Genomic DNA, 56,666 nt, shown 5'->3' with positions numbered 1-56,666 from the left:
CGACCCTGTTCAAGTCGCGCAATGCGGCCTGGGGGGATCGCGAGGTCGCGGCGCTGGAGCAGGTGAAGCGGATGCTCGAACTGCGCGACTAGCGCTCACGGCCCCCGCGGCGCGTCCCCGTTCCCAAGCGCCGCGACGGCGATCGAGGCCAGTTGCTCGCGCCGCTGCGCCTCGGTCTTCTGCAGGATGGCCTCGCAGTGCCGCCGCGCGGTGTTGTAGGTCACGCCGAGCCGGTCCGCGATGGCGCGCGTCGAGCGTCCCTCCAGCAACAGGGCCGTCGCCTCGGTCTGCCGGGGCGTCAGGCCGAACGTAATTGCCAGCTGCCGTGCAAGGTCCGCCGGTCCGGGCCGTCCGACCAGCAGGTGCGACATCCGTCCCGCCCTGTCCTCTCCCAGCTCGGGCAGGGGGAGTTGCAGCAGGTGTCCGGGGTCTGGCGGGTCGTCGGGGCCCGAGATCCGCGCCGGGACGGGGCACTCCCGCACCGCCTGTTCCAGCCGCTCGCGGTGGCGGTTGCGGCGGTCGATGGCAAGGAAACCCGCCTCGAAGCTGGGCAGCAGGATGCGCAGGATCGCCTCGGTCCGCCCGCTGACGAAGCCCGGCGCGTCGGGGGCCTGGAAGCCGAAGGCGAATATCGCCTCTCCGACCGAAAGCCGCGTGGTCATGCCGACGATCTGCGGCATGCCGGCGGGTTCGAACGCGTCGCGGAAATACGCGGTGTCGGTGATCCGCTCGCGGCTGGCAAGCGCGCCTTCGTTGTAGACGCCGCTGCCGAGCGCCCGCCGCGTGCGGTTCAGCGCGTCGAGGTCGGGGTCGTGGCAGCGGATGTTCCCTTCGACATCGACCCCGGCGAACGTCTCGGCCAGGAACGTCCCGATCTCGGGGCCCGCCTTCCACGGCGTGAGCCAGGGCTGCCCCTCGTCCAGCCAGGCGGCGAAGGCCGCGTCGGCGCCGACGAGCTGGCCGATATCTGCGAGCAGCGCCTCGATGCCGGCCTGCTCCAGCGAGACGGACAGGAACCGGCGCTGGATGTCGGTCAGCCGGTCGAGAACCGCGTCGTCCAAGTCCATGCCCCGCAGCCTATTTCGGACGCCCCCGATGGTGCAATCGCCCCATGCGCCGCCCGTCCGCCACGGCCTACGGATCGTGGGGCAGGCGCCCGCACCGGCCGGCGTCGCGACAATTCAGACGGAGCCATTTTCCATGCGAAGACTTCTCTCGATCCTTGCGATCGCCCTGGCGACGGCGGGCGCGGCTCAGGCCCAGACGGGGCAGGCGATGCTGGTGCTCGACGGATCGGGCAGCATGTGGGGGCGGATCGACGACCGGCCCAAGATCACCATCGCGCGCGAGGCGGTGCGCGCCATGCTCGAGACATGGCCGCAAGAGCAGGAGATCGGCTTGATGGCCTATGGCCACAGGGCCGAGGGCGACTGCGCTGACATCGAGACGCTGGTCTCTCCCGCGCCGCTCGACGCTGCGGGGCTGGCCTCGGCGATGGAGCGCGTCTCGCCCCGCGGCAAGACACCGGTGGGCGGCGCGGTCGAACGGGCGGCGGCAGAACTGTCCGGCGCGGAGCAAGCGTCTGTGATCGTGGTGACCGACGGGCTCGAGACCTGCGGCGCCGATCTCTGCGCGCTCGGCGACCGCCTTGCCGGCGGCGAGATCGACCTGACCGCGCATGTCATCGGCTTCGACGTGGACGACAGCGAGGGCCAGCTCGCCTGCCTGGCGACTGCGACAGGGGGGCAATACCTGGCCGCGTCGGACGCTGCCACGCTGACCGCAGCGCTGGGTCAGGTCAGCGCCCCGGAACCCGCGCCGTCAGAGCCGGTCTTCGTCGACGAGTTCGAGAGGGAGGCGCTTGGCGAGGGCTGGAGCGTCGATCATCCCGACCCGTCGGGCTTCATCCTCGACGGCGGTGCGCTGGTCACGATGACGGTGCAGCCGGGCTACATGGGCAAGCGCCCCGACCAGGCGAATATCTTTCGCTGGACGGAGGCGACACTGCCCGAGGGTGACTGGGATCTCGCCGCCGATTTCAGCGCGCGCATGGGCGAGGTGCAGTCGCTCGGCGGGCGCCGCGCGATCGTCCAGCTCGGCCGGTACGAGGACGTGGACAACAACATCTCGACCTACGTGTTCCGGCAGGGCAACTCGAACGATGACCTGTGGCTGCGGCTGCGGGCGGTGTCCGGCGGCACGGAAACACGGGCCGAGGTCGAGATCGCGGGCGACACGCGGGGCTACGACCTGGCGCGCATCCTGCGGGACTTCGAGGAAAAGGGCGCGCGGCTGACGCTGGAGAAGCGCGGGCGCGACTATGTCGGGCGTCTGTCGATGAACGGCTGGGCGATGCAGGAGGGCGGACCGGAGGAGATCGAGACCGACCCGGTGCAGATCCTGCGCAGTTCGGGGGACCCGGCGATCTTTGCCGGCACGCTGGGGTCCGAGCAGACCGTGGCCGAGTTCTCGCGCATCGAGATCCGGGAGGTGGAGTGATGCGCGCCGCAGCCCTTCCGCTGGTCCTGTCCTGCGCCGTCGTTCCCGCCACCGGCGCCGCGCAGATGCTGACCATGATCCCCCAGACCACCGAGCTGAGGGAGACCGGCCCGCGGGTGTCTATGGTGCACCTGATGCTCGACGCGCCCGCCGAAACGCCGTTCATGGTGATGGCGCGGACGACCGGTCTCACGGCGACGGCCGGGGTCGACTTCAAGCCCGTCGTGACGCCGATCATCTTCAACAAGGGGCAGATGGTGGCCGCCCTCGTCGTCGAGGTGATGGACGATTCCGAGGACGAGCCCGATACCGAGATGTTCCAGCTGGCGCTCAAGGACCTGACCCTGCTGGACCCCGAGCCCGGCGCGATCGTGGTGCTTGGAATGCCGATCCTGCATTTCGCCATCGTGGACAACGATCACACCCTGTCGGTCAGCGCCGGGTCGGCCCCCGAAGGACAGCCCGTCCCGGTCACGATCACGCAGCGCTTCGACTCGCGCGAGACGGTGAATGTCGCCACCACGGTCGAAGGCGGCTCGGCGTCTCCGGGCGTGGATTTCGATCCCGTCCGGCAGCCCGGCTATATCCGCGAGGGACAGAGGACTTTGGAGCTTGGCATCGGGACCGTCGCCGATGATGAGGAGGAGCCGGACGAGACGGTCCGATTGGCCCTCGAAGCCTACAATCCCGGCACCATCGTCATCGAGCCCGAGACCGTCAGCGGCACGATCATCGACGCGACGGAAGAGGACGTGCGACCAGCGACGCTGCGATACGGGCCGGGAACGGGCTATGTCCATTACGAGGGCGACCTGGTCGGTCAGCAGGAGTTTCCACCCCAGATCTTCGACATCGAGATGCGCATGCACATTGGCGGGTCGGGCTTCACCCTCAGCCAGCAGGGCACCGATCTGCCCTTCAAGCGGATCTGCGGGCAGGACATCGACGTCTCGGCCGCGGCGCAGGCAATACCGGGGACCAGCGCCGCGGACATGCGCGGCGCCGGCGCCCAGGCCTGGCGTGCGGGCTATACGGTCGAGGGCGTGCCGTTCGAGTATGTCCTCTTCGGCCACCCAGACCGGCGTCTCGAAGGGTTCGCGACTTCGGAATACGTCGAGGGCGGGATGATGGCGCACAACCAGTTCTTTTCATACATCGTCACGCCCGAGGTCCAAGACCCCGAGCCCGAGGTGCCGCGGCTGGAGCCGGACGCGACGCCGGTGGTCGATCCCGGCGCGGTGCGGTCGTCGGTCGCGCGGGCCATCGCCTCCGATCTCGGGCGGCCTGTGGCCGAGATAGAACCCTATCTCTCGACCGCCCTGTCGAAGGAAACCGGCACCAGCCCGGTCGAGGTCCGCCTGTTCCTTGACCCGGACGGTCGCCCGGTGCGCGCCGACCGCGCCGAGCCGGACCCGTGCGATCCGGCATACGGCCAGATGCAGCCCGCCGCCCGTCGCCTGATCTACACGGTACATGCCTTCGAGGACCGCTTCGTTGTGCAGTCCAAGACACAGGACGTCGAGACGGGCCGCTACGAGAGCGCCTACATGGAGGATCTGGGGTCCGCCTCGAGCGGTCTCGACACGGCGGTGAACCGGTCCCATTCCGGCCTATCGCCCGATCTTGCGCCCCCGTCCGACTGACCGGGGCTGGCCGCGTTCAGCGCACGCCGATCTCGGCCAGCGCGGCGGCCAGTTCGGGGGGCAACTCGCTATCGCCGGCGCGCCCCTCGCGGGCATCCGGCGGAGCGTCCTCGGGGCGGAGATAGCGCCAGCCCTGGAACGGCCGCTTGGGCGTGATCTCGGTGCGGATCACCGCGTCGTCGAGGAGGATGCCGCAGCGGCGGATGCCGTCGTCGCGCACGATCTCACGGAAGCCGGTGATGCGCTGGCGGCACTGGATCAGGCCGTTGATCACCCAGTAGATCGAGCCGCCCTCGAGGATTTCCGCCTCGCGTTTCGGCCACATGCGGGTGACGTGGTAGTACTGCCCGTCGGCGATCTGGCCGGACCTGCGGCGCTGCCAGTCGATCAGCTGGTCGACCGACTCGGACCCTACCGAGAGCTTGATCAGATTCACATGGTTCATCGCGACTCACCCCAAAGTCGTCCTACAGGATATGGCGTGAGCCGCCGTCTTCAAGGCGACAGATTGTGTCTTGGCGATTGTGCGCGGCCGGCATTGTTGGTATCTTGGCGCTCCTCCGCCCCCCTTTCAGCTCACAGTCCGGGACGCCCGCATGACCCGTTTCGCCGCCCCCATCGCCGAACAGATCTGGGACATGAAATATCGTCTCAAGCAGATCGACGGCACGCCCATCGACGGCTCGGTCGAGGATACCTGGCGCCGGATCGCCCGCGCCACCGCCTCCGTCGAGGCCGACCCCGCGATGTGGGAGGAGCGGTTCTATGCCGCGCTCGAGGATTTCCGCTTCCTGCCGGCCGGACGGATCATCGCCGGCGCCGGCAGCGACCGGTCGGTGACGCTGTTCAACTGCTTCGTCATGGGGACCATACCCGACAGCATGGCCGGCATCTTCGACATGCTGAAGGAGGCCGCGCTGACGATGCAGCAGGGCGGGGGGATCGGCTACGACTTCTCGACCATCCGGCCCAAGGGCGCCGACGTCACGGGCGTGGCGGCGGATGCGTCGGGGCCGCTTTCGTTCATGGACGTGTGGGACGCGATGTGCCGCACCATCATGTCGGCGGGGTCGCGGCGGGGCGCGATGATGGCCTGCATGCGCTGCGACCATCCCGACATCGAGGAGTTCATCACCGCGAAATCCGACCCCGCCCGCCTGCGCAACTTCAATGTCAGCGTGCTGGCCACGGATGCCTTCATGGAGGCCGTAAAGGCCGACGCCGACTGGGAACTGCGGTTCGACGGAAAGGTCTACCGGACGCTGCCGGCGCGGGAATTGTGGGACCGGATCATGCGGTCGACCTACGATTACGCCGAGCCCGGAGTGATCTTCATCGACCGGATCAACCAGATGAACAACCTCGCCTACTGCGAGGAGATCGCCGCGACCAACCCCTGCGGCGAGCAACCGCTGCCGCCCTACGGGGCCTGCCTGCTGGGCTCGGTGAACCTGTCACGGCTCGTGCACCAGGCGTACACAGAGGATGCACAACTCGACATACAGGCGCTGGACGATCTCGTCGCCACGGCGGTGCGGATGATGGACAACGTCGTCGACGCCAGCCGCTTTCCGCTGGAGCCGCAGGCGCGCGAGGCGGCGGCCAAGCGGCGCATCGGCCTCGGTGTCACCGGCCTGGCCGACGCTCTGGCGATGGTCGGGCTGCGCTACGGTTCCGACGAGGCGGCGACGCAGACCGAGGCGTGGATGAAGCGCATTGCGCGGGCCTCCTACCTGGCCAGCACCGAGATCGCGAAGGAGAAGGGGCCTTTCCCGCTGTTCGACGCCGACGCCTATCTCGGCTCGCGCACGATGCAGGCGATGGACGAGGACGTGCGCGTTGCGGTGGCCGAGCACGGCATCCGCAACGCGCTGCTGACCTCGGTGGCGCCGACCGGGACGATTTCGCTCTATGCCGGGAACGTGTCGTCGGGGATCGAGCCGGTCTTCGCCCATTCCTACACCCGCAAGGTGCTGCAGCGTGACGGCAGCCGGACCGAGGAAGAGGTCGTCGACTACGCCGTGCAGGCCTGGCGCGACCGTCACGGCGACACGGCCGATCTGCCCGAGCATTTCGTCAGCGCCCAGACCCTGTCGCCCGACGAGCACGTCAAGATGCAGGCGGCGGCGCAGAAATGGGTCGATTCCTCGATCTCCAAGACGATCAACTGCCCCGAGGACATCTCGTTCGAAGGGTTCAAGGACGTCTATCTCCAGGCCTACGAGACGGGCTGCAAGGGCTGCACGACCTACCGCCCGAACGCGGTCACCGGCAGCGTCCTGAGCGTCAGCGAGACCGCCGAGACCGAACCCGCCGCCGCCGAGGCCGCCGCGGGCGAGGTGATCTACATGTCCGAGCCACTGGACCGCCCGCAGACGCTGGAGGGTCAGACCTACAAGCTGAAATGGCCCGACAGCCCTCACGCGATCTACATCACCATCAACGACCTGGTGGTGAACGGGCACCGGCGGCCCTTCGAGGTGTTCATCAACTCCAAGAACATGGAGCATTTCGCCTGGACCGTGGCCCTGACCCGCATGATCTCGGCGGTGTTCCGGCGCGGCGGCGACGTGTCCTTCGTGGTCGAAGAGCTGAAGGCCGTCTTCGACCCGCGCGGCGGGGCGTGGATGGGGGGCAAGTACATCCCCTCGATCCTCGCGGCGATCGGCGGCGTGATCGAGACCCACATGATCAACACCGGCGTCCTCGAGGCCGAGGGCATGGGGCTCAAGACCGACCCCCGCGCCGACGTCCAGACCCTCGGCAGCACCCGCGTCTCGCAATGCCCTTCCTGCGGCGGCACCGACCTGCGCATGGTCGAGGGCTGCCTCACCTGCGCCTCCTGCGGCTTCTCCAAATGCGGGTAGGGGGGCTTTGTTGGTAAGTGTGTCACCAACCAAAGTTCGCACTTTTTCGGGGTTTCCGCGCACTTTTTACAACCAAAGTTTGCCCTGCGGGGTTCTCGGGCAGCGGGTAGGCTCGCTTCTTGCGTCTTCAGCCTTCCGCGGCTTGCACGGGCATTTCGGGCGAACTTTGGTGCCGGCAAAGCGAAAGCATGGGGCTACCGGGCGATCATCGAGAACGGCCGCGATGATGCCGCGGCCCTTCTCGAAATTCTGGCCGACTTCGTCGACAGGCAAAGCGCTGGCTATACCAGAGACAGCCCGTTGCGCGGTCGACAAGAAAATCTGAAGCCCAGGTAGCGCCCTCTCTGTATCTGAGCGATGACGAGCAGATCACCTAAGCAAGCTGGCCAAGATCTCACGGGAGATCTGCAACGGGTAGGTGAAGAGGCATCAGTTCATTCTTGATCTCGGCATCGAAGCGCAGTTGCAGTCCGGTCGATCGCCGCACGAGCGAGATCGAATGGGCCTTCGGGCAAGAGCGATGGCTTTCAACGCGAGTCTTGACGCAGCGGCGCCAAAGCGCTTCACTCGCATTGAGAGATGCAGGGTAACGTAGTGCGATGCATATTCCGGCCCCTGCCACGGCGCGATGTGCCTGGTTGCACTCGTCTTAACGCAGCGCAGATGGAATGGCGTCGACGCTTGGCAACCCTTAGCACGCTGACGCTCTTCACGCCGCGACTCGCCATGGCGCGCCGTTCTTTAGTTCGTCCGCGAGATAGTCGACGAATCCGCGCAGTTTCGCCGGCACCGGCCGGATCGGTGGCCAGACAGCGGCGATGGGTAGCGCACGTGTCTCCCAACCGGACAGTATCGGGACAAGCGTGCCCCGGTCGATCGCGGGCTGCGCGATGAACCCCGGAAGCATCGCGATCCCGAGGCCGTGAACCGCGAGATCCCGCATGGCTTCACCGTTGTTGACCGTCAGACGGGTGCGAGCGACAGGCGCCAGCGTCCGACCGCGCTCGCTGAATTGCCAGAACCGCGCGTTGGACATGTTGCTGTAGCCGATGCAGGCATGTTCGGCGAGATCCATCGCCGTTTCCGGCTTGCCCCGGGCATCCACGTATTCGGGGCTGGCGCAGACCATCATGCGATCGTCGCAGAGCTTGCGCCGGATCATCGCGCCATCCTGAAGGTCGCCTATCCGGATGCCGACGTCGTAGCCTTCCTGCGCGAGGTCGTGGTAGCGGTCGTCGTAGTCGACGCGAAACTCGAGGTCGGCGTGCTTCTCGGCGAAACGCGCGATCATTGAACTGAGATACTGCGTGCCGAAAGTCATCGGCGCGGAAATTTTCAACACTCCACGCAGCGAAATCGACCCATCCATTTCCCACGCAGCGGACTCGGTCGCCGCGCTGAGCTCCGCCAGCGCCGGACGCAGACGCTCGGCCAGCCGCTCGGCGGCCTCGGTAGGCGCAATGCGGCCGGCCTGCCTGCGGAACAGAGCGGCGCCGAGCGAGCGCTCAAGGTCCGAGACCCGCTTGCTGACCACGGATTTTGCGAGGTTCAGCCGGGCGGCGGCCGCGGTCAGCGTGCCGAGCTCGATCACGGCGAGGAAGGTTTCGATCTCGTCGAGGGTGTAGCGCATTGCAGGACGGTAGCACCTCCCGTCGGCGTTCGGAATTGCCGAACGCGGCGATCCGGCGCGGCGGTCTGGCGCGATGCGGCGATGCCGCCGATATTCCGGACAACGCAAGAGTTAGGAGGACGTCATGGACCTGACGGGCATCCACCACCTGACGGCGATCAACGCCGACGCAGGGCGGACCAACCGTTTCTACACCGACACGCTCGGCCTGCGCCGGGTCAAGAAGACGGTGAACCAGGACGACACCAGCGCCTATCACCTGTTCTTCGCCGATGGCGCGGGCTCGCCGGGCACCGACCTGACATTCTTCGACTGGCCGGTTGCCGCGGAGCGCCGCGGCACCCGCTCGATCAGCCGCACCGGCCTGCGTGTGGCCGAGGACAGCTTCGACTACTGGGCGGGCCGGCTGCGCGACCGGGGTGTGACCGCGGGCGACATCGCCACCCTCGATGGCCGCGCAACGCTCGATTTCGAGGACCCGGAGGGTCAGCGCCTCCGTCTGACCGCGGACGCGGGCGGCGACAGCCATTCCTGGGAGAAGAGCCCGGTGCCGGCGGAGCATCAGATCCGCGGCCTCGGGCCGATTACCATTTCCGTGCCGGACTTGGCGCCAACGAAGGCCATGCTGACGCACGTGATGAACATGCGCGAGAGGCGCGACTACCCAAGCCCGGACGGCGCCGGTCGGATGCATGTCTTCGAGATGGGCGCTGGCGGCCCCTCGGCCGAGCTGCACGTGGCGGTCCAGCCCGGTCTGCCGGTGGCGCGGCAGGGCGCCGGCGCGGTGCACCACGTGGCCTTCCGCACACCGGACGTGGCCTCGATCCACGCATGGACCCGGCGGCTGCAAGAGTTCCGCGTGCCGTCCTCGGGCGAGGTCGAGCGCTACTACTTCCGCTCGCTCTACTTCCGGGAGCCCGGCGGCAACCTCTTCGAGATCGCAACCGACGGGCCGGGCTTTGCCGTGGACGAGTCGTTCGAGACGATGGGCGAAGGTCTGTCGCTACCGCCCTTCCTCGAGGACCGGCGCGCCAGCATCGAGGCGGGACTGACGCCGATCGACTGACCGAGACGGGCCGCCAGGAGATCCCCGGTGGCCCGGTTTCGCCTTTGCACACGGCGATGTCCTGGTCAGGATGCCGACGACGCCGTTTCGCCCCGCCTTTCCCCGTTTCACCCCGCGCGACGCCAACGCCCCATCCCGCGGGGTGACTCCGTTCGAGCTGATGTTCGACCTCGCCGCGGTGATGGCCATCGGGGCGGCAGCCGGGCACCTTGCCGACGCCATCGCGGCGGGCGCCGTGCAGACCGGGCCTACCGGCTTCGCGTGCAGCTTTTTCATGATCTGGTGGGCCTGGATGAACCGCACGTGGTTCGCCTCGGCCCATGACGACGGGTCGACGGCCTTCCGCATCCTCACCATGGTGATGATGTTCGGCGCGCTGATGCTGGCCGCCGGGATCGGCTCGGTCTTCGCGGAGGAGCCGATCCGGCTGGCCACCACCGGCACGTCATAGGCCATGACGAGCTTGCAGAGCGCGATGACGTTGAGGTCGATCTCCTCGTGTGGGGAGGAGGTTACGGTCTGGTATTGCTCGGGCTGGTAGTCGATCAGCACGACCACGCAGTTCTCCGGCGTCAGCAGGTGATCCGCCTTGGGGTCGCGGATCGGTTCGGGATCGGTCTTGGCCATCTTTGCCTACTCAGCTCGCGGGTGTCACGGCCGAATGGAGATGGAGAACAATCGCTCGATATCAGAGAGCGGTCGCGGCGACGCGCGCCACGTAGCGGCCGTGGCGCGCGTCGGTGCCTTCGCTTGCGATGGTGACATCGCTCATCGCGTCTCTCCTCGCACGCGGGCGTCCTCGAGCCAGCCGCGGGCCAGGTCGAGGTCGCCGTGCGTCAGCCCGTGACCCGTCGGCAGCCTACGCGCATCGAGCGTCGCGCCCGAAGCCTCGGCCCAGTCGTTGAGCCGCGGGGCGAGGCGGCCGTAGGGGTCTTCGGCCCCGGTGACGGTCAGGAGGCGCAGGCTTGAGAGGTCGGCCTGCGGCAAATCCTCCAGCGGCATCAGCGGGCGCAGCAGGATCGCGCGGCGAATCCGTCCGGGATAGAGCCCGGCCACCGCGGCGGCAAAGTTGGCGCCGTTGGAATACCCCAGCACGGTGATCGCCTCGGCGTCGAGGTCGTAGGCCGCCTGCGCCTGCTCGAGGAAGGCGTTGAACGCCGCCGCTTCGGAGCGGATGTCGTCCTGGTCGAAGCGGGTCATGTCGAGCCGGCGGAAAAAGCGCGTGACGCCTTCCTCTGTGGAACGGCCGCGCACGCCCAGCAGCGTCGCATCCGGATCGATCCGGGCGGCGAGCGGAAAGAGGTCGGTCTCATTACCGCCGGTGCCGTGGAGCGTCAGGATGACGTGGCCGTTGGGGTGCTCGGGCCGGTGAAAGCGGTGGGTGAAGGGCAGGTCTCGCATGACGATCCTTTCCTCGCCCGGCAGGGCGATCTGCGGGAGCATGACGCGCAGGTCCTCGGCCCGGGCGGCATCGCCCTCGGGCACGAAGAGCGTCTCTCCGAGGTTGTCCATGTCTTCGTCCACCGCCATGCCGGGGCCGTCCGTGGCGTGTTCGATCAGGATGCCGGCGGGCTCGCGAACGTAGAGCGACAGGAAATACTTGCGGTCGTGCACATTCGTGGCGCCATCGTAGTCCTCGAGTGCGGTCCGTATCCGGCGCAGCGTGTCGGCGTCCCCGGCGCGAAAGGCCACATGGTCGATGATGCCGGTGCCCGGAATGCCAGGCACGAAGCCGGACGCGTCGCGGATGTCCAGGGCGTCGCTGTCGGATGTCCAGCGCCGCGTCGCGCCCTCCCGCACCGTCTCGCGGTAGCCGAAAGGCCCGATGAAGGCGCCAGTGGCCTCGGGCGAGTCGGTCAGGAGCGTCACCGCCCGCAGCCGCGTGAGCGCGGCCGGATCGGAGAGCGGCGCGGAGGCCGGGGCGTCGCTGCCCACCAGCTTGACGATGATGCGGTCGGGGTCCTTCAGGCGTAGCACCGGCTCGCCGAACTCGCGCGACGGGCCATCGACCGCCAACCCGGCCTCAAGCGCGCGGGTCAGCCAGGTGCCGATGGAGTCCTTCGGCACGGCAAAGGCGATCTCTGCGACCTGTCCGTGACCGACCCTCCCCGGCGCACCGTCCTCCCAGGCGAGGAACGTCACGAGCGAGCCGGGCCTGCCGGCGGCATCGCCGTAGAAGAGGTGCAGCTGCTCGGCGTCCTCATAGCCGCCGGTCCGCTTGACCAGCCTCAGGCCGAGGAAGCCGGCATAGAAATCAACATTCGCCTGCACCTTCCGAGTGATGGCCGTGACGTGATGGATGCCGGACGTCATGTCGCCCTCCAAAGCCGTATCGGCGACAAACCTATGAACGGGCGGCCCGGTCACCAATGCTCTGGCACGGAACCCCGCGTTCGCGAAACGCGAACCGCTTGGCAGTGGTCGGACGGCGTGGGGCGCCATAGGATAAGCGACGAAAGGAGACCCACATGAGCTGGAATCCCGCGCTTGCCCCGGTCTGTCCCGACGAGGTCGGGGTCGACGCCATCGAGACCCTGATCGTGCCACGCGCCCGCGACATCGGCGGCTTCGAGGTGCGCCGCGCCCTGCCGGCGCCTAAAAGGCAGATGGTCGGGCCGTTCATCTTCTTCGATCAGGCCGGCCCCGCGGAGTTCCTGACGGGCCAAGGGATCGACGTGCGGCCGCATCCGCACATTGGCCTCGGCACCGTGACCTACCTCTACCAGGGCGACTTCCATCACCGCGACAGTCTCGGCACCGACCAGATCATCCGCCCCGGCGCGGTCAACTGGATGGTCGCCGGCCGTGGCGTCACTCATTCCGAGCGCACCAGCAGCGCGGCGCGCTCCGGCCCAAGCGCGCTCTACGGCATCCAGACCTGGATCGCGCTGCCCGAGGACCGCGAGGACATGGAGCCGGACTTCGAGCACCACGCCGCCGACAGCCTGCCGGAGTTCGAGGATGGCGGGGTCAAGGCGCGGCTGATCCTCGGCTCGGCCTATGGCCGCACGGCGCCGGCGACGCTCCAGTCCGAGACCTTCTACCTCGACGTCACGCTCGCCCCGGACGCGTTGTTTCCGTTGCCCGACGATCACGAGGACCGCGGGCTCTACGTCACCGAGGGCTCGGTCAGCATCGCCGGTCAGGAATTCGAGGCCGGCCGCATGATGGTTTTCCGGCCCGGCGACCGCATCGCGGTGAAGGCGGGGGCGCGCGGCGCGCGGCTGATGGCGCTGGGGGGCGCGACGCTGAACGGGCCGCGCTACATCTGGTGGAACTTCGTCGCCTCGACCCGCGACAGGATCGAGCACGCCAAGGAGGAATGGCACGCCGCCAATTGGGGCAAGGGACAGTTCGACCTGCCCGAAGGCGACCGTGACGAACACATCCCGCTGCCGGATTGACCGGCGTGGGCTGGCCGGCCGACGAGGAGAGGTCATGGCCCTGAGCGACTTCCCGATCTGGCGCCGGCCGCGGCATCACATGGATGTCGAGGCGCCCGGCCACCACGTGCACTGGGTCGAGCTGTTCTTCGACCTCGTCCACGCCGTGACCATCTTCCAGCTCGGCAACTTCCTGTCGGATCACCTCGACCCGGGCGGGTTACTGGTCTTCACCGGGCTGTTTCTCGCGGTCTTCTTCGCCTGGGCCGACAGCTCGGTCTGAAATTCGCTCTAAATCTCGACTGACATCCCGCATCGCAGCGTCATGGCGGTGCAGATCGCTCGGCCTCGCGGTGTTCCTCGCCGCAATCTGGGCGCTTCAGCGACTGGTGGAAGGACGCGAGATCAGCCGGCGCTACTATCACGGTCGCCTGCGGCTCTTCGGCATCGCGATGGCAGTTCTGGTGCTCGTCGTGCATCCCCTTGTGCCCGCGATCATTGGCAACCTGCTTTGGGGGATAGGCCTGTTCTCTGAAGTCGCCTGGCCGCTCCGACTGGCTGTGCGCGATCTGCGCGCGGCATGAGATCGACGTATCCATCGCGGATCGAGAATTCCGGCCGAAACGGGGGGAGTGGATCAACCGGCGCACTCTCCGCAACGCCGGAGGGACGTGCGGTCTCGGCTCAGTTGCCGTATCAAAGTTCAAACGTCGGTTGTCAGCTTGCCGACCACCTCGCGGTAGCGTTCGGCGATCCGGGTGCGGTCGGTGTGGCGGCCGTCGGTGACGAGGTGGCGGCCGGCTGACCAGACTTCGGTGACGAGGCGGTCGTCGGCGGCGAAGATCCAGCTGTCGAGACGGCTGTCGCCCTCGCGTCCGGCGAGATCGACGGCGTCGGCGTCGAGCGCCAGGAGATCGGCCCAGCGGCCGGGTTCGACCGCGCCCGCCATGCGGCCCGCGGCTTGCGCGCCGCCTTGGCAGACGGCGTCGAAAAGGACGCGCCCCGTCGACCGGTCGGGCTTGGCCAGCACCGCGCGGGCGCGGTCGCGAAGGCGCTGGGAGTACTCCAGCGTCCGCAGTTCCTCGGCCAGAGAGATGCGGATGTTGCTGTCCGAGCCCACGCCGAACCGGCCCGCGGCCGCCTGCCAGCGGGCGCCGTCGAAGATGCCGTCGCCCAGAGAGGATTCCGTGATCGGGCACAGACCGGCGACGGCGCCGGTGGCGGCCAGCGCCTCGGTTTCGTCCGGCGTCATCTGCGTGCAGTGGATTAGGCACCAGCGCGGGTCCACGGGAGCGTTGTCTAGCAGCCAACGCGCGGGGCGGGCGCCGTAGGCGGCCTCGACCTCGTCGACCTCGGCGGTCTGCTCGGCGAGGTGCATGTGGATCGGGCCGTCGGTCAGTTCCTGCACCGCGCGCAGGCTGTCGGGATCGACCGCGCGCAGGCTGTGCGGCGCGACCCCGACACTGGTGTCGGCGGGCAGGTCCCGGACCAGCGTCGTGGCACGCTCGTGCAGGCGGGCGAAGCTGTCGAGATCGTTGCCGAAGCGCACCTGTCCGGCCCCCAGGGAACGACGGTCGCAGCCGCCGTGTCGGTAGAGCACCGGCAGCAGCGTCAGCCCGATCCCGGTCTGCCGGGCGGCGGCTGCGATGCGGCCGGCCATCTCTCCGATATCGTCGTAGGGCGTGCCGTCGGGGGCGTGGTGAAGGTAGTGGAACTCGACGTTGCAGGCATAGCCGGCCTCCAGCATCTCCATCTTCACGAAGGCGGCGATGGCCTCGACGTCGTTGGGGGTGAGCTGGTCGAGAAAGCGGTACATCAGCTTGCGCCATGTCCAGAAGCTGTCGCGCGGGTCGGGGCCGCGCCGCTCGGTCAGGCCCGCCATCGCGCGCTGGAAGGCGTGGGAATGCAGGTTGGCGGGGGCGGGAAGGAGCGTCGCCACACGCTGCCCCTGCGGGGCGCTGTCCGGCACCACCGCGGCGATGCGCCCGTCGGGGGCGATATCCACCCGCACGTCGCGTGCCCAGCCCGTCGGCGTCAGCGCCGTCTCCGCCCAGATCGTCTGCATCGTCCCGGCCTCATGCTCGATTGACTCGTGAAATATATCTATACATATTTGACGCAGAACAACAGGGGACATGCGGCGACCTCCATGATGACAGACAGCCCCCTTGAACCCGCGGTGCTGGGCAATGCCCGGATCGCGACACTTGCCGGCGCCGCCTATGGCCTGATCGAGGCCGGCGCGGTCTGCGTCGAGGCCGGCCAAATCCGCTGGGTCGGGCCCGAGGTCGATCTGCCCGAGGACTGGGCCGGCGTGCCGCGCACGGATCTGGGTGGGCGGCTGATGACCCCCGCGCCGATCGATTGCCACACCCACGTCGTTTTCGGCGGCAGCCGCGCGCGGGAATTCGAGCTGCGGCTCGAAGGCGCCAGCTACGAGGAGATCGCGCGCGCCGGCGGCGGCATCGTGTCGACGGTCGGCGCCACGCGGGCGGCCGGCGAGATCGATCTGTTGCAGGCCGCGCTGCCGCGTGTCGACGCGCTGATCGCCGAGGGCGCCACGACGATCGAGGTGAAGTCGGGCTACGGGCTGGACCACGAGACCGAGCTTTCCATGCTGCGGGTCGCCCGTCGGATCGGTCAGGAGCGGCCCGTCCGCGTGGTGACGACGTTCCTCGGCGCCCATGCGGTGCCGCCCGAGGATGGCGCCGATGCGGACCGGTATATCGACGAGGTCTGCATCCCGGCCCTCAGGGCGGCGCATGAAGAGGGGCTGGTCGACGCGGTCGACGGCTTCTGCGAGGGGATCGCCTTCGACACCGCGCAGATCGCGCGGGTGTTCGACGCGGCGCGGGAGCTGGGCCTGCCGGTCAAGCTGCATGCCGAGCAGTTGTCGCAGATGGGCGGGACCAAGCTGGCCGCGTCCCGTGGCGCGCTGTCGGCCGACCACGTCGAATACGCCGACGCCGAGGACGCCGCCGCGTTGGCTGCGGCGGGCACGGTGGCGGTGCTGCTGCCTGGCGCGTTCTATACGCTTCGCGAGACGCAGGTGCCGCCGGTGCAGGCGTTCCGCGACGCGGGCGTGCCGATGGCGCTGGCGACCGACTGCAATCCCGGCTCGTCGCCGCTTACCTCGCTGCTGCTCACGCTGAACATGGGGTGCACGCTGTTCCGCATGACGCCGGAAGAGGCGCTGCGGGGGATCACCGTCAACGCCGCGCGGGCGCTGGGCCTGAAGGATGCGGGCGTCGTGGCCGAGGGTAGGCGGGCCGATCTGGCGGTCTGGGACGTGACCGAACCGGCCGAGCTGGCCTATCGCATCGGGTTCAATCCGCTCTACCGCCGCTATTTCGCGGGTGCGGCATGAGCGCCGTGACGCTCGTGCCGGGCGCGACGTCGCTGTCGACCCTGTTTCCCATCTGGAACGCCGGTGCGGCGGCCGTGCTGGACCGCGCGGCGCGGCCCGCGGTCGAGGCGGCGGCGGGCAAGGTCGCGGCGGCCGCCGGGGGCGAGGACGCGGTTTATGGCGTCAATACCGGCTTCGGCAAGCTCGCCTCGGTCAAGGTGGCTTCAGCGGATACCGCGCAGCTTCAGCGGAACCTGATCCTGAGCCATTGCTGCGGGGTGGGCGAACCGCTGGACGTCCCCACGACGCGGCTGATGATGGCGCTGAAGCTGTTGTCGCTGGGCCGCGGTGCGTCTGGCGTCCGGTGGGAACTCATCGCGCTGATCGAGGGGATGCTGGCCGAGGGCATCACCCCGATCGTGCCGTCCCAGGGCTCGGTTGGCGCGTCCGGCGATCTCGCGCCGCTCGCCCACATGGCCGCCGCGATGCTGGGCGAGGGCGAGGTGGATGTCGCGGGCCAGAGGCAAAGCGCTACGGCGGCGCTCGAGGCCGCGGGGCTGCGCCCGATCGTGCTGGGCGCGAAGGAAGGGCTGGCGCTGATCAACGGCACGCAGTTCTCGACCGCCTGCGCGTTGACGGGTCTGTGGCGGGCGTGGCGCGGGGCCGTCGCCTCGACCGTGACGGCTGCGCTGTCGACTGACGCGATCATGGGATCGACCGCGCCGCTGCTGGCCGAGATCCACGCCCTGCGCGGCCATGCCGGGCAGATCGAGGTGGCCGACCGGATGCGCTGCATCATGGACGGTTCGGAGATCCGCGAAAGCCACCGCGAGGGCGACCCGCGGGTGCAGGACCCGTATTGCATCCGCTGCCAGCCGCAGGTCGTGGGGGCCGCCGTCGACATGCTGCGCATGGCCGCGCGCACGCTGAGCATCGAGGCGAACGCGGTGACCGACAACCCGCTGGTGCTGATGGACGACGACCGCATCGTCTCGGGCGGGAACTTTCACGCCGAGCCGGTGGCGATGGCAGCCGACCAGATTGCCATCGCCGTGGCCGAGATCGGCGCGATCGCCCAGCGGCGCGTTGCGCTGATGGTGGACCCGACGCTCAGCCACGATCTGCCGCCGTTCCTGACGCCCGATCCGGGTCTGAACTCGGGTTTCATGATCGCCGAGGTGACGACAGCGGCGCTGATGAGCGAGAACAAGCACCTGGCCGCGCCATGCTCGATCGACTCGACCCCGACGAGTGCCAACCAGGAGGATCACGTCAGCATGGCCGCGCACGGGGCGCGGCGGCTGTCGCGGATGGCCGACAACCTGATGGTGATCCTCGGCGTGGAGCTGCTCTGCGGGGCGCAGGGCGTCGAGTTCCGCGCCCCCCTGGCGACGAGCGCGCCGCTGGCGCGCGTGGTGGCGCGGCTGCGCGAGGACGTGCCGGCGCTGGGCGTCGACCGGGTGCTGGCCCCCGACATCGAGACCGCCGCCGCGCTGGTGGGCGAACTGACGCTCGACGACACGATCGGCGGGATGAGCCTGGAGGAGACGTGATGGAGCCGGTCGAGGTCACAAGGGGCACGCTGCCCGTCGTGCTGGGGCTGCCGCATACCGGGACATGGGTGCCCGACGAGGTGGCGGACGGACTGAACGAGACGGGACAGGCGCTGGCCGATACCGACTGGCATATCGACCGTCTCTACGAGGGTCTGCTGCCGGGCGTCTCGACGGTGCGGGCCACGTTCCACCGCTATGTCATCGACGCCAACCGCGATCCGTCGGGGGTGAGCCTCTATCCCGGCCAGAACACCACCGGGCTTTGCCCGACGACAGATTTCGATGGCCGCCCGATCTACCGCGACGGCGCGGCGCCGGACGATGCCGAGATCGAGCGGCGCAGGCTGGCCTTTCACGCGCCCTATCATGCCGCGCTCGAGGGCGAACTTGCGCGGGTGCGGGCCGAGCATGGCGTGGCGATCCTCTATGACTGCCACTCGATCCGCTCGCACATCCCGTTCCTGTTCGATGGCATCCTGCCCGACCTGAACGTAGGCACCGCCGAGGGCACAAGCTGCGATCCGGCGGTCGAGGCGGCGGTCATCGGGGCCTGCCGGCAGGCCGAGGGGTATTCGGAGGTCCTGAACGGTCGGTTCAAGGGTGGCTGGACGACGCGGCACTTTGGCCGCCCCGCCGATGGGTGGCACGCCATCCAGATGGAGATCGCGCAATCCGCCTACATGGACGAAGAGCCGCCCTGGACGTGGCGGACCGCGCGCGCCGATCCGCTGCGTGCGCTTCTCTCCGGCATCCTGCATGACCTGGCCCGCCTGGCCCCCACGCTGAAAGGCACCACCGCATGACACACTCGCGCCACAACATCCGCGACATCTATCCCGACACCGGCCCCGAGATCACCGCGAAGAGCTGGCTGACCGAGGCGCCGATGCGGATGCTGATGAACAACCTGCATCCCGACGTGGCCGAGAACCCGCACGAGCTGGTCGTTTACGGCGGGATCGGCCGGGCGGCCCGTAGCTGGGAGGATTTCGACCGCATCGTCGCCAGCCTCAAGACGCTGGAGGACGACGAGACCCTGCTGGTGCAGTCCGGCAAGCCGGTGGGCGTGTTCCGCACCCATGCCGACGCGCCGCGCGTGCTGATCGCGAACTCGAACCTGGTGCCGCACTGGGCCACCTGGCAGCATTTCAGCGAGCTCGATCGCAAGGGGCTGATGATGTACGGCCAGATGACCGCAGGGTCGTGGATCTACATCGGCAGCCAGGGCATCGTTCAGGGCACCTACGAGACCTTCGTCGAAGCGGGGCGGCAGCATTATGACGGAAGTCTGACCGGTCGCTGGATCCTGACCGCCGGCCTTGGCGGCATGGGCGGGGCGCAGCCCCTGGCGGCGGTGATGGCCGGCGCGTGCTGCCTTGCGGTGGAATGCGACGAGAGCCGCGCCGATTTCCGCCTGCGGACCGGCTACGTCGACGAAAAGACCCGCGACCTCGACGAGGCGCTGCGGATGATCGAACGCTGGACCGCGGCGGGCGAGGCGAAGTCCGTCGCGCTGATCGGCAATGCTGCCGAGATCTTCCCCGAGATGGAGCGGCGCGGCGTGCGTCCGGACATCGTGACCGACCAGACCTCGGCGCACGATCCGGTCAACGGCTACCTGCCCAAGGGCTGGTCGGTGGCCGAGTGGCGCGAGCGCCGCGAAACCCATCCCGACGAGGTCGAGGCGGCGGCGCGGGCCAGCATGAAAGAGCATGTCGCCGCGATGGTCGCGTTCTGGCGGGCCGGCGTGCCGACGCTCGACTACGGCAACAACATCCGGCAGGTCGCCAAGGAAGAGGGGCTGGAGGACGCCTTTGCCTTCCCCGGTTTCGTGCCCGCCTATATCCGGCCGCTGTTCTGTCGCGGCGTGGGGCCGTTCCGCTGGTGCGCGCTGTCGGGCGACCCCGAGGACATCTATCGCACCGACGAGAAGGTGAAGGAGCTGATCGACGATCCGCACCTTCACAACTGGCTGGACATGGCGCGAGAGCGCATCTCGTTCCAGGGCCTGCCCGCGCGGATCTGCTGGGTCGGGCTGGGACAGCGGCACCGGCTGGGGCTCGCCTTCAACGAGATGGTCCGCAAGGGCGAGCTGAAGGCGCCGGTGGTGATCGGGCGCGATCACCTGGATTCCGGGTCGGTCGCCAGCCCCAACCGCGAGACCGAGGCGATGAAGGACGGCAGCGACGCGGTGTCGGACTGGCCGCTTCTGAACGCGCTTCTCAATTGCGCGTCGGGGGCCACCTGGGTCAGCCTGCACCACGGGGGCGGAGTCGGAATGGGCTTCAGCCAGCATTCGGGGATGGTGATCTGCTGCGACGGCACCGAGGCGGCCGACCGCCGGCTCGAGCGGGTGCTGTGGAACGACCCCGCAACAGGCGTGATGCGGCATGCCGATGCCGGCTACGACATCGCGCTGGACTGCGCCCGGGAAAACGGGCTCGATCTGCCGGGCATTCTCGGCTGATTTGACAACAAGGAGGTAAAGACAATGGATAGACGTTCCTTTTTGACGACGGGGGCGGTCGGCACCGCCGCCTCGGCGCTGGCGGCGCCGGCCATCGCGCAGGACACGCGGGAATGGACGATGGTCACCGCATGGCCCAAGAACCTGCCGGGGCCGGGGGTCGCAGCGCAGATGCTGGCCGACCGGATCAGCACGCTGTCGGGCGGCCGCCTGACCGTGCAGCTCTATGCCGCGGGCGAGCTGGTGCCCGGCAACGGCGTGTTCGACGCCGTGTCCGAGGGCACCGCCGACCTCTACCACGCCGTGCCGGCGTACTGGGGCTCGAAGTCCAAGGGCATCCTGCTGTTCGGCTCGCAGCCCTTCGGCCTGCGCGCGGACGAGCAGGTGGGCTGGCTGACCTATGGCGGCGGTCAGGAGCTCTATGACGAGATCTACGGGCAGTTCGGGCTGAAGCCGTTCCTGTGCGGCAATTCCGGCCCGCAATGGCAGGGCTGGTTCCGCAACGAGATCACCTCGGTCGACGACCTGCGCGGGCTCAAGTTCCGCACCACCGGGCTGGCCTCCGAGATGTGCTCGAAGCTGGGCATGGCCGTGCAGGCGATGGGCGGCGGCGACATGTTCCAGGCGCTGCAATCCGGCGCGCTCGACGCGGGCGAGTTCATCGGGCCGTGGAGCGACTCGGCGCTGGGCTTCTACCAGGTGGCCAAGAACTACTACTGGCCGGGCGTGGGCGAGCCGTCCTCGGCCGAGGAATGTGCCGTCAACGCCGAGGCGTACGGTGCGCTGCCCGACGATCTGAAGGAAGTCGTGCGCGTGGCCTGTTCCAGCCTCTACAACGATGTCTGGACCGAGTACACGACGCGGCACGCGCAGGCGCTGAAGCAGATGGTAGACGAGCAGGGCGTGCAGGTGCGCCAGCTGCCCGAAGAGGTCGTCAGCGCGATGGGCGACGCCGCCCAGGAGGTCATCGCCGAGCTCCTGGAGGACGACGACGAGCTGACGCGCCGCACGGCCGAAAGCTTTGTCGCCTATCGCGACTCGGTCGGCGACTACATGGTCTATGCCGACAACGGGCAGATGAACGCCCGCGCCAAGGTGTTCGACTACTGAGCCCCGCGCCGCGCGGCCGGACCCCGGCCGCGCGGCGGTTTCCCGACAGAGGAGTGCCGCGATGGATCGGGCGGCCGACTGGCTTGACCGCGTGAACCGCATCACCGGCGCGACCGTGCGCTGGATCGCCCTTGTCATGGTGATCCTGCAGTTCGGGGTCGTGCTGCTGCGTTACGTGTTCGGCATCTCGGACATCGCGCTGAATGAAAGCGTGCTGTACCTGCATGCCACGCTGTTCATGCTGGGGGCCGGCTACACGCTGCTGGTCGACGGGCATGTGCGGGTCGACATCTTCTATGCCAAGGCGCGGCGCGGGACGCGGGCGGGGATCGACGTGTTCGGGCATCTCGTGCTGCTGATCCCGGCGATGCTGGCGCTGCTCTACTGGTCGTGGCCCTCGGTGCGGAATGCCTGGGCGATCCGCGAGGGGCCGATCTCGGTCGGCGGCATCCCGGCGGTCTACCTGCTCAAGACGCTGATCCCGGCGTTCTGCGTGCTGCTGATCGTGCAGTCCGTGGCCTGCCTCCTGCGCGAACTGGCACGGTTGAGGGCCGGCAGGGAATGACCGAATACCTCGACCTCCTGATGTTCGCGGGCCTGATGGGCTCGATCCTGCTGGGCTTTCCGGTGGCCTTCTCGATCGCCGGGACGGCGATCCTGTTCGCCTATCTCGGCTGGGCCACCGGCGCGATGAAGCTGACGCTGCTGGGCGCCCTCGGGCAGCGCGTCTACGGTGTGCTGACGAACGAGACGCTGATCGCCATTCCTCTCTTCGTGCTGATGGGCGTGGTGCTGGAACGCAGCCGGATCGCCGAGGACCTGCTGCAGACGATGGGCCGGCTGTTCGGCGGCCTGCGCGGCGGGCTGGGCATCTCGGTGGTGCTGGTGGGGGCGCTGCTGGCGGCCTCGACCGGGATCGTGGGCGCCACGGTCATCGCGATGGGGATGATCGCGCTGCCGACGATGCTGCGCAACGGCTATGACGCCCGGCTGGCCTCGGGGTTGGTCGCGACCGCCGGCACGCTGGGCCAGATCATCCCGCCCTCGACGCTGCTGATCATCCTGTCCGACGTGATGTCGAGCGCCTATCAGCAGGCGCAGTACGAGCAGGGCAAGTTCAGTATCGAGACGATCTCGGTCGGCCAGATCTTCGCGGGCGCGCTGTTGCCGGGGCTGCTGCTGGTGTCGATCTACATCGTCTATCTCCTGATCCGCGGGGCGCTGCGGCCGCAGGACATGCCGCCCGTGCTGCACGCCGACGGCAGGCCCTCTCTGTCCGAGGTGCTGGGCGCCGTGGTGCCGCCGGTCGTCCTGATCGTGGCGGTGCTGGGGGCGATCCTGGGCGGCATCGCCACGCCCACGGAATCCGCGTCCGTCGGGGCCGTGGGGGCGATCCTGCTGGCCGGCATCCGTCAGGGGGCGCCGCGCTGGCTGATCCTCGGCGGCGTTGCGGCGCTTCTGATCCTCGCCGTCGCGGCGGGCGTGGCGCCGGTGCGGCTGCAACGCAGCGACGCCGGCCTCGGCAGCATGATCGCGGGCGGTCTCTACGCCGCGCTCGCGCTGGCCGGGCTCGCCGCCCTGGCGGCAGCGCTATGGCGGATGGGGCGGACGGGCATCCTCGGCGGGGCGGTCACGGCGACGATGACGGTCACGTCGATGATCTTCGCCACGATCCTGACCGCCAGCGTCTTCTCTCTCGTCTTCGTCGGTCTGGGCGGCGATCACCGGGTCGAACAGATCCTCGAGGCGCTGCCGGGCGGGCCGACGGGCGCGCTGATCTTCTCGATGGCGCTGATCTTCGTGCTGGGCTTCTTCCTGGATTTCGTCGAGATCACGGTGATCCTGCTGCCGCTGGTGGCGCCGGTGCTGATCCTGATGGGGCACGACCCTGTCTGGCTGGCGATCCTCATCGCCATCAACCTACAGACCTCGTTCCTGACGCCGCCCTTCGGCTTTTCGCTGTTCTACCTGCGCGGCGCGGCCCCGCCCGAGATCACGACGGGCCAGATCTATCGCGGCGTCGCCCCGTTCATCGGCTTGCAGATCGTCGGGATCGCCCTGGTCTGGGCGTTGCCGGTGGTGGCGACGTGGCTGCCGCGCGTGGTGTTCTAGTCGAGGTCCGGCCGGACGATGGTCTTGAGCCCGGCCACATCGCCCGAGAGATGCCGCGCGTAGGCGTCGGGCACCGCGGCGAGCGGAATCTCGGCGTCGATGAAGCGATCCAGCGCCGCGCCGAGCTGCGGCATCAGGCCGGCGACCTCGGCGAGTTCGTGCCCGAAGGCGTGGCAGCCGATCAGCGACGTCTCGCGCTCGACCAGCTGCACCGGGTCGACCTGAAGGTCGGTGCCGCCGATGCCCACCAGGGCGACGCCCCCGCCGCCCGCAAGGGCGTCGAGAAGCCCGCCGATCACCGCCGTTGCGCCGGTCGCGTCGATGGCGTGGCGCACCGGGTCGGGGCCCAGGCTGTGGAGCGTCGCCACCGCGCCGCCGGTCACCTCGGAGACCAGTCCCGCGCGGTCCGTGCTGCGGTCGATCAGCACCAGCGGGTGCCCGCGCCCATGTGCCAGCAGCGCGGCGAGCCCGCCGATGGCGCCGCAGCCCGCGATGGCGATGGGCGCGCCGTCCGGGGCCGCCAGCTTGTTCAGGGCATGCAGCGCGACGGCCAGCGGTTCGGCCATGGCGAGGTGCCGGTCGGCGACGCCCGTGGGCGCGCGCAGGATGTTGCGGGCGGGCAGGGTGACGCTTTCGGCAAAGCCGCCGTCCACGACCTCTCCGACGAACCCCAGCGCCTCGCAGATCTGCGGCAGGTCGGCGCGGCAGGCGGCGCAGGTGCCGCAGACGACGCGGCTGTCGACCAGCACGCGGTCGCCCGCCTCGACATGGTCGGCCCCCGCGCCGCACGCTGTCACCACGCCGGTCAGCTCGTGCCCGGCGACAGACGGCGCGCGGCTGATCCACGCGCCTGTGGCGAAGTTGTGCAGGTCCGAGCCGCAGATGCCCGCCGCGGTCACCCGCAGCGCGATCTCGCCCGGTCCGGGCGCGGCCGCGGGGGGCATGTCCTCGACGCGGAGATCGCGGATTCCGTGAAGGCGGACGGCGCGCATGGTCAGTTCCCCAGGTAGCGTTGGCGCATCGGCCCGACGGCGTTGGCGTGGGACGAGAAGCCTTCGTATTCGGCCAGGCGGCGGGCGTTGTCGGCAAGGTCCGGATAGCCCTTGGCGGTGACGTAGCCGACCGAGCTGCGGCGCATGAAGTCCGACACCGACAGCGGCCCCCAGGTCCGCGCCCCGCGCGAGGTCGGCAGCACGGCGTTGGGGCCGAGACAGAAATTGGCGATGGTGATCGGCGTGTGCGGACCCATCAGAACCTCGGCCGCCTCGGTGATCTCGCCCAGATGCTCGAACGGCTCCTGCGACAGGATCTGCAGGTGCTCGGGCGCGTATTCATTGATGAAATCGTAACTGTCCTGGATCGATTGGGTCAACGCGATCCCGCCGGCGGGACCGCCGAGGACGGCCTGCGAGAAGGCGACGCGCTGTTCGCTCATCTCGGCCCAGTGGCTCGGCAGGGCGGCCGTCGCCTCGTCCACGACCCGCTGCGAATGGGTCACCAGCCAGGCCGAGCTATCGGGGCCGTGCTCGGCCTCGATCAGCAGGTCGAGCGCGGCGAGACCGCCATCGACGCTTTCGTCGGCGAAGATGATCGATTCAGACGGGCCGGCGGGCAGGCCGGGGTCGATCCGGTCGGACAGCATCCGCTTGGCCGCGACGACGAAGGGGCTGCCGGGGCCGACGATCTTGAGCGCCGGCTGCACCGTCTCGGTGCCGAAGGCCGCCGCCGCGACCGCCTGGGCGCCGCCGGCCTTGTAGACCGTTTCGACCCCGGCGAGCCGCGCGGCGACCAGCGTGGCGGCGTCGACCTTTCCGTCGGGGGCCGGCGGGGTGAAGATCGCCAGCTTGGGCACCTTGGCCACCACCGCGGGCACCGAGGTCATCATCGTCACCGAGGGGAACGATCCCTTGCCGCGGGGGACATACAGCGCGACCGAGCGGATCGGCGTGAAGCGGTCGCCGGCGAAGGCGCCGGGGCGGATCTCCTTCATCCACATCGGCTCGGGCGCTTGCTCTTCGTGGAAGCTGCGCAGGTTGCCGATGGCGAAGCGGATCGTCTCGATCAGTTCGGGCTCGACGAGGGCGAAGGCGTCGTCGAACTCGGCCTCGGTGACCTTCAGCGTGTCGGCGGTCAGCCCTTCGGCCCGGTCGAACTCCCGCCCGAAGCGCACCAGCGCGGCGTCGCCCTCGTCGCGCACGGCGTCGACGATGGGGGCGACCTTGTCGAGAAAGCCCGAGATGTCGGTTTCGGACCGGCGCATCAGCGCCGCGCGGTCGTCGGGGGAAAGCTGCGAGAGGGTCTGGATGTTGACGTCGGACATGGGGCTACCTTGGGGACGGATGCCGGGCGGGCCGGCTCATTTCGACTTGAGGAAGATCTCCAGCCCGACGAGACGGTCGAGCAGGGCGATCGCGGCGGCCGCGACGGCGATGAACACCACCGAGACCGCGGCGAGGTCCGGCGTGATGATCGACCGGATCGAATTGTAGATCTGCACCGGCAGCGTCATCGTCCGCGCGTCGACCAGCAGAAGGCTGACGAGAAACTCGTTCATCGCCAGGATGAACATCAGGAGCGACCCGGTGATGACGCCGGGCATCACCGCCGGCAGCGTCACGGCGAAGAACGTCTGCACCCGCCCCGCGCCGCAATTCGCCGCGGCGAGTTCGAGATCCGGGTCAAGCAGCGCCGCGCTGGACGAGACCGACCAGATGATGAACGGCAGGTTGATCACCGCGCAGGCGACGCCGATGGGCCAGAGGTTGCCCAGGGCGCCCCAGGCGCCGAAGACCAGCATCAGGCCGATGCCGGACCCGATCAGCGGGATCGTGAAGGGCAGCAGCAGGTAGACCTGCACCACGTTGCCGAAGCGCAGCCTGTAGCGCGACAGCGCGATCCCGGCGAGCGTGCCGACGGGCATCGCGACGAGGGTGCAGATCGTCGCGACCCAGAGCGAGCGGAAAAAGGCGGCGCGCAGCTCTCCGGCGCGGGCGACCCGGTCGTACCACTTCAGCGAGAAGCCGTCGGGCGGAAAGGTGATGATGTCGCCCGAGGTGAACGAGGCGCCGATCACCACCAGCGTCGGCGCCGACAGGGCGATCAGGGCGATCCAGACCAGGCCCCAGATGACGATGCGTTGCGACCGGCTGATCATTTCCGTGCCCCCAGGGCCAGGGTGCCCGCGCCGAACAGGGTGAACACCGCGCCCACGATCAGCGACCCCAGCGCCACCAGCATCAGCGCCAGCGCCGAGCCGAGGCCCTGGTCCGCCGTGCGGAAGAACTGGTCGTAGATCGCGTTGGCGATGAAGTCCTGCGAGCCGCCGCCGAGGATCGCGGGCATCGCGAAGTCGGTGAGTGACAGGGTGAAGACCACGATTCCGGCCCCGATCAGCCCCGGCCGGGCCATGGGCAGGATCACGTGCCAGATCGCCCGCGGCCAGCTTGCGCCCAGCGAGCCTGCGGCGATCTCGGTCTCTTCGGGGATCGCGGTCAGCGCCGGGGCCAGCATCAGCACGCCGAAGGGCAGCATGTACTGCACCAGGCCGAAGATCACCGCGGGGAAGTTGAACAGAAGCCGGATCGGCTCGACCCCCACGACGCCGAGCATGTCGTTCACGATGCCGTTGTTGCCCAGGATGATGAGCCAGCCATAGGCCCGCACGACCTGGCCGATGAAGAACGGCAGGAACAGAGCGATCAGCAGGGCCTTGCGCACCGTCGCGCTGCGCGTGCGGACCATCGCGTAGGCATAGGGAAAGGCAAAGGCCAGTGTCAGCGCGGTGGTCAGCGCGGCCGCCAGCAGCGAGCGCCACGCGACCTTGAAATAGACAGCCGACGTGAAGGCGTCGGCGTAGTTCGCCAGCGTGTACGCCTCGGACATCCGGAAGGTGCTGGTGTCGAGGACATGCATCGAGGCGTCGCCGATCTGGATCAAACCCAGCACCAGCAGACCGACCAGGAGGATCGCCGGTGCCGCCAGCAGCCAGCCGGTCATGCGCGAGAACGTGGCGGGCCAGAGGATGTCGGCCCCGCGTTCGAGCGCGTCCATGACGTGCCAGCGCAGGGGATAGCGGAAGGATCGGTCGGGCATGTCGTCCTCGGCGGCCGCCGCGGCGGCCGGACTGTGGCAAGGCCGCGCCCGGCGGACCGGGCGCGGCGCGGGAAACGGGGCTCAGCCCTGCATGATTTCCTTGAAGCGCGAGAACCACTCGCTCTCGTTCTGGACCTGCACCTCGGACGAGATGCGGATCAGGTTCTCGAAGTCCTCGGGCTCGGTCGGGTAGGAGGGATCGTCCGCCAGCCCCTCGGGCGGGGTCAGGCCCGGCACCACGCCGGGCAGGCCCAGACCGTCAAGCCAGACCTGCTGCGCCTCCTGGCTGATGGCGAAGTTGATGTACTGCTTGGCCCAGTAGAGCTCGTTCTCGGGCAGGCCCTGCGGCACCCAGAGGCCGTCGGTGTCGAACTTGCAGCCCTCCTGCGGGACGGTCCACTCGATCGGGACGCCGTTCTGCTGCGCCGCGAGCGCATTGGTCGAGATGGTGCACGCGACGTCGATCTCGCCGTTCTGGAACCAGGCGGTGAAATCCGGATCCTCGCCCAGAAGCGGGTTCAGCGCCTTGATCTCGCGCACGAAGTCCCAGCAGGGCTCCATGTTCTCGGGGATGTCGTCCAGGCTGCCGCCGCCCGCGACCTGCGCGGGGAAGTGGAAGCCGATCCCGTCGTTGTAGAGCGCGATGCGCCCGTCGAACCGCGGATCCAGCAGATCCCGCCAGGATTGCGGCGGGCCGTCGGGGAACGCCTCGGGCCGATAGGCCAGCACGTAGACGTAGCCGTAGGTGTTGACGATCGGATAACCGTCGAGCCCGACGGGCTTTGCTAGATCGGTCGTGTTGGCGAGGTTCGGCAGGTCCGACAGATCCTCGGTCACGCCGCGCAGCGCCGATTTCGTGGCGTTCGTGGTGGTGTCCCAGTTGACGTGGATCGGCGGCATCCGGTTTTGCGCCACCGCCGCCCAGATCTTGGGCTGGATCTCGTTGTCCTCGGTCAGGTCATGGCGCACCGTGATGCCCGTCATCTCGGTGAACGGGTTGGACACGCCCGCCTTCAGCGCCTCGACCCAGCTGCCGCCCCAGGCGCGCACGATGATCTCGCTGGGCTTTTCGGGCTCGTCCTGCGCCAGCAGCCGCCCCGCCGGCATGCCGGCGACGAGCGCGGCGCCGCTTGTGGCCATGGCGCTGCGCATCAGGCCGCGCCGGGTCAGTCCTTTTCCAGTGTATCGCATGTCGATCCTCCGTGTTGGATATCCCTGTGTCCGTCTCACGCCGGTTCCCCGGTCTTCTTGAAAATCCGCAGGTCGGCCTCGGTCCAGCCGACCCGGACCGCCGCGCCGGCGCCGTAGAGGTCCTGCGCGGCGGGGTCGTGGTGATAGATCCGCAGCGCCGCGTCGCCGAGCGCGGGAACGGTGACCACGTAGACCAGACGCTCGCCCTCGAAGATCACGTCGTCGACCACCCCGTCGAGCTGCGTGTCGCATGCCTCGAGCGTGGTGCCGGGCGCACCCAGCCGAACCTGTTCGGCGCGGATCGCACCGCGGGCAGGGCTGCCGGGGTCCAGCTTGGACACCGGCGTGCCGGCGCAGGAGACGCCGCCCACGTCCAGCGCGCCGCCGTCGAAGCGGCCGTCGAGGAACGAGGTCACACCGATGAAATTCGCGACGAAGGCGTTGGCCGGGTTGCGATACATCTCCGAGGGGCGGGCCGCTTGCTGGATCTCGCCGTGATCCATGACGATGATCTCGTCGGAGACGACGAGCGCCTCGCGCTGGTCGTGGGTGACGTTGATCGTGGTCACGCCCAGCTCCTTCTGGATGCGCCGGAACTCCAGCTGCATCTCCTCGCGCAGCTTGCGGTCCAGCGCGGCCAGCGGTTCGTCCAGCAGCAGCAGGTCGGGCTCGAAGACCAGCGCGCGGGCGATGGCCACCCGCTGCTGCTGGCCGCCGGACAATTCGTGGATCCGCCGGTCGCCCAGCCCGTCGAGGCGGACGAGCCGGAGATAGGCGTCGACCTTGTCGGGGGTCGTCGCCGGATCGTGGCGCCGCATCTTGAGCGGGAAGGCCACGTTCTCGGCCGCGGTCATGTGCGGGAACAGCGCGAGCCGCTGGAACACCATGCCGATCGAGCGCTTGTGCGGCGGCTTGGCCGAGATGCGCTGACCGTGGATCCGGATCTCGCCGCGCGTGGGCGTCTGGAACCCCGCGATCAGCCGCAGAAGCGTCGTCTTGCCCGACCCCGACGGCCCGAGGATCGTCAGGAACCGTCCGGTCTCGAGCGTGAAGGACGCGTCCCGCACCGCCAGCGTGCCGGTGCCGAAATCCATGTCGACGCCATCGACCGAGACCGCCGTGGTGGCGGTGCTGGCGGTATCGGTCCGCACGGCTTCGGCAGTGCTCATCGCAGGCTCCTCATCAGGTGCGTCTCTCATGGCCCCACCGACGCGGGCAGCGCTATCGTAATTCCAAGGCGCAGAATAAGTATATACCTTTTTGCGCCCTGTAATTTCATTTGTTGCGCAGTTTCGCGGCACTTATTGGCAGATTGCTCAAATCGACGCCAGATACCCACCGTCGATTCCGAGGCACTGTCCGGTCACATATGCGGACGCGTCCGAGGCCAGAAAGACCACCGCGCCGGCCAGGTCGCGCTCGTCTCCGAACCGGCCCAGGGGAATCTTGCCCAGCATCTGCTCCTGCCAGCCGTCGGACTGGTAGAAGCCCTCGGTCATCGCGGTGCGGAAGTATCCAGGCGCGATGGCGTTCACGCGGATGCCCTCGGGGCCCCACTCCGCCGACAGGGCCCGCGTGATGCCCAGCAGCCCGCTCTTGGACGCCCCGTAGGGCACCGCGGTCGGCACGCCGACATACGAGGTCAGCGAGCACAGGTTCACGATCGCTCCCTGTCCCCGCGGCAGCATCTCGCGCGCGACCTTGCGGCTGACCAGGAACGCGCCGCGCAGGTTGGTGTCGACGATCCGGTCCCAGTGCTGGGCGTCCACATCGACCGAGGCGCGCACCTCTTCGACACCGGCGTTGTTGACCAGGATGTCGAGAGGGCCGAGCCCGTCCAGCGCCCGTTCGATGGAATCGGGATCGCTCTGGTCGCATGACAGGCACTCGACCGTCCGGCCGAGCGCGCGGACGCGGTTCGCGGTTTCCGTCAACGAGACGGCATCCCGCGCGGTCAGCACCAAGTCGGCGCCGGCCTCGGCCAGCGCGGTCGCGATGGCGGCGCCGAGGCCGCGGCTGGCACCGGTGACCATCGCGCGGCGTCCGTCGAGCGAGAACAGGCCGGGTAGCGTGTCGGACATTCAGATCTCCTTTGGCGTCGGCGGCACGGGGGAGTGTGCCGCTTGACTTGTATAGACATATTCGAGCAAGGTCCGGCAACGCTGCCGGGGACGAAGAGGAGCGCGCGGATGACAGATTTCCTGAGGCCCGAGCTTGGCGCGCTCAGCCCCTACAATGCGGGCCTCACGCTGGACGAGGTCGCGGCGCGCCCCGGTGTCACCCGCATCGCCAAGCTGGGATCGAACGAGAACCCTTTCGGCCCCCCGCCCGAGATCGCGGCGGCTGTGTCGGAGGCGGCGCTCAACGTCTATCCCGATCCCGTCGGCCGCCGCCTGAGCGCGCGGCTGGCCGAGCTGCACGGGGTCGCGCCGGGGCAGGTAATGCTGGGCAACGGGTCCGAGGATCTGCTGAACGTCCTGGCCCGCGCGGTGCTGCGGCCCGGCGACCGGGTGGTGACGCTCTATCCGTCGTTCCCGCTGCACGAGGACTATGCCGCGATGATGGGGGCCAGGGTCGAGCGGGTGCCGATCGGCGCCACCGGCCGCATCGACGTCACCGCCCTGTGCGAGGCGGTGGCGGCGCCCGCGCGGCTCGTCGTGTTCTCGAATCCGATGAACCCCGTCGGCGCGTTCCTGTCGCCGGACGCGCTGGACGAGGTCATGTCGGCGGTGCATCCCGACACCGTGGTCTGTCTCGACGAGGCCTATCACGAATACGCGGCGGGTCCGGATTACGGCACGGGCGATCCGTACCTGGACCGGCATGCCGGGCCGCTCCTGATCCTGCGCACCTTTTCCAAGGCCTGGGGCCTGGCGGGGCTGCGGGTCGGTTACGGCGTCACCAACAGTGCGGATCTGCGGCGTGGCATGGACCTCGTGCGCACGCCCTTCAATGTGAACGCCCCCGCGCAGGCGGCGGCGCTGGCTGCGCTGGATCATCCCGAGGCGGTTGAACGGACGGTCGGTGTCGTCCGCGAGGAACGCGCCCGCGTCGCGGCGGCTCTGACGGAACAGGTGCTCGCCGTGCTGCCCTCGGGCGGAAACTTCCTGTTCTTCGATCTTGGCGTTCCGGCCGCCCCGGTGGCCGAGCGGCTCTTGGACTATGGCGTGATCGTCAAGGCATGGGGACAGCCGGGCTGGGATACGTGGATGCGCGTCTCGATCGGGCGACCCGAGGATAACGACCAGTTCCTCGCGGCGCTCGCCGCGGTGCTCTAGCCGGCGGGCCCCGTCCCTCATCCGTCGGCCCGCGGTTCGAACTGGGCCAGAAGCTGATGCCGCGCGCCGGGATAGGTCTGGCGCGCCATCGTGACCCAGCGCCCCGCGATCTCGGTCCGGCGCGAGACCTGAAGGCAGGCCTCGCCCTCGGGAAGGGCCAGCGCCTCGGCCACGCGGCCCGAGGCGTTCATCGCACTGATCCTGTGTTCGGCCGCCGTCCACGGGATTCGGCTCAGCAGCCATGTCCCCGGCACCGTGTCCGAGAAGTCCTGCCGCACGGCATCAGGCGCGGCGGCGAGGTTGATCAGCCGTTCCTCCAGGCAGAACGGCGTCCGCCCCGCGTAATGGACCCCTTCGAGCGAGAGGATCTCGGCGTCGTCGGCGTCGTCGCCGATCTCGGAGCGCTCGGCGTTGCTTGGCGGACGGATGGCGCGGTCGTCCAGCCGCCAGCGATACTCGAGCCCCAACGCGCGGACCTCGGACTGTATGTCGGTGATCTCCATCACCGCCGATTGCGCACGGGGCGTGGCGACGAAGGTGCCCAGGCGGCGCCTGCGGACGAGGAACCCCTCGCGCGTCAGTTGCGTCAGCACCTTGTTCATCGTCATTCGCGAGACGTCGAACTCCAGCGCGAGATCGGTCTCGAACGGCAGCTTGTGCCCCGGCGGCCAACTGCCGTCGAGGATCTTGTCCTTGAGCGCGCCCAGGATCGCTTCGTGTCGGGTCAGGGTGCGGGAGCTCGGGGGCACGGGGCCTCGGTCTGTTGCGATGGTCGGGCGCAGGATAGGCGGTCTGCCGGGGAACCGCAAAGCCGTGTGCGGCGACGTGCGGGCGCCTCATGCATGGCTGCTATGGGATGTTGCGAAAGGGGCGCGGGCGCCGGAACGTTTCGCTCCGACTGGCCGTTCGGAGCACACGGGATGAGCAGGACAAGATCACGGATGTCGGACGGAAGCGAAGGTCAGCCCCGCTGGGGCGCGGTGCCGCTGGAGCGCGGCCTGTGGCGCTTTGCGCTCTGGGCCCCGTCGGCGCGTGCGATTCACGTGCTGCTGGATGGTGCGCGGCATCCCCTGTCGAAGGACGACGCCGGCTGGCACAGCGCCGACATCGCGGCCGAGGCCGGCGCGACCTATCTGTTCGAGCGCGACGGCGAAACCTTTCCCGATCCCGCATCGCGGTTCCAGGACGGCGGCGTCGGCGCGGCCTCGATGCTGGTCGATCCCGCCGCGGGCCTGCGCGATGTCGCGTGGGCGGGGCGTCCGTGGGACAGCGCGGTGATCCTGGAGATCCACGTGGGCACGTTCACCGCCGAAGGCACGCTCGCCGCCGCCGCGGCGCGGCTTCCGGCGCTGGCCAGGCTGGGGATCACGGCGGTCGAACTGATGCCGCTGGGCCAGTTCGAGGGCGCCCGCGGCTGGGGCTATGACGGCGTTCTGCCCTTCGCCCTGCATCCGGCCTACGGAACACCGGACGAGCTGGCCGATTTCATCGCGGCGGCGCATGCGAACGGGCTGATGGTGCTGATCGACGCGGTCTACAACCACTTCGGCCCCGAGGGGAACGTCCTGTCGGCGCTGTCTCCGGCGTTCTTCGACACCAGCCGCCAGACGCCGTGGGGCGCGGCCATCGCGCTGGACCGGGCGCCGGTGCGCGCCTTCTTCCTGCAGAACGCCGAGATGTGGCTGCGTGATTACGGCGCCGACGGCCTGCGGCTGGACGCGGTGCACCAGCTCGAGGCGCACGACAGCACCGACTTCCTGCACGAGCTGGGTCGCCGGGTCGGGGCGATGGACCTTGGCCGTCCCGTGCATCTCGTGACCGAGGACGAGCGGAACCTCGCGTCCTACATCACCGGGGAGGGCGCGATCCGCGCGCAGTGGAACGACGACTACCACCACGCGGTCCACTGCCTGCTCACCGGCGAGAGCCACAGCTACTACGCGCCTTTCGCCGTCGATCCCTTCGGCGATCTGGTGACGGCGCTGGCCGAGGGGCAGGTCGATCAGGGCCAGCCCCGCCCGGCGGGCGCCGAACCGCGGGGCGAGCCGTCGGGGCATCTGCCGCCGGCCTGTTTCGTCAACGCCAACCAGACGCACGACCAGATCGGCAACCGCGCGCTGGGCGACCGGCTGATCGCGCTGTCAGAATTGGGCGCGGCGAAGGTTATGCACGCGCTCCTGCTTCTGTCGCCCTTCGTGCCGATGCTGTTCATGGGCGAAGAGGAGGGCGCCCGCGCGCCGTTCCGCTTCTTCACCGATTTCGAGGGCGGTCTCGCCCACGCGGTGCGCGAGGGCCGCCGCAGCGAATTTCCGGAGTTCGCCGACCACAAGCAGGCGATCCCCGATCCCAACGCGGTCGAGACGTTCGAGGCCTCGCGCCCCTATGCCTCGCCCGCGCCGGACGCAAAGACGTGGCGGGCGCTCACCGCGCACCTGCTGGACCTCCGGCGCGAGAAGGTGCTGCCGCTACTGCGGAGCGGCTGGATCGACAGCCGGGTGAGCCGCTTGGGCGACCGGACCCTGCACGCGCGCTGGGGGTTCCGGGACGGCCTGCTCGACCTCACGATGAGCCTCGAGGGCCCTGCGCCGGACCTGCCGGACGACGTGGCCGAGATCTTCCACATGGACGGGGGCGACGCCGGGATGCGTGTCGGGAAGGGAGCGATCGCATGAGCTTCGTTGCAAGCTATCGCGTGCAGTTGAGAGACGGGCTGGATTTCGCCGGCCTCGCGGGACGGCTCGATCAGATCGCCGCGCTTGGTGTCAGCCACCTGTATCTTCCGCCCATCCTGCAGGCCGCGCCCGGATCCACCCACGGCTACGACGTGGTGGACCCGACGCGGATCGACCCCGCGCTGGGCGGGCGCGAGGGATTCGAGGCGCTGTCGCGGGCGGCGCAGGAACGCGGGCTGAAGCTGATCCTCGACATCGTGCCGAACCACATGGCGTTCGGCCCCGAGACGCCGTGGCTCAGGGATGTGCTGGCCCACGGGCAGGACAGCGACCGCGCGGCCGTCTTCGACATCGACTGGTCCGCCGGGCCGCTAGCGCTGCCGTGGCTGACCCAGCCCCTCGGCGACGCCGCCGAGCAGGGCGAGGTCAGCGTCGAGGGCGATACGCTCTGGGTCGGTGATCTCAGCGTTCCGCTGGCGCCGGGCAGCGGCGCGGGGCTGACGGGGGTGTCGGACCGGGACGCCGCCGAGCTGCTGCACGCAGGCCAGCACTGGCGGCTTATGCCCTGGCAGCTCGAGCGTGACAGCATCACCCATCGACGCTTCTTCAGCGTCACCGGCCTGATCGGCGTCCGGGTCGAGGACGAGGCCGTGTTCGAGCTGACCCATCAGTGCATCTTCGAGCTTGCCGAGGCCGGCCTGATCCACGGCCTGCGCGTGGATCACGTGGACGGGCTGGTCGATCCCGGCGCCTACCTGCGGCGCCTGGCGGATCGGCTGCCGGATATTCCGGTCTGGGTCGAGAAGATCCTCGTGACAAACGAGACCCTTCGGGACTGGCCCGTCGCCGGGACCACGGGATACGAGGCGGCGGCGGTCATCGGGCGCGCGCTGACCCGGCGTGATGGGGTCGCGCGGATCGACCGCATCTGGCGGGACGCCACCGGGATCGAGGACGGCTTCCACGCCTTCGTCGAGGAGGCCAAGCGCGAGGTCCTGACCGACGAGCTTGCGGCCGAACTGCGCCAGTTGTGCGGCCTTGCCGAACGGATGGCCGAGGCCGAGGGCTTCCTCGCCGGGCCCGAGATGCAGCGCGAGGCGTTGACCGAGCTCCTCGTCGCCTTCCCGCGCTACCGTAGCTACATCACCGATGCGGCGGATGCCGAGGACGCCGCGATCTGGCGAGACAGCGCCGCGCGGGCGGGGGAGCATGTCCGCTCGTCCGAGGTGATCGACCGCATCGCCGCCGCGGTCATCGCGCCGCAGACGCCCGAGGCCCGCCGTCTGGCGCTGCGGTTGCAGCAGGTGACCGGCGCGCTGATCGCCAAGGCGCACGAGGACACCGCCGGCTTCCGCTTCAACCGCTATCTCGCCGCGAACGAGGTCGGGGCCGATCCCGACAGGCCGGTCTGCGACGACGCCGAGATCCGGCGCTTTCTCCAGGACCGGCTGGCCCACTGGCCCCATGCACTTACGCTGGGCTCCAGCCACGACACCAAGCGGTCCGAGGATGCGCGGGCGCGGCTCATCGCCATGACGCACGCGCCCGACGCGCTGGCCGAGCTGTGGCACGACGCGGCGGCGCTGGACGGCAGCGATGCGCTGGACGCGAACCGCCGGTTCTACGCGCTGCAGGCCGCCCTGGCGCTCTGGGGCGAACCGCAGGCGGCCGAACGGGTGGGCGATCACCTGATCAAGGCCCTGCGCGAGGGCAAGGAGATCACCTACTGGACGGCCCCCGACGAGGACAGGGAGCGGCGAATGGTCGACTGGGCGCAGCGGCTGCTGTCCCGGTGGGACGTGGCGCGGCCCGCGCCGCTGCTGCGGCTCTGCCGGATCGGCGCGGCGCTGTCGCTGCGCGAGCTGGCGCTGCGCTGCGTGGTGCCGGGGATGCCCGACATCTACCAGGGCGGCGAGGGCGCATTGTTCCAGCTGACCGACCCCGACAACCGCCGTGCGCCCGACTGGGACGCGCTGGCCCGCCTGCCCGCGGGCGCGGACCTGGCGTCGCGCAAGGCCGATCTGCTGCGCACGCTGCTGGACCTCCGCCGCCGCAGCCCCGACCTGTTCGAGCGCGGCACCGTTGAGTGGCGCGTCGAGGACGGCGCACGGCACCTTGTCCGCCGCCTCGGCCCCAAGACGGTCACCGTCGTGATGGCCGACGGCGCCGCCGCGGACGGTGCGCTGTGGTCCGACACCGACCCTGAAACCGGTCTCGCCCTGGGGATTTATTCCGGGGGCTGATGCCTGAAAGATCCCGAACCGCACCTTATTTCGCTTTGGCCGGACGGCGATTGTCCGCGCCCCGACAGGAGACGACCCAACGTGACGCTTCCCACCTTCGACAAGACCTCGGCCTATTCCGACCGCCTGGGCGCCGAGTTCGACGGAGAGGGCACCAACTTCGCCCTCTTCAGCGACCATGCCGAGCGGGTCGAACTGTGCCTGTTCGACGACGAAGGGGCCGAGACGCGCCTGGATCTGCCCGAGATGGAGGGCGGCATCTGGTTCGGCTATCTGCCCGGCGTGGTGCCCGGACAGCGCTACGGCTATCGCGTGCACGGCCCCTATGCCCCGGAAGAGGGGCATCGCTTCAACCCCAACAAGCTGCTGATCGACCCCTATGCCAGGCAGCTCACCGGCGAGGTCGTCTGGAACGACGCGCTGTTCGGCTATGATCTGTCGAGCGGCGACGACCTGACCTTCGACCACCGCGACAGCGCGCCATACGTGCCCAAGTGCTACGTCACCGATCCCGCCTATGACTGGGATGCGGACCGGGCGCTGCACACCCGCTGGAGCGACACGGTGATCTACGAGGCCCATGTCCGCGGCCTGACGATGCAGCGCGAGGACGTGCCGGCGAACCTGCGCGGCACCTTCGCGGGCCTCGCTTCGGACGCGATGATCGAGCATTTCACGAAGCTGGGCGTCTCGGCGGTGGAACTGTTGCCGGTGCACGCCTTCCTCCAGGACAGCTACCTGATCGACAAGGGGCTGACGAACTACTGGGGCTACAACACGCTGAACTTCTTCGCGCCCGAGCGGCGGTATCTCCGGACCGGCGAGTGGGGCGAGATCAAGGAGGCGATCAGCCGCCTGCACGCCGCCGGGATCGAGGTGATCCTGGACGTCGTCTACAACCACACCGCCGAAGGCTCCGAGCTGGGCCCGACGCTGTCGTTCCGCGGGATCGACAATGCCAGCTACTACCTCCACGGCGACGACATGCGGCACTGCTACGATACGACGGGCTGCGGCAACACGGTGAACGTGGCGCATCCGATGGTGCTGCGCATGGTGCTCGATTCCCTGCGGCACTGGGTGCAGGAGATGCATGTCGACGGCTTCCGCTTCGACCTGGCCTCGACGCTGGGACGCGAGCCCTCGGGGTTCGAGCGCGAGGGCAGCTTCTTCGCGGCGATCCGGCAGGACCCGGTGCTGGCGCGGGTCAAGCTGATCGCCGAGCCCTGGGACATCGGCGACGGCGGCTACCAGGTGGGCGGCTTCCCGTGGCCGTTCCGCGAATGGAACGACAAGTTCCGCGACGACAGCCGCGCGTTCTGGCGGCGCGAGGGCGGCGTCAAGGGCGCGCTGGCCGAGCGGCTGTCGGGCTCGCCGGTGCAGTTCGACCATTCCAACCGGCCCGCGACCTCGTCGGTCAACTTCATCGCCGCCCATGACGGCTTCACCATGTGGGACACGGTCTCGTACAACGACAAGCACAACGAGGCGAATGCCGAGGACAACCGCGACGGCCACGACCACAACCTCAGCGACAACATGGGTGTCGAGGGCGAAACCGACGACAAGACCATCCTCGCCGCCCGCCGCCGGCGGGTCCGGGCGATGCTTTCGACGCTGCTGCTGTCGCGCGGCGTGCCGATGCTGCTGGCCGGCGACGAGGTGGGCAACAGCCAGCGCGGCAACAACAACGCCTATTGCCAGGACAGCGAGATCGGCTGGACGGACTGGGACACCGGCAACGCGGACCTGGCCGAGACCGTGCAGGAGCTGACGGCCCTGCGCCGGGCCCACGACGTCCTGCGCGAGTCGCGCTTTCACGGCGGGACGGGGATCGACTGGTTCGGTCCCGACGGCCACCCCGTCGACGAGGCCGGCTGGCAGGACGACGATCTGCCGGTGACAATGCGGCTGTCCGGCGAGGACGAGACGCTGCTCGTCGTCGTCAATGGCGGCGACGATGCCGAGGTGACGCTTCCCGAAGGCAATTGGGAACGTCTTTTCGTCTCGGAACCCGAAACCGGCAGTCTGAAGGCCAGCGTGCTGGCGATGGGGTGGCAGACTGTCGCCGTCCTGGGGCGCGGCTAGGCAACCTTCCACCGCCAGCGGGAACACCGGCGCGGCCCGGTGGGTTACTGGCGCCAGCGACACTGCGTGAGGACAAGGTCATGCAAATATTCACCTGTCCCGGCTGCGGATCGCCGGTCTATTTCCACAATACGACCTGCGGATGCGGGCAGGCGATCTTCTTCGATCCCGACCGGCAGATAATGCAGGGCGAGGGGCCGGCCTGCGTCAACCGCGAGATGATCGGATGCAACTGGGTCGCCGAGGCGGGGAATTACTGCCGCTCCTGCGCGATGACCGAGACGGTGCCCGACCTCGCCGCGCCCGAGAACGTGCCGCTCTGGACCCGGACCGAGCTGAACAAGCGCTGGCTCCTGGCGAGCCTGACGCGCTGGGGCTGGTTCACGCCCGACGATCACGGCGCCCGTCCGGTGTTCAAGCTGTTGTCCGAGCAGACCGCCGCCGGCGACTACAACGTGGTGATGGGCCACGCGAACGGTGTCATCACCATAAACGTCTCCGAGGCGAGCGAGGCGGTCCGCAAGCAACGGCAGATCAACCTGGGGGAATCCTATCGGACGATGATCGGGCACATGCGGCACGAGGTGGCGCATTTCCTCTTCCTTCGCGTGGCCCAGGACGACGGCTTCCTGCCCGCCTTCCGCGACCTCTTCGGGGACGAGCGCGAGAACTACGCCGAGGCGCTGAAAGAGCACTACAACCATCCCGACGCGCCCGACGCGCAGCACATCACCAGCTACGCCACGGCCCACCCGCACGAGGACTGGGCCGAGACGATCGCGCACCTGCTGCACCTCGTCGACCTGCTCGACAGCGCGGCGGCGGCGCGGCTGTCGCTGCCCTCGGGCCCTTCGGCGGATTACGACGCCTATGTCGAGACGGACGCCGTCGCGCTGGTCAAGCTGGCCGCCGATGTCGCGCTGGCGGTCAACCACGTCAATCGCGCGCTCGACCTGCCGGATCTCTACCCGTTCGTGCTGGGCGCCGGTGTGCGCGAGAAACTGGTCTTCGCGCACCGCTACATGCAGCGCGTGCAGGCCGCCTGAGACGATTCAGGCGCCGAGAAGGAGCAGTTCGAACGTGACGCAGACGCGGTTCCCGGCGCCGAGCGCGCCGGTGAGGTGCCCGCCGTCGAACCCGACCGACGCCACGTCGAGCGTCACCTCCGGCCCCGAGACATGCCCCGCGCGGACCAGAACCTCGGTCGCATAGCTGTCCAGCGCGGCACCGTCCGCGAACCGGGTGCCGACCGCGCTGCCGATGCCCTGGATTTCGGCCGTGGCCAATCCCGCCTCGGCGGCCATCGTGGCGATGGCGTCGCGGATGTCCTCGTTCGGCCGGATCGTGGCGAGCACGGCGCCCCGGCCCGGGCCGGCGTCGGTCGGCACCGGCCGGAACAGCGGAAACTGCGTCTCGGCATCCGCCGCCACCTCCAGCCGCGCGCCCCGGATCAGCCAGGCGGTAACGGTTGCGTCGTGCGACAACCAGGTGGCGTGCGGCAGCACATGCCCCATCCGCGTCTCGCCGTCGGCGCCCTGCCACAGGCCGTGGACATGCAGGAACGGCGCCCCGTCGCGGCGGCCGGCATGGATCCCGGCCTCGGTGATCGTCGCGGGGGCCAGACGGGTCGTGTCGCTGTACCACGCCGCGTGCCCGTCGCCGGGGGCGGGCGCGGGGCGCACGAAGTCCAGGCTGTCGGCCGCCGCGTCCGCGATCCGCAGATAGGCCCCGTCGGCCCCGGTGCCGGCGAGCGCCTCGGTCACGGCCGCGTCCAGCGGCCGGCCTGCCGCCAGCACCAGCTCCCGCCGCTCGGCGGTGCAGGGCAGGGCGTTGATGCGTTCGGCCGCCGGTGGGCCGGGATGCACGATCCGCTCGGGCGTCACGCCTCGACCCCCGGCAGCTCGCCGCGTTCTTCCAACTCTTCGCGGATCATTTTCTTGGTGATCTTGCCGTAGGCCGATTTCGGCATCTCGGACCAGAACACCACCGCCTTGGGCAGCTTGTAGCGCGGCAGTTGCGGCCCCAGCCAGTCGAGCAGCGCCTGCGCGTCTGGTGCGGACCCGCGCGACACGCAGACCGCGATGCCGACCTCGCCCCAGACGGGGTCGGGGATGCCGAGCACCGCGACCTCCGAGATCTCGGGGTGCTGGAGGATCTTCTCCTCGATCTCGCGCGGATAGATGTTCGACCCGCCCGAGATGTACATGTCCGAGGCGCGGCCGGTCAGGTAGAGGTAGCCCTCTTCATCCATGTGGCCGAGATCGCCGGTCAGGAACCAGCCGTCGCGAAAACTCTTGGCGTTCGCCTCGGGGTTCTCGTGATAGCCGGCAAAGACCGCAGGCCCGATCACCGCGACCTCTCCCGTGTCGCCCGGGGGCACTTCCTGCCCGTCGGGGCCCTGGATCTGCACCTGCATCCCCGTCCGGGCGATGCCGCAGGTGCCGATGCGCATGGCGTCGTCGTCGATGCTGTGCTGCGTCGGCGGCAGGACGGTGATGTTGCCGGTGACCTCGCCCAGCCCGAAATACTGCACAAGCACCGGCCCGAGCGTCTCGAGCGCGCGTTTCTGGTCCGCGCGGTACATCGGCGCGCCGGCGTAGATCACGTAGCGCAGGCTGGAATGGTCGTGCCGGTCGACCGACTCGTGCTCGACCAGCAGCTTGACGATGGTGGGAACGGTGAAGGCGTTGGTGACGCGCCACGTCTCGACCAGCGACCAGACCTCCTCGGGGTCGAAGCGGGGCGATGCCGGCAGGATCGTCTTCACGGCGTGCGCCACCTGCGCCAGCTGGTGAATCCCCGCGCCGTGGGACAGCGGCGCGACGACGATCGAGGCGTCATCCGGGCCGGTTCCGGGCATCAAGTCGCACAGGTGGTTGGTGACGACGAAGGCCATCTGCCCGTGGGTCAGGACGGCGGCCTTGGGCCGGCCGGTGGTGCCGGAGGTAAAGAAGAACCAGGCCGGATCGTCACGGTCCACGGCCACCGGGGCCGGGGTCTGCCCCATGTAATCCGCGACGAGCGCATCGTAATCGTCGGCGCCGTCGCCGCCGATGGTGACGGTATAGTCCACCTGCGCGGCGCAGGCGGCGGCGTGGTCGGGGAAGGCGGCGCCCACGATCAGGCCCCGCGCCCCGGACGAGCCCGCGAGCCAGGCGATCTCGTCCGGCGTCTGGCGATAGTTCGCGGGCACCCACACGCAGCCCAGCCGCCAGCAGGCGAACATCGCCTCGAACATCTGGTTGCAATTGGCGGACTGCACCAGGATGCGGTCCCCCTTGCGGGCGCCGTACCGGTCGGCCAGGGCGGCGGCGAAGGCGGCCGACCGCGCCTCCATCTCGCCCCAGGTCCAGGTGTGTGTGCCCCAGACGAAGCCGATCTCGTCACGGTGGCGGCGGGCGCTGTCCGACAGGAAGCCGCACAGGTTCATCACGCGGGTGGAGACGGGCTGCATCTCAGCGCACCCGCTCGAGGATCGAGGCATAGTTCGCCACGGCGGCGCCGCCCATGTTGAACACCCCGGCCAGCGTGGCGTCGGGCACCTGCATGTCGCCTGCCTCTCCGGCCAGCTGCATCGCCGCCATGACATGCATCGACACGCCGGTCGCGCCTATCGGGTGGCCCTTGGACTTGAGCCCGCCCGAGGGATTCACTGGCAACCGGCCGTCCTTGCGCGTCGTGCCGTCGCGGATCACGCGATAGCCCTCACCGGGGGCGGCCAGGCCCATCGCCTCGTATTCCAGCAGCTCGGCGATGGTGAAACAGTCGTGCGTCTCGACGAAGGACAGGTCGTCCAGCGTCACGCCGGCCATGGCATAGGCGTCCTCCCACGCGCGGCGGGCGCCCTCGAACCGGGTGACGTCGCGGCGCGACAGGGCGAGCGGCTCGTTGGCGTGGCTGCGGGCGCGAAAGGCGATGGCGCGCTCCATCTCGGCCGCGGTCTCGGGGTCGGCCAGCACCAGCGCGGCGGCCCCGTCCGACACCAGCGAGCAGTCGGTCCGGCGAAGCGGCCCGGCGACCTGCGGATTCTTGTCGGACACGGTGTTGCAGAACCCGACGTCGAAATCCCGCCGCATGTGCGCATAGGGATTGGCGCAGCCGTTGGCGTGGTTCTTGGCGGCGATCATCGCCAGCTCTTCCGAGCGGTCGCCGTATTTCTGAAAGTAGTTCGCTGCGATCCGGCCGAAGAGGCCGGCAAAGCCCGCGTCGACCTCTGCCTCTTCCTTGCGATAGCTCGCGCCCAGAAGGATGTCGCCGACCTTGGCGCCCTCGGTCGCGGTCATCTTTTCCGCGCCGACGACCAGCGCGACGCGGCCCCGGCCGCTGGCGATGAAATCCATCGCGCCGTGCAGCGCCGCCGAGCCGGTGGCGCAGGCGTTCTCGTAACGGGTGGCGGGCACGCGGGCGAGCCGCTTGTCCCCCATGCCGACCAGCGCGCCCTGGAAATCCTGCGGCGAGAAGCCGTTGTTGAATACGCCGACGAACACGCCGTCGACGTCCCCGGCCTCGACGACGGCATGGCTGAGCGCGGCCGGCACTACATCGGCCATCAGCGCCTCCGTGTCCGGGTGTTCGGACTTGCCGAAGGCGCCGTGCGCCCAGCCGACGATCTGCGGATCGGTCATGGTATCCTCCATTACGCGCCGTTGCGGTCCGCGAAGGACCGGGCAAGGCGGCTTTCGATGATCTGTGTCTCTCGGGTCAGCGCGTCGGCCAGAGTGCGGTCGCGCGGCGGTTGCATGCGGCTCTCGATCGCGGCGAGCGACAGCGCCCCTGCGACGGTGCCGTCGGGATGCCGGATCGCCACGCCCAGTCCCCAGCTTCCCGGCACCACGAGGCCGGGGTTCAGGGCATAGCCGGTCTCGCGCGTGCGGGCGATTTGGTCCCGCAGCGTCTCGGGCGTCAGCGCCGGGTAACTGTCGGCGAGCAGGCCGGTGTTCTCGGCCAGCACGGCCTCGACCTCGGGGTCGGGCAGGGCGGCGAGCATGGCGAGCGACCCGGCCCCCACGCCGAGCGGGTGCTGCGCGCCGGGCACGAGGGCGTGGGTGCGGATCGGAAAGCTGCCCTCCTCGCGGTGCAGACAGACCGCGGCCGTGCCGCGCCGCGCGGTGACGAAGGCGGTGTCGCCGCTTTCGCGTGCGAGGCGGCCCACGGCGTCGGCGGTCCTCTCGACCAGGCCGTGCCGTCCCGCCGCCATCGTGCCCAGGACATAGGCCTCTTCACCCAGGTGATAGGTACGGCGCGTCGGGTCCTGTTCGACGAGCCCGCCGCGGATCAGCGCCATCAGAAGCCGCCGGACGGTCGGCTTGTTGAGGCCCGAGGCGGTGACGAGGTCGGTCAGCGACAGGCCGCTCTCGGGGTGCCGTCCGATGCGGCTGAGCAGCATCAGCGCGCGGTCCACGCTTTGCGCGCCGCTTTGGGACGACTCGACGAGAGGTGCTGTCACAATATGGACCTTGTGCTTTGGAGGGCGGCGCTGTAGCCGGCTCAATCAGGATCACATCCTGAAAGCGGCGCTGCAGATTTCAAGATTTTTCTTGTCTCCAACGCCCGACTTTGATCCACATTGTGACCAGTTCAAACGGGAGGATGACGAAAATGAGCATGAGCAGGTTCGGAACGGCCGGTCTGGCGGGCGTGCTGGCGGCCAGCGTCGCGGTCGGCGCGGCGGGGGCGGACACCCTTCGGCTGTCGCACAACACCGGGGACACGACCACGTGGCACAAGGGCGCCGAGAAGTTCGGCGAGCTGCTGGCCGACAAGACCGGCGGCGACTATGACGTGCGTGTCTTTCCGAACGCCCAGCTGTCGGGCGGTGACCAGATGCGCCAGGCCGAGATGGTGGGGCGCGGGGCGCTCGACGTCGTGGTGACCTCGGCGATCAACGTGACGCCGCTGGTGCCCGAGATGGCCGTGTTCTCGTTGCCGTATCTCTATTCGAACTACGACGAGGTCGACGCCACCACACAGGGTGAGCCGGCCGAGCTGCTCGAGGACATCCTGCGCGACAAGGGCATCGAGGTTCTGGCCTGGGGCGAGAACGGCTTTCGCGAGGTGACGAACAACGTCCGTCCGATCACGTCGCCAGAGGACATGCAGGGCCTCAACATGCGCGTCGCCGGTCCGATGTACATCGACGTGATGAACGCCCTCGGCGCCAATCCGCAGCAGATGCAGTGGGGCGAGACGCTGACCGCGCTGCAGCAGGGCGTCGTCGACGGGCAGGAGAACCCGATCGGCGCCGTCATCATCCCGCAGCAGGTCTACGAGGTGCAGGACTACCTGACGACCTGGCACTATTCCTACGATCCGATCTTCCTGGGCGTGTCCGAAGAGCTGTGGTCCGGCCTCGACGCCGAGACACAGGAGCAGATGCGCGCCGCCGCCGAAGAGGCGATGGCCTACCAGCGCGAGATCACCCGCGAGGGCACCGCCGAAGGCGTCGGCTTTCTGCGCGAGCAGGGCATGGAGATCTACGAGCCGAGCGACGAAGAGCTGAACGCCTTCCGCGAGGCGACGCAGCCCGCGTTCGACGAGTGGGCCGAGAAGGTCGGTCCCGAGATCGTGGACTCGTTCCAGCAAGCCATCGAGAACGCCGGCTCCGAAAGCTGAGCGACCGGCGTGGCCCGGACCCCGTTCCGGGCCACCCTGCCGGGGGGAGGAACCCTTGTCTTTCATCCTGCGCGAGTTCGAGAAGATCGTCTGCGCGGCGCTCTTCCTTGCGATGACGCTGCTCGGCTTCGTCAATGTCGTCGTGCGCTACGGCACCAATTTCTCGCTCGCCGCGACAGAGGAACTGCTGACCAACGGGTTCCTCCTGCTCACCGTGTTCGGTGCCGCCATCGCCGCCCGGCGGGGCGAGCACCTGTCGGTGACGCTGGTGCAGGACCTGCTGCCGAAACGGCTGGCGCAGGCGGTCTATGTCGCCTCGGTTCTGCTGTCCGTCCTGCTGCTGGTCATGTCGGCGTGGTTCTCGTGGCAGAGCTTGCAGAACCTGATCTCGAACGGCATGCGCTCTTACGGGTTGGGCATCCCGGCGTGGTACTATCAGGCGGCGCTGCCCTTCGGCTTTGCGCTGATCATCGTCCGCTACCTTCAGCATGCCGCCGAGACGGTGCGCGCGCCGCGGCAGGAAGAGCCGCCGACCCCCGATGTTTGACCTTTTGCCCGAGATCTCCGCCGGCACGCAAATGATCGCCGCCTTCTTCCTGCTGATGGCGCTGCGGGTGCCGGTCGCCTTCGCGCTGGGACTCTCGGCGATGTACGCGATGTGGCGCATCGGCTTCGGCTTCGATCTGGCGGGCGACCTGATCGCCACCGGCATCGCCAAGTACGCGCTGCTGGCGATCCCGTTCTTCATCCTTGCCGGCACGCTGATGGGCACGCTCGGCATCGCCGAGCGGATGATCCGCTTCTTCCGCGTCCTGATCGGAGAGCTGCCGGGCGGCATGGGCGTCGTCGGCACCGTCGTGTGCCTGTTCTGGGGCGCGGTCAGTGGCTCGGGCCCGGCCTCGGTCGCGGCCATCGGTCCGATGATCATCAAGGGCATGGAAGAGGACGGCTATCCCCGCGCTGCCGCCGCCGCGCTGGTCTGCACCGGGGCGGCGTTGTCGATCGTGATCCCGCCCTCGATCGGCCTGGTGATCTACGGCGTGATCGCCGAGACCTCGATCTCGGCACTGTTCATTGCCGCCATCCTGCCGGGGCTCTTCATGGGCCTCGTGATGATGCTCGTCCTGCCGCTGGTCAAAGGCGACCGGACGAGCCCTTCGCTTGCCGCTATGGCGCCGTCCGAGGGGGGCGAGCGGGGCTACTTGCCGCGCCTCTGGGCCGCCTTCCGCGAGTCCTTCTGGGGGCTGATGACGCCCGTTGTCATCCTCGGCGGGATCTATTCCGGCATCTTCACCCCCACCGAGGCAGCCCTCGTCGCCACGGTCTATGCCCTGTTCGTCGGTGGTGTCATCTACCGCACGCTGTCGGTCCGGGTGCTCTATGCCGCGCTGTGCGACGCGGCGGCGTCGTCGGCGGTGGTGATGCTGGTCGTCGCCTATGCCAGCCTGTTCGGCTGGGTGGTGACGGTCGAGGACCTGGTGGGCCAGTATTCCTCGCAGCTTCTGGGCCTGTCCGACAACCAGTGGGTCATCCTTCTGGTCATCATGCTGGTGCTGCTGGTTGCAGGGATGTTTATGGACCCGGTGACGGTGATGTTCATCTCGCTGCCGATCTTCATGCCGGTGGTGCGCGAACTGGGCTGGGATCCGGTCTGGTTCGGCGTCGTGGTTATGGTGAACCTTGCCATCGGCCTGATCACGCCGCCGGTGGGGATCAACCTCTACGTCGCCGCCAATGTCACGCGCATGCCGATCGAACGGATCGCGCGGGCGGCCCTTCCGTTCCTTGTCGCCAGCCTCGCGGGGCTGATGATCATCGCGCTGCTGCCTGACCTGTCGCTCTATCTCACCGAGGTATTGAAATGAGCCAACCCGTCGCCATCGTGACCGGAGCCGCGCGCGGCATCGGGCTTGCCACCACCAACCTGCTGTTGGGCGAAGGCTGGCGCGTCGCGATGGTCGACCGCGACGGCGACGAGCTGTCCGCGTCGGCCGGGGCGCTGACGGATGTGCTGGCGCTGCCCTACGACATCTCGGACCCTGAGCAGGTGACCCGCGCCGTGGACGAGACCCGCGCCGCGTTCGGGCGGGTGGACGCGCTGGTCAACAATGCCGGGGTCGCAGATTTCGGCCCGATCGAAGAGACCGACTTCGCCCGCTGGCGCCGGGTGATGGAGACGAACCTCGACGGCACCTTCCTGATGAGCCAGGCGGTGACGCGCGACCTTGCCCGGCAGGGCGGCGCAATCGTCAACATCGCGTCGATTTCGGGCCTGCGCGCCAGCACGCTGCGCGTGGCCTACGGCACCTCGAAGGCGGCCGTGATCCACCTGACCAAGCAGCAGGCGGCGGAACTGGGAGAGCACGGCATCCGCGTCAACTGCGTGTGCCCCGGCCCGGTCGACACGAAGCTGGCGCTCGCCGTCCATTCGCCCGAGATCCGCGCGGCCTACCACGACGCCATCCCGCTGAACCGCTACGGCTCCGAGCGCGAGATCGCCGAGGTGATCGCCTTCCTCTGCTCGACCAGGGCGAGCTATGTCACCGGGCAGGTGATCGCCGCCGACGGCGGGTTCGAATCCACCGGCGTGGGCTTGCCGGCGCTGCGCGAGGCCGGGCCGGCCTGAGCCGGGCGGACAGGGCCTACAGCACGGCGCCGATCTTCCACGGCACGAACTCGTTGTCGCCATAGCCGAACTCTTCCGACGAGGTCTTTTTCCCTGACGCCGTGTCGAGCAGCAGGTCGTAGATCCTGCGCCCCATCTCGGCCAGGCTGACGCCCTCGGAGACGACGAGCCCGCAATCGATGTCGATATCCTCGGACATCGACCGCGCCAGCTCGGTGTTCGAGGCGAGCTTGATCGACGGCGCTGGCTTGGCGCCGAAGCAGGACCCGCGCCCGGTGGTGAAGGCGATCAGGTTCGCGCCGCTGGCGACCTGTCCCGTCGCCGCGACGGGGTCGTATCCGGGCGAGTCCATGTAGACGAAGCCGGGGCCCTCGATCCGCTCGGCATAGGCATAGGCCCCCGCGACGGGCGACAGGCCGCCCTTGGCCACCGCGCCCAGAGACTTCTCGAGAATGGTGGTCAGGCCTCCCTTCTTGTTCCCCGGCGAGGGGTTGTTGTCGAGCGAGGCGCCGTTGCGCTCGGCATAGTCGCGCCACCAGTCGATCATGCCGCGGATGCGGTCGCCGGTCTGCCGGTCAGCGCGGGCGATCAGCAGGTGTTCGGCGCCGAAGATCTCGGGCGTCTCCGACAGGATCGAGCTGCCGCCGGCGGCCACCAGCATGTCCGAGGCCACGCCGAGCGCCGGGTTGGCGGTGATGCCCGAGAACCCGTCCGATCCGCCGCATTGCATACCGAGGCACAGAGTCGAGACGGGATGCGTGCTGCGGAGGTCCTCGTTGGCCTGCGCCGCGATCGGCTCCAGCAATTCCAGCGCCCGCCGTACCGCCGAGCGCGAGCCGCCGACCTCCTGGATGTTGAAGGTCACGAAGCGCTCGCGCGTCCAGTCCGTCGGCTTGTAGAGCGTCAGCTGGTTCACCTCGCAGCCCAGCCCGACGATCAGCACGCCGCCGAAATTGGGGTGGTCGCGATACCCCTTGAGCGTCCGCACCAGCGCGTCGAAGCCCTCGCCCTGGTTGGCCATGCCGCAGCCCTGGTCGTGGACGATGGGTGCGAAGCCGTCGATGCCGGGATATTTCGGCAGAAGCACACGGTTGGCCTCGGCCGCGATGGCGTCGCAGACGGTGGTCGAGCAGTTCACCGACGCCATGACACCGATGTAGTTGCGCGTGCCGACGCGGCCCTCGGGGCGGGCGAAGCCCTCGAACGTGGTGCGGTCCGGCGCTTCGGGCGGGGCACCGCGGGGCGGCGCCTGGTCGGAATGGCTGTCGGGCAGTCCGCAATTGTGGGAATGGACGTGCTCGCCCACGGCGATGTCGCGCGTGGCCACCGCCATGACCTGCCCGTATTTCACCACCGGCGTGCCGGCCCGCATCGCCTGTCGGGCGATCTTGTGGCCGCGCGGGATCGCGGCGGTGGCGGTCAGGCCCTCGCGCGTCTCGCCCTCGGCCATGTCCGACAGGGCGACGGCGACGGTGTCCACCGGGTCTAGGATCATCAGGCTCGGGGTCATCGGGCACTCCCCTTGGCAAGGATGGCGTCCAGCACGGGCGCCTGGAACTCGGGACGTTCGTCGCGCACCCAGGTCAGGAACGCGCCGATGCGGCGGTCGATCTTCTGGGCGTGGTTCTGCGCGATGTCGGACAGTCGATGGTCGAGAAACGGGTTGGCGAACCGCTCCAGCGTCGTCGCCAGATAGTCGCGCGCCGCGCCCTCCATGTCACGTGCCGCGAAGCCGGGGATCACCTCGTCGCGCATCACGTTCTTCAGGCGCGCGCCGATCTCGCCGTCCAGCACGTCGCGGACGATGGCGGTTTCGGACCCGCCGGCCTCGTGCCAGAAGCTGACCATGGCGGTATGGCCGAGGTTGAGGATATGCAGCTTGAGCCGCTCGGTCCGCTCGAGCCGTTCGACGATCTCGATGGACGGATGCCGCGTCGGCGCGGCGAGGCCCGGCTGCGCCTCGATCGCCCAGAGAGCATAGGGTTCGGCCACGGCCCCGACCGGCTCGATCGGCTCGGACACGATGCGGTCGACGAGGCTGTTCGCCCAGAGGCAGGCGCCGAGCCACGCGATCAGGGCCGGATCGCCCTGTTGCTGCCGCGCGATCTCCAGCACGCGCGCCTTCAGCACGGCGCCGTTGTCGGAGACCAGTTCCATCGGAAAGACCGTCAGCGGCGGACGCCCGGCGGCGTGCCGCGCCCGGAGCAGGTGAAACAGCTTGGCCGGATAGCTCATGTCCTGCGACGGTTCGGTCCCGGTGTCGGCCGGGCGTGGCGTGAACCCGCTGTCGCCGGTGTTCGACAGGATCACCTCGGCCTCGTCGCTCACCACACGTTCCAGCGCGGCCCAGTCCGTCGCCGTGGACAGGGTGCGCGTCACGCTGGTCACGCGCCGTTCCTCGTCCACCACGGCGCCGTCCCGTATGCCGCGTACCCGCACCGGATAGCCCGCCGGATCGGCCATCGCGGCAAGGCGGCGGGCGCGGTCGGGGTCGCCCGAGCTTTGCACGACGGTGATGCGACGCGGCGGGTCGCCTTCGCTGAGAAACAGGTCGGCATGGGCCTGCAGGAAGCGCGAGGTGCCGAACTGCACGACCGGGGTGGGGGCGTCAGACATGACGTGTGGGTCCCGGCGGGGTGCGCGAGTGGGGGCAGGGTCCGGACGGCATCGGGCCTCTTTGCGTTGGTGATGCGACGAGGGCGCCGAGGCGGCCGACGCTTCGCTGTTGATGTCTTATATTCATAAAGTACCATTCCGGGTCAACGGCCCACGCGGGCCGCGACAGGACGGGCGAGGGCGATGGCGCGGAACAATCTGACTTTTCGTGTGGCCTGCAACCGGCTGCTCGACGACCTGGCGCAACAAGAACCCGGCGCGACGCTGGGATCCGAGATCACGCTCGGCACCCGCGTCGGCGCCAGCCGCACGACCATCCGCGCCGTGCTGACCCACCTGGCCGAGGCCGGTGTCGTGCGGTGGGAGGGGCGTGCCAAGACGTTGCTGCGCCGCCCCGTCGCGGCGGATTATTTCGGCTCGCGCCAGACGGAATCCCCGGCCGAGAGGCTGGAGCGGGGCTTCATGTCGCTGATCCTGAACGGCCTCCTGCCGCCGGGCAGTGCACTGAACGAAAGCTGGTTGGCCCGGCGGTTCGAGGTGCCGGTGGCGACCGTCCGCACCTTTCTGGTTCGGTTCGAGCCGTTCGGCCTGATCGAGAAGCAGCCCAACCGGAGCTGGCTGCTCAAGGGTTTCACCCGCGATTTCGCCGCCGAGATGTTCGAGATGCGCGACCTGATCGAGATGCGGGCGATCCGCGCGGTGCTGGACGCGCCGCAGGGCGGGGCCATTCACCGCGCGCTGCACGATATGGAGCGGCGGCACCTGGACCTCGTCGCGCGCCCCGAGGCGATCGAGGACGCGTTCCCCGCGCTCGACGCTGCCTTTCACCGGTTCGTCTGCGGCGCTGCGGACAACCGGTTTTTCGACGATTTCGCGCGACGGATCTCGATCATCGTCCACTACCATTACCAGTGGAACAAGCAGGACGAGGCCGCGCGGAACCGCGCGGCGCTGTCCGAGCATCTGGTCGTGATCCGGGCTGCGCTCGACGGCGACAGGGCCGCCGCGGAGAGGGCGTTCGCGGAGCACCTGCGCACTGCGAGGCGCAACCTGATGGCCTCGGTGATCTGGGAGTGACGGCCCGGCCGCGCTCAGGCGCTGTCGCGGGCGATGATCGAAAAGCTCAGGTCGGTGACCGGCGGGATGTCCTTGCCCTCGAACCGGGCGAGGATCGCCTTGGCCGCCTGCAGCCCCAGTTCCGACCGGTCCACGCGAACCGTCGTCAGCGCGGGATAGGTGTGCGCGGCCATGTCCTGATCGCCGAAGCCGATGACGGCGATGTCCTCGGGCACCCGCAGTCCCCGCGCGGCGGCCTCGGTCAGGACGCCGTGGGCCAGCACGTCGGACGAGCAGTGGATCACGCCCCGGCGCAGCCCGTGGGTGTCCACGAGGCGCGCCAGGCCGGTGCGCCCGTCGGCCAGGGTCGATGACGGGGCGAATACCTCGGAGGGCACCGATTGGCCTGTCCGCTCGGTCCAGAGGTCGGCAAAGCCAGACATCCGCCGCAGCGCCCGTTCGTCCCCGGCCGAGATCGCCGCCGCCGCGTCATAGCCCCGGTCGAGTGCATAGCGCGCCGCCGCGCGGCCCGTCTCGCTGTGAGAGAAGCCGACGCACAGGTCGATCGGGCTGTCGGTGATGTCCCATAGCTCGACCACGGGGATGCCGGCACCCAGCAGCATCCGCCGGGCGTTGGCCGTATGGTGGATGCCGGTCAGGACGATGGCGTCGGGCCGGCGCGACAGGTGCGTCGCGATCAGCTCTTCCTCCTGCGCGGGGTCGGTGCCGGTTTCGGACAGCATGATCTGGTAATGTCCGTCGCGCATCGTGTCCGACAGACTCTTGATCATCGAGGAATAGACCACGTTGGTCAGCGAGGGCACCAGCGCGGCCACCAGCTTGGACCGGCGCGAGGCGAGCGCGCCGGCCAGCGCGTTCGGCACGTAGCCGGTGACGGCGATCGCCTCCTGTATCTTGCGCAGGGTCTCGGGCGAGACCTTCTTGGGATCGTTCAGCGCCCGCGAGACCGTCACCTGGCTGACCCCCGCCAGCCGTCCCACCGTCTCCATCGTGACGGCGCGCTGGCCAGGGGGCGCTTCGGAGGGGGGAGGGGCGTTTCGGGCCACGGGCATCCTCTTTTTCGGTCCTGCCTGTCCTAACGCCTGCTCCCTCGGCTTTGAAGCCTCAGGCGTCGGCCGTCGTGGACTGTCTCGACCGCGACAGCGCGACGGAGCCGGCGACCGACCCGATGATGAGCACCCACAGGACGATGGCGATCCAGCTCTTGGTGAAGAAGATCGTCAGGTCGTTGAAGGATTCCAAGCTCTTGACGAAGTAGACCTCGGCCGACGGTCCCAGGATGAAGCCGATGATGAACGGCGCGATCTCGAGCCGCAGTTTCACCGCCAGCCAGCCGAACACGCCGAAGATCAGCAGCGTCCAGACATCGAACATGATCCCGTAGTTGATCGTGTAGGCCCCGATCACGCACATCATCAGAATGATCGGGAACAGGATGTGCTTCGGCACCGTGACGATCCGGGCGATATGGCGGATCGCGAAATACATCATCGTGAACATCGCGAGGTTGGCGATCAGCATGGCCACAATCATCGCGTCCCATGTGACCGGGTTGTTGCCGATGAACAGCGGCCCGACCTGGATGCCCTGCAGCGTGAAGGCCCCGATCAGCAGCGCGGTCGTGGAATCCCCCGGAATCCCCAGCGACAGGAGCGGCACAAGCGCGCCGCCGGTCAGGCCGTTGTTGCCCGCCTCGGAGGCGATGATGCCCTCGGGTTCGCCGGTGCCGTAGCGCTCGGGGTGCTTCGAGAACGTCTTGGCGTTGGAATACGACAGGATCGACGCTGCCGAGCCGCCGACGCCGGGCAGGATGCCCGCGAAGGTGCCGATCCCGCCCGAGCGCAGCAGGTTCACCGTCTGCCCGCGGAACACCGAGAACGAGAATGTCGATTGCGAGCCGATCTTCACGTCGGCGGCCGACTGGCTTTGCGGCACGCCGCGCTCGGCCTCCTCGAGGATCGCGGCCAGGCCGAACAGGCCGATCAGCACCGGCAGCAGGGCAAAGCCGGATTCCAGCCAGTAGTCCAGCCCCGGCGGGATCAGGCGGATCTCGCCGTTGCCGCCGTCGGAGATGTCGTAGGTGCCGATCAGGGCGATGAAGATGCCGAGGAAGCCCGAGAAGATGCCGATCAGCATGTCGTTCGACAGCGCGGCCATCACCGTCAGCGCGAACAGGATGATGAGGAACTTCTCGACATAGGAGAACTGGATCGCGAAATCGGCCAGGAGCGGCGCGCAGAGCCACAGGATCAGCAGGCTGACCAGCCCGCCCACCAGCGACGAGCAGATGCCGATCCTGAGCGCCTTTTCCCCTTCGCCCTTCTTGGTCATCGGAAGGCCGTCGAAGGTGGTGGTGATCGAGGATGGCGTACCGGGGATGCCCAGCAGGATCGCGGGGACCATGCCGCCCGAGATGCCGCCGACATAGAGCCCCAGCAGCAGCGCCAGCCCGTTCTCGAGCCCGAGCGAATAGGTGATCGGCAGGCACACTGCGACGGCCATCGTCGCCGTCATGCCGGGGATCGCGCCGAACACGATGCCGACGAACGTGCCGCCGACGATCAGCGCCAGGAAAAGCGGAGAGATGATGTCGAGTAATTCCATGGCGGCGTTGCAGTCTCAGGGAAGCGTGAGGAAAAACAGGTCGGTGAACAGCCACCAGACCAGCGTGGGCGCCACGAGCGCGGTGATCGCCACAGGCGCGACCGCGCGAAGGCCCCGGTCGTGCAGGAAGATCAGTCCCGACAGGAACACGTAGGGGATCGAGCAGATCAGGAAGCCCAGGCCGGTGTTCGGCCAGACATTCCCCACCGGGACCATCAGGGAAAAGTAGAGCACCGTCAGCGCCAGCGTGCCGAGGAAGCGCAGCTTGTCCATCTTGGCGAAGGTCTCGCGCCAGTAACCGCCGCTTGCGGCGATCGACCGCCGCTCACGGATCAGGATCGCCAGACCCAGGATCGCCAGGACGCCGGCGATGAGCGATGGAAAGACCAGATGCGAGGTCTCGAAGGCGATTGTCACCTCGGTCAGCCCGTTCATGGTCCCCTCCCTTGCGGATCACGCGGAAAGCGGACCCGGCCGTCGCGGCACGGCCGGGTCCCGGTCTTGGGTTGCTCAGGAATTGTCGCCCGAGATCTGCGAGATCACCTCGTCGTAGGTCGACCGCTTCTCGCGCAGATGCTCCTGCGCCTCGTCGGACGGCAGGAAGTTCGGGATGAAGAACGACGCCTTCTGACGTTCCTGGATCTCGCCCTCGGCGTAGATTTCCTCGAGCGCGGTATCGATCTGCTCGACGATCGCCTCGTCCATCTCGGGGTTGTAGAGGAAGAAGAACTCCTTATCGAAGGTGAAGTCCTCTTCGCCGTCGAGGGTCACGCTGGTCTCGGGGCTGGCATATTGCAGCAGCTGGTCCCGCGTGGTGTCGCCCATGCCCTCTTCGGGCGCCTGTTCCAGCGTCGCGGGGCGCGCGGTGATCCAGACGAAGCGCATCGACTTCTGGTCGTCCTCGGGCAGCTGGGTGAACTGCTCGTTGGCCTGGATCGAACCGTTGATCACGTCGGCGAGGTCGTCGAACAGCGTCTGGTTCTTGTCCGACTGCGAGCCTGTGTTCACCGCGACGATGTTCTCTTCCGAGCCTTCCGAGCGGACCCGCGCGGCGTTCTTCATCGCCGAGAAGCCGATCTCGGACACGCCGCCGGGCTGGATCGCGACGCGCACCCGCTCGCCGTTCTCGGCCGCCGTCAGGATGTCGTCCATCGACTGGTACTCGGACCCCTTGGGCACGAGATAGGCGTTGCCGGGGTTGATCGCGACGGTCGGGCCGACGGTGTAGTTCTCGAAGATGTCCTGGTAGCCGCGGACGCCGTAGAGGTTCCCGAGATACGATTGGTCGTGGAAGATCATCAGCGTGGTGCCGCGGCTGTCGCGGTCCAGCGCCTTGAACGCCTCGGTCGCGCCCACCGCGTCGACCTTGATGTTGATGCCCAGCTTCTCGGCCAGCGCGTCGGCGACGATGGACGAGTTCTGGTAGGTGTCGCCGCCCGTCGAGGTCGAGCCGATCACCAGCCGGACGTTGCCCGGCAGTTCCTGCGCGGCGGCGGGCAGGGCCGTGGCGAGCGCGGTCGCACCGGCCAGAATGAATCTGCGAGTGAAAGTCATGGTTGTCCTCCCGTTTGGTGCCGGCCGGGGCCGACGAACGTGTCATCGCGGATGGCCGTCCGAGCGGCCAGGCGCAATGTATGCGCATACATAGATATGCATAACGCCCTCATGGCCTGTCAATGCCGATTTTTAGCTGTAAGCAACGTCTGCGCGATCGCGCCGGGTCCGATTGACACAGAATGTTGTATGCGCATACATAGCCGCAAGACCTTGAGTGACGGGAGGACGCCATGGCGCGCAAGACATCATCGGACCTGCGGAGTTCGCGGTGGTTTGGTCCGGACGATCTTCGGAGTTTCGGGCACCGGTCGCGGATGATGCAGCTTGGGTA

The 56,666-nt window shown here is 68.8% G+C and carries 49 protein-coding genes (1 of these 49 running past the window's edge); 26 read left to right on the top strand and 23 right to left on the bottom strand.

Going from position 1 to position 56,666, the window contains the following annotated elements; translation table 11 throughout:
• Positions 1-92 carry the 3' portion of an ATP phosphoribosyltransferase gene (hisG, locus tag BMZ25_RS05400; protein WP_092689704.1) on the top strand. 607 nt of this gene lie to the left of the window's left edge, so 92 of the gene's 699 nt are visible here — the last part of the coding sequence; the start codon falls outside the window, past its left edge; its stop codon occupies positions 90-92.
• 3 nt (positions 93-95) lie between these two features.
• Here the strand turns inward: hisG and BMZ25_RS05395 are convergent, their stop codons facing one another.
• On the bottom strand, positions 96-1,067 hold the full coding sequence (locus BMZ25_RS05395; protein WP_092690950.1) for a helix-turn-helix transcriptional regulator: 972 nt from the start codon (positions 1,065-1,067) through the stop codon (positions 96-98).
• A 133-nt stretch (positions 1,068-1,200) separates the two neighbouring features.
• On the opposite strand from BMZ25_RS05395, the gene BMZ25_RS05390 reads away from it, so the two are divergent.
• Together BMZ25_RS05390 and BMZ25_RS05385 are read left to right on the top strand one after the other, a co-directional pair.
• Positions 1,201-2,499 carry a vWA domain-containing protein gene (locus BMZ25_RS05390; RefSeq protein ID WP_177190394.1) on the top strand — a complete coding sequence of 433 codons (1,299 nt, stop codon included), beginning with the start codon at positions 1,201-1,203 and terminating at the stop codon, positions 2,497-2,499.
• Positions 2,499-4,142: a Calx-beta domain-containing protein gene (locus tag BMZ25_RS05385; protein WP_092689697.1), complete on the top strand. Its 1,644-nt coding sequence runs from the start codon at positions 2,499-2,501 to the stop codon at positions 4,140-4,142. Before BMZ25_RS05390 ends, BMZ25_RS05385 begins: the two co-directional genes overlap by 1 nt.
• Before the next feature lie 16 nt (positions 4,143-4,158).
• Here the strand turns inward: BMZ25_RS05385 and BMZ25_RS05380 are convergent, their stop codons facing one another.
• On the bottom strand, positions 4,159-4,587 hold the full coding sequence (locus BMZ25_RS05380; protein ID WP_092689692.1) for a DUF1489 family protein: 429 nt from the start codon (positions 4,585-4,587) through the stop codon (positions 4,159-4,161).
• A gap of 151 nt (positions 4,588-4,738) precedes the next feature.
• On the opposite strand from BMZ25_RS05380, the gene BMZ25_RS05375 reads away from it, so the two are divergent.
• Complete coding sequence (locus BMZ25_RS05375) at positions 4,739-7,009, top strand: adenosylcobalamin-dependent ribonucleoside-diphosphate reductase (protein ID WP_092689688.1); 2,271 nt, start codon at positions 4,739-4,741, stop codon at positions 7,007-7,009.
• A 709-nt stretch (positions 7,010-7,718) separates the two neighbouring features.
• Here the strand turns inward: BMZ25_RS05375 and BMZ25_RS05370 are convergent.
• Positions 7,719-8,639 (bottom strand): LysR family transcriptional regulator, encoded by a 921-nt coding sequence (locus tag BMZ25_RS05370; RefSeq protein WP_092689685.1) that lies wholly within the window; start codon positions 8,637-8,639, stop codon positions 7,719-7,721.
• A gap of 124 nt (positions 8,640-8,763) precedes the next feature.
• Between BMZ25_RS05370 and BMZ25_RS05365 the strand changes: the two genes are divergently transcribed.
• Positions 8,764-9,705 (top strand): ring-cleaving dioxygenase, encoded by a 942-nt coding sequence (locus tag BMZ25_RS05365; RefSeq protein WP_092689682.1) that lies wholly within the window; start codon positions 8,764-8,766, stop codon positions 9,703-9,705.
• Between the two features lie 70 nt (positions 9,706-9,775).
• A complete protein-coding gene (locus BMZ25_RS21375; RefSeq protein ID WP_092689675.1) occupies positions 9,776-10,156 on the top strand; it encodes a low temperature requirement protein A in 381 nt (126 codons plus the stop codon).
• A 317-nt stretch (positions 10,157-10,473) separates the two neighbouring features.
• Here BMZ25_RS21375 and BMZ25_RS05350 read toward each other — a convergent pair whose 3' ends face one another.
• Positions 10,474-12,018: a VOC family protein gene (locus BMZ25_RS05350; RefSeq protein WP_092690947.1), complete on the bottom strand. Its 1,545-nt coding sequence runs from the start codon at positions 12,016-12,018 to the stop codon at positions 10,474-10,476.
• A gap of 155 nt (positions 12,019-12,173) precedes the next feature.
• On the opposite strand from BMZ25_RS05350, the gene BMZ25_RS05345 reads away from it, so the two are divergent.
• From BMZ25_RS05345 to BMZ25_RS21105, 3 genes are all read left to right on the top strand, one after another.
• On the top strand, positions 12,174-13,109 hold the full coding sequence (locus BMZ25_RS05345) for a pirin family protein (RefSeq protein WP_092689672.1): 936 nt from the start codon (positions 12,174-12,176) through the stop codon (positions 13,107-13,109).
• Between the two features lie 34 nt (positions 13,110-13,143).
• Positions 13,144-13,371 (top strand): low temperature requirement protein A, encoded by a 228-nt coding sequence (locus BMZ25_RS21110; RefSeq protein ID WP_235859789.1) that lies wholly within the window; start codon positions 13,144-13,146, stop codon positions 13,369-13,371.
• A gap of 70 nt (positions 13,372-13,441) precedes the next feature.
• Positions 13,442-13,672, top strand: a complete 231-nt coding sequence (locus BMZ25_RS21105; RefSeq protein WP_235859788.1) for a hypothetical protein — start codon at positions 13,442-13,444, stop codon at positions 13,670-13,672.
• A gap of 119 nt (positions 13,673-13,791) precedes the next feature.
• On the opposite strand, the gene BMZ25_RS05335 is transcribed toward BMZ25_RS21105, so the two are convergent.
• Positions 13,792-15,153: a formimidoylglutamate deiminase gene (locus BMZ25_RS05335; RefSeq protein WP_092689667.1), complete on the bottom strand. Its 1,362-nt coding sequence runs from the start codon at positions 15,151-15,153 to the stop codon at positions 13,792-13,794.
• Positions 15,154-15,237: 84 nt separating this feature from the next.
• On the opposite strand from BMZ25_RS05335, the gene hutI reads away from it, so the two are divergent.
• The 7 genes from hutI (at position 15,238) to BMZ25_RS05300 (ending at position 23,679) form a co-directional block, all read left to right on the top strand.
• Positions 15,238-16,455: an imidazolonepropionase gene (hutI, locus tag BMZ25_RS05330; protein ID WP_408033425.1), complete on the top strand. Its 1,218-nt coding sequence runs from the start codon at positions 15,238-15,240 to the stop codon at positions 16,453-16,455.
• Complete coding sequence (hutH, locus tag BMZ25_RS05325) at positions 16,452-17,987, top strand: histidine ammonia-lyase (RefSeq protein WP_092689664.1); 1,536 nt, start codon at positions 16,452-16,454, stop codon at positions 17,985-17,987. Before hutI ends, hutH begins: the two co-directional genes overlap by 4 nt.
• The gene (gene hutG, locus BMZ25_RS05320) at positions 17,987-18,793 is read left to right on the top strand and encodes an N-formylglutamate deformylase (protein WP_092689662.1); all 807 of its coding nucleotides are present in this window, start codon (positions 17,987-17,989) and stop codon (positions 18,791-18,793) included. The genes hutH and hutG overlap by 1 nt, the downstream gene beginning before the upstream one ends.
• Positions 18,790-20,457, top strand: a complete 1,668-nt coding sequence (hutU, locus tag BMZ25_RS05315; protein WP_092689657.1) for a urocanate hydratase — start codon at positions 18,790-18,792, stop codon at positions 20,455-20,457. The genes hutG and hutU overlap by 4 nt, the downstream gene beginning before the upstream one ends.
• Positions 20,458-20,481: 24 nt before the next feature.
• Positions 20,482-21,567, top strand: coding sequence for a TRAP transporter substrate-binding protein (locus BMZ25_RS05310; RefSeq protein ID WP_092689652.1), 1,086 nt, complete (start codon positions 20,482-20,484; stop codon positions 21,565-21,567).
• A 61-nt stretch (positions 21,568-21,628) separates the two neighbouring features.
• On the top strand, positions 21,629-22,132 hold the full coding sequence (locus BMZ25_RS05305; protein WP_092689645.1) for a TRAP transporter small permease subunit: 504 nt from the start codon (positions 21,629-21,631) through the stop codon (positions 22,130-22,132).
• Entirely contained in the window at positions 22,129-23,679 is a 1,551-nt protein-coding gene (locus BMZ25_RS05300) for a TRAP transporter large permease (protein WP_092689642.1), read from the top strand. Before BMZ25_RS05305 ends, BMZ25_RS05300 begins: the two co-directional genes overlap by 4 nt.
• Here BMZ25_RS05300 and BMZ25_RS05295 read toward each other — a convergent pair.
• From BMZ25_RS05295 to BMZ25_RS05265, 7 genes are all read right to left on the bottom strand, one after another.
• The gene (locus BMZ25_RS05295) at positions 23,676-24,671 is read right to left on the bottom strand and encodes a zinc-dependent alcohol dehydrogenase (protein WP_092689639.1); all 996 of its coding nucleotides are present in this window, start codon (positions 24,669-24,671) and stop codon (positions 23,676-23,678) included. The genes BMZ25_RS05300 and BMZ25_RS05295 overlap by 4 nt on opposite strands.
• Before the next feature lie 2 nt (positions 24,672-24,673).
• Positions 24,674-25,999: a histidinol dehydrogenase gene (hisD, locus tag BMZ25_RS05290; protein WP_092689637.1), complete on the bottom strand. Its 1,326-nt coding sequence runs from the start codon at positions 25,997-25,999 to the stop codon at positions 24,674-24,676.
• Between the two features lie 36 nt (positions 26,000-26,035).
• Positions 26,036-26,833 carry an ABC transporter permease gene (locus BMZ25_RS05285; protein ID WP_092689634.1) on the bottom strand — a complete coding sequence of 266 codons (798 nt, stop codon included), beginning with the start codon at positions 26,831-26,833 and terminating at the stop codon, positions 26,036-26,038.
• A complete protein-coding gene (locus BMZ25_RS05280) occupies positions 26,830-27,771 on the bottom strand; it encodes an ABC transporter permease (RefSeq protein WP_092689630.1) in 942 nt (313 codons plus the stop codon). The genes BMZ25_RS05285 and BMZ25_RS05280 overlap by 4 nt, the downstream gene beginning before the upstream one ends.
• Before the next feature lie 81 nt (positions 27,772-27,852).
• Positions 27,853-28,962: an ABC transporter substrate-binding protein gene (locus tag BMZ25_RS05275; RefSeq protein WP_092689624.1), complete on the bottom strand. Its 1,110-nt coding sequence runs from the start codon at positions 28,960-28,962 to the stop codon at positions 27,853-27,855.
• Between the two features lie 35 nt (positions 28,963-28,997).
• Positions 28,998-30,131 carry an ABC transporter ATP-binding protein gene (locus tag BMZ25_RS05270; protein WP_092689621.1) on the bottom strand — a complete coding sequence of 378 codons (1,134 nt, stop codon included), beginning with the start codon at positions 30,129-30,131 and terminating at the stop codon, positions 28,998-29,000.
• Positions 30,132-30,278: 147 nt separating this feature from the next.
• Positions 30,279-31,043 (bottom strand): SDR family NAD(P)-dependent oxidoreductase, encoded by a 765-nt coding sequence (locus BMZ25_RS05265; protein ID WP_092689618.1) that lies wholly within the window; start codon positions 31,041-31,043, stop codon positions 30,279-30,281.
• A 108-nt stretch (positions 31,044-31,151) separates the two neighbouring features.
• Between BMZ25_RS05265 and hisC the strand changes: the two genes are divergently transcribed.
• On the top strand, positions 31,152-32,240 hold the full coding sequence (hisC, locus tag BMZ25_RS05260; RefSeq protein WP_092689615.1) for a histidinol-phosphate transaminase: 1,089 nt from the start codon (positions 31,152-31,154) through the stop codon (positions 32,238-32,240).
• 17 nt (positions 32,241-32,257) lie between these two features.
• Here hisC and hutC read toward each other — a convergent pair whose 3' ends face one another.
• Positions 32,258-32,989, bottom strand: a complete 732-nt coding sequence (gene hutC, locus BMZ25_RS05255; protein WP_092689612.1) for a histidine utilization repressor — start codon at positions 32,987-32,989, stop codon at positions 32,258-32,260.
• A 192-nt stretch (positions 32,990-33,181) separates the two neighbouring features.
• On the opposite strand from hutC, the gene treZ reads away from it, so the two are divergent.
• The 4 genes from treZ to BMZ25_RS05235 all read left to right on the top strand — a co-directional run bounded on the left by treZ (position 33,182) and on the right by BMZ25_RS05235 (position 40,289).
• Positions 33,182-34,912 carry a malto-oligosyltrehalose trehalohydrolase gene (gene treZ, locus BMZ25_RS05250; RefSeq protein WP_177190393.1) on the top strand — a complete coding sequence of 577 codons (1,731 nt, stop codon included), beginning with the start codon at positions 33,182-33,184 and terminating at the stop codon, positions 34,910-34,912.
• Positions 34,909-37,155, top strand: coding sequence for a malto-oligosyltrehalose synthase (gene treY, locus BMZ25_RS05245; protein WP_092689607.1), 2,247 nt, complete (start codon positions 34,909-34,911; stop codon positions 37,153-37,155). Before treZ ends, treY begins: the two co-directional genes overlap by 4 nt.
• An 81-nt stretch (positions 37,156-37,236) precedes the next feature.
• Positions 37,237-39,243 carry a glycogen debranching protein GlgX gene (gene glgX / locus BMZ25_RS05240; RefSeq protein ID WP_092689604.1) on the top strand — a complete coding sequence of 669 codons (2,007 nt, stop codon included), beginning with the start codon at positions 37,237-37,239 and terminating at the stop codon, positions 39,241-39,243.
• Positions 39,244-39,323: 80 nt separating this feature from the next.
• On the top strand, positions 39,324-40,289 hold the full coding sequence (locus BMZ25_RS05235) for a zinc-binding metallopeptidase family protein (RefSeq protein ID WP_092689598.1): 966 nt from the start codon (positions 39,324-39,326) through the stop codon (positions 40,287-40,289).
• Positions 40,290-40,295: 6 nt separating this feature from the next.
• Here the strand turns inward: BMZ25_RS05235 and BMZ25_RS05230 are convergent, their stop codons facing one another.
• Genes BMZ25_RS05230 through BMZ25_RS05215 form a run of 4 tightly spaced genes read right to left on the bottom strand, consistent with a single transcriptional unit; the run spans position 40,296 to position 44,689 of the window.
• Positions 40,296-41,126 carry a hypothetical protein gene (locus tag BMZ25_RS05230; RefSeq protein WP_235859787.1) on the bottom strand — a complete coding sequence of 277 codons (831 nt, stop codon included), beginning with the start codon at positions 41,124-41,126 and terminating at the stop codon, positions 40,296-40,298.
• Positions 41,123-42,697, bottom strand: coding sequence for an acyl-CoA synthetase (locus BMZ25_RS05225; protein ID WP_235859786.1), 1,575 nt, complete (start codon positions 42,695-42,697; stop codon positions 41,123-41,125). Before BMZ25_RS05225 ends, BMZ25_RS05230 begins: the two co-directional genes overlap by 4 nt.
• A 1-nt stretch (position 42,698) precedes the next feature.
• Positions 42,699-43,868, bottom strand: coding sequence for an acetyl-CoA acetyltransferase (locus BMZ25_RS05220; protein ID WP_092690938.1), 1,170 nt, complete (start codon positions 43,866-43,868; stop codon positions 42,699-42,701).
• Between the two features lie 11 nt (positions 43,869-43,879).
• Positions 43,880-44,689, bottom strand: a complete 810-nt coding sequence (locus BMZ25_RS05215) for an IclR family transcriptional regulator (RefSeq protein ID WP_235859785.1) — start codon at positions 44,687-44,689, stop codon at positions 43,880-43,882.
• Between the two features lie 152 nt (positions 44,690-44,841).
• On the opposite strand from BMZ25_RS05215, the gene BMZ25_RS05210 reads away from it, so the two are divergent.
• The 4 genes from BMZ25_RS05210 to BMZ25_RS05195 are packed head-to-tail and all read left to right on the top strand — an operon-like array spanning position 44,842 to position 48,481.
• On the top strand, positions 44,842-45,855 hold the full coding sequence (locus BMZ25_RS05210; RefSeq protein WP_235859784.1) for a DctP family TRAP transporter solute-binding subunit: 1,014 nt from the start codon (positions 44,842-44,844) through the stop codon (positions 45,853-45,855).
• A gap of 55 nt (positions 45,856-45,910) precedes the next feature.
• Positions 45,911-46,402: a TRAP transporter small permease gene (locus tag BMZ25_RS05205; protein WP_092689592.1), complete on the top strand. Its 492-nt coding sequence runs from the start codon at positions 45,911-45,913 to the stop codon at positions 46,400-46,402.
• On the top strand, positions 46,395-47,720 hold the full coding sequence (locus BMZ25_RS05200; RefSeq protein WP_092689589.1) for a TRAP transporter large permease: 1,326 nt from the start codon (positions 46,395-46,397) through the stop codon (positions 47,718-47,720). The genes BMZ25_RS05205 and BMZ25_RS05200 overlap by 8 nt, the downstream gene beginning before the upstream one ends.
• Positions 47,717-48,481 carry an SDR family NAD(P)-dependent oxidoreductase gene (locus BMZ25_RS05195; protein ID WP_092689587.1) on the top strand — a complete coding sequence of 255 codons (765 nt, stop codon included), beginning with the start codon at positions 47,717-47,719 and terminating at the stop codon, positions 48,479-48,481. The genes BMZ25_RS05200 and BMZ25_RS05195 overlap by 4 nt, the downstream gene beginning before the upstream one ends.
• A 16-nt stretch (positions 48,482-48,497) precedes the next feature.
• On the opposite strand, the gene BMZ25_RS05190 is transcribed toward BMZ25_RS05195, so the two are convergent.
• The gene (locus BMZ25_RS05190) at positions 48,498-49,991 is read right to left on the bottom strand and encodes a UxaA family hydrolase (RefSeq protein WP_092689584.1); all 1,494 of its coding nucleotides are present in this window, start codon (positions 49,989-49,991) and stop codon (positions 48,498-48,500) included.
• On the bottom strand, positions 49,988-51,097 hold the full coding sequence (locus BMZ25_RS05185; RefSeq protein ID WP_092689580.1) for a mannitol dehydrogenase family protein: 1,110 nt from the start codon (positions 51,095-51,097) through the stop codon (positions 49,988-49,990). The genes BMZ25_RS05190 and BMZ25_RS05185 overlap by 4 nt, the downstream gene beginning before the upstream one ends.
• 183 nt (positions 51,098-51,280) lie before the next feature.
• On the opposite strand from BMZ25_RS05185, the gene BMZ25_RS05180 reads away from it, so the two are divergent.
• Entirely contained in the window at positions 51,281-52,174 is an 894-nt protein-coding gene (locus BMZ25_RS05180) for a GntR family transcriptional regulator (protein WP_092689577.1), read from the top strand.
• 14 nt (positions 52,175-52,188) lie between these two features.
• Here BMZ25_RS05180 and BMZ25_RS05175 read toward each other — a convergent pair whose 3' ends face one another.
• From BMZ25_RS05175 to BMZ25_RS05160, 4 genes are all read right to left on the bottom strand, one after another.
• Complete coding sequence (locus BMZ25_RS05175) at positions 52,189-53,220, bottom strand: LacI family DNA-binding transcriptional regulator (protein WP_235859783.1); 1,032 nt, start codon at positions 53,218-53,220, stop codon at positions 52,189-52,191.
• Between the two features lie 58 nt (positions 53,221-53,278).
• Entirely contained in the window at positions 53,279-54,778 is a 1,500-nt protein-coding gene (locus BMZ25_RS05170; protein WP_092689569.1) for a tripartite tricarboxylate transporter permease, read from the bottom strand.
• Positions 54,779-54,793: 15 nt separating this feature from the next.
• Entirely contained in the window at positions 54,794-55,213 is a 420-nt protein-coding gene (locus BMZ25_RS05165) for a tripartite tricarboxylate transporter TctB family protein (RefSeq protein WP_092689566.1), read from the bottom strand.
• A 75-nt stretch (positions 55,214-55,288) separates the two neighbouring features.
• A complete protein-coding gene (locus BMZ25_RS05160) occupies positions 55,289-56,332 on the bottom strand; it encodes a type 2 periplasmic-binding domain-containing protein (protein WP_092689563.1) in 1,044 nt (347 codons plus the stop codon).
• Between the last annotated feature and the right edge of the window lie 334 nt (positions 56,333-56,666).

This window comes from Tranquillimonas rosea (genome assembly GCF_900111315.1).
Taxonomy (GTDB): Bacteria; Pseudomonadota; Alphaproteobacteria; order Rhodobacterales; family Rhodobacteraceae; genus Tranquillimonas; species Tranquillimonas rosea.
This window is presented reverse-complemented; position numbering and strand designations above follow the sequence as displayed.

Bases quoted from the DNA above. Each gene is read 5' to 3' on its own strand.
- BMZ25_RS05395 (WP_092690950.1), bottom strand. From the start codon at position 1,067: ATGGACTTGGACGACGCGGTTCTCGACCGGCTGACCGACATCCAGCGC.
- BMZ25_RS05390 (WP_177190394.1), top strand. From the start codon at position 1,201: ATGCGAAGACTTCTCTCGATCCTTGCGATCGCCCTGGCGACGGCGGGC.
- BMZ25_RS05385 (WP_092689697.1), top strand. From the start codon at position 2,499: ATGCGCGCCGCAGCCCTTCCGCTGGTCCTGTCCTGCGCCGTCGTTCCC.
- BMZ25_RS05380 (WP_092689692.1), bottom strand. From the start codon at position 4,587: ATGAACCATGTGAATCTGATCAAGCTCTCGGTAGGGTCCGAGTCGGTC.
- BMZ25_RS05375 (WP_092689688.1), top strand. From the start codon at position 4,739: ATGACCCGTTTCGCCGCCCCCATCGCCGAACAGATCTGGGACATGAAA.
- BMZ25_RS05370 (WP_092689685.1), bottom strand. From the start codon at position 8,639: ATGCGCTACACCCTCGACGAGATCGAAACCTTCCTCGCCGTGATCGAG.
- BMZ25_RS05365 (WP_092689682.1), top strand. From the start codon at position 8,764: ATGGACCTGACGGGCATCCACCACCTGACGGCGATCAACGCCGACGCA.
- BMZ25_RS21375 (WP_092689675.1), top strand. From the start codon at position 9,776: ATGCCGACGACGCCGTTTCGCCCCGCCTTTCCCCGTTTCACCCCGCGC.
- BMZ25_RS05350 (WP_092690947.1), bottom strand. From the start codon at position 12,018: ATGACGTCCGGCATCCATCACGTCACGGCCATCACTCGGAAGGTGCAG.
- BMZ25_RS05345 (WP_092689672.1), top strand. From the start codon at position 12,174: ATGAGCTGGAATCCCGCGCTTGCCCCGGTCTGTCCCGACGAGGTCGGG.
- BMZ25_RS21110 (WP_235859789.1), top strand. From the start codon at position 13,144: ATGGCCCTGAGCGACTTCCCGATCTGGCGCCGGCCGCGGCATCACATG.
- BMZ25_RS05335 (WP_092689667.1), bottom strand. From the start codon at position 15,153: ATGCAGACGATCTGGGCGGAGACGGCGCTGACGCCGACGGGCTGGGCA.
- hutI (WP_408033425.1), top strand. From the start codon at position 15,238: ATGATGACAGACAGCCCCCTTGAACCCGCGGTGCTGGGCAATGCCCGG.
- hutH (WP_092689664.1), top strand. From the start codon at position 16,452: ATGAGCGCCGTGACGCTCGTGCCGGGCGCGACGTCGCTGTCGACCCTG.
- hutG (WP_092689662.1), top strand. From the start codon at position 17,987: ATGGAGCCGGTCGAGGTCACAAGGGGCACGCTGCCCGTCGTGCTGGGG.
- hutU (WP_092689657.1), top strand. From the start codon at position 18,790: ATGACACACTCGCGCCACAACATCCGCGACATCTATCCCGACACCGGC.
- BMZ25_RS05310 (WP_092689652.1), top strand. From the start codon at position 20,482: ATGGATAGACGTTCCTTTTTGACGACGGGGGCGGTCGGCACCGCCGCC.
- BMZ25_RS05305 (WP_092689645.1), top strand. From the start codon at position 21,629: ATGGATCGGGCGGCCGACTGGCTTGACCGCGTGAACCGCATCACCGGC.
- BMZ25_RS05300 (WP_092689642.1), top strand. From the start codon at position 22,129: ATGACCGAATACCTCGACCTCCTGATGTTCGCGGGCCTGATGGGCTCG.
- BMZ25_RS05295 (WP_092689639.1), bottom strand. From the start codon at position 24,671: ATGCGCGCCGTCCGCCTTCACGGAATCCGCGATCTCCGCGTCGAGGAC.
- hisD (WP_092689637.1), bottom strand. From the start codon at position 25,999: ATGTCCGACGTCAACATCCAGACCCTCTCGCAGCTTTCCCCCGACGAC.
- BMZ25_RS05285 (WP_092689634.1), bottom strand. From the start codon at position 26,833: ATGATCAGCCGGTCGCAACGCATCGTCATCTGGGGCCTGGTCTGGATC.
- BMZ25_RS05280 (WP_092689630.1), bottom strand. From the start codon at position 27,771: ATGCCCGACCGATCCTTCCGCTATCCCCTGCGCTGGCACGTCATGGAC.
- BMZ25_RS05275 (WP_092689624.1), bottom strand. From the start codon at position 28,962: ATGCGATACACTGGAAAAGGACTGACCCGGCGCGGCCTGATGCGCAGC.
- BMZ25_RS05270 (WP_092689621.1), bottom strand. From the start codon at position 30,131: ATGAGCACTGCCGAAGCCGTGCGGACCGATACCGCCAGCACCGCCACC.
- BMZ25_RS05265 (WP_092689618.1), bottom strand. From the start codon at position 31,043: ATGTCCGACACGCTACCCGGCCTGTTCTCGCTCGACGGACGCCGCGCG.
- hisC (WP_092689615.1), top strand. From the start codon at position 31,152: ATGACAGATTTCCTGAGGCCCGAGCTTGGCGCGCTCAGCCCCTACAAT.
- treZ (WP_177190393.1), top strand. From the start codon at position 33,182: ATGTCGGACGGAAGCGAAGGTCAGCCCCGCTGGGGCGCGGTGCCGCTG.
- treY (WP_092689607.1), top strand. From the start codon at position 34,909: ATGAGCTTCGTTGCAAGCTATCGCGTGCAGTTGAGAGACGGGCTGGAT.
- BMZ25_RS05235 (WP_092689598.1), top strand. From the start codon at position 39,324: ATGCAAATATTCACCTGTCCCGGCTGCGGATCGCCGGTCTATTTCCAC.
- BMZ25_RS05225 (WP_235859786.1), bottom strand. From the start codon at position 42,697: ATGCAGCCCGTCTCCACCCGCGTGATGAACCTGTGCGGCTTCCTGTCG.
- BMZ25_RS05220 (WP_092690938.1), bottom strand. From the start codon at position 43,868: ATGACCGATCCGCAGATCGTCGGCTGGGCGCACGGCGCCTTCGGCAAG.
- BMZ25_RS05210 (WP_235859784.1), top strand. From the start codon at position 44,842: ATGAGCATGAGCAGGTTCGGAACGGCCGGTCTGGCGGGCGTGCTGGCG.
- BMZ25_RS05200 (WP_092689589.1), top strand. From the start codon at position 46,395: ATGTTTGACCTTTTGCCCGAGATCTCCGCCGGCACGCAAATGATCGCC.
- BMZ25_RS05195 (WP_092689587.1), top strand. From the start codon at position 47,717: ATGAGCCAACCCGTCGCCATCGTGACCGGAGCCGCGCGCGGCATCGGG.
- BMZ25_RS05190 (WP_092689584.1), bottom strand. From the start codon at position 49,991: ATGACCCCGAGCCTGATGATCCTAGACCCGGTGGACACCGTCGCCGTC.
- BMZ25_RS05185 (WP_092689580.1), bottom strand. From the start codon at position 51,097: ATGTCTGACGCCCCCACCCCGGTCGTGCAGTTCGGCACCTCGCGCTTC.
- BMZ25_RS05180 (WP_092689577.1), top strand. From the start codon at position 51,281: ATGGCGCGGAACAATCTGACTTTTCGTGTGGCCTGCAACCGGCTGCTC.
- BMZ25_RS05170 (WP_092689569.1), bottom strand. From the start codon at position 54,778: ATGGAATTACTCGACATCATCTCTCCGCTTTTCCTGGCGCTGATCGTC.
- BMZ25_RS05165 (WP_092689566.1), bottom strand. From the start codon at position 55,213: ATGAACGGGCTGACCGAGGTGACAATCGCCTTCGAGACCTCGCATCTG.
- BMZ25_RS05160 (WP_092689563.1), bottom strand. From the start codon at position 56,332: ATGACTTTCACTCGCAGATTCATTCTGGCCGGTGCGACCGCGCTCGCC.